This is a genomic window from Granulosicoccus sp. 3-233 (genome assembly GCF_052681095.1).
This window is the reverse complement of sequence record NZ_JBQYLE010000001.1, coordinates 926,623-977,144: the sequence shown is the minus strand read 5'-3', so window position 1 is coordinate 977,144 and position 50,522 is coordinate 926,623. Positions and strand designations below refer to the sequence as shown.

Below are 50,522 nucleotides of genomic sequence, written 5' to 3'. Positions count from 1 at the left end.
GCCAGAGCCAGAGCCAGAGCCAGAGCCAGAGCCAGAGCCAGAGCCAGAGCCAGAGCCAGAGCCAGAGCCAGAGCCAGAACCGGAGCCAGAACCGGAGCCAGAGCCGGAGCCGGAACCAGTGCCAGAAACATCGGTGGTGGATAGTGCGCCGAAGCCGCTTGCACAGACCGAGCAACAGTTGGGTGGCAGCGATTCATCGCTCCCTGATTCCGGCGGCGACTCACAGGCCAGGCAGGATTACCGAGGGGAACTGCAGCAATGGCTGCAGGATCGCATCCGCTACCCTCATCGCTTGAAAAGGCGGAAGGTCGAAGGGGTTGTTCAGGTGACATTCACCATCGATGCCGAAGGGCATCTTCTCGAGCATGCGCTGGTGAAAAGCAGCGGCGTCGCTGGTCTGGATGCGGCCGCACTGCAGCTACTCAGGGATGCACAACCGTATCCGGCAATCCCCTCAGCATTGGGCCTGACCCACTATGAAATACAGGTGCCCGTGAACTATTCACTCCGATAAACCCCGCGAACAACCGCGCCAGAACAATCGGCAACATGCGTTTCACTTGTGTCGAACCCAGCGCCGAATCTCGCCGAATCTCGCCGAATCGCGCCGAATCTCGCCTCACCTCACCTCACCTCACCTCACCTCACCCCACCTCACCGAACCGAACCGAACCGAACCGAACCGAACCGAACCGAACCGAACCGCATCCCATCCCATCCCATCCCATCTCATCAAATCCAAGACCTCACCGTTCCCATGCAGCGCTGACAAACGCGTAACACTGCTCTTACTGTTTCCGCTGGCTTTCTGTACAAATTTAACAAGAATGATTATCATTATCGTTCTTATCAAGTTGCCAACCCCAGTTCATGCAGTCACAACCCGATTCAGCGCCTCAGGATTCCAGTGCCCGGATATTCAGGAAAGGTACTCATAACGCTGGCTCGGAGCTGCTGCGACTACGCCAGCACTCCGTGTCCTCCTATGCTTTGCCGGCGAGGCTTCTGCTGGCTGTTCTGCGATTGAGTGGAGAGCGTCAGGAAATCTCCGATCTCGACCGCTGTCTGCTGGACTCTCTGGGCCGCATTCTGGACTCATCCAGCGCGCGAAGACAATCCATCGAGGCGATCAATCAGGCCGCGTCCATCGCGCTGACAGGTACAAGGTCGCCGTTCGACGTTATGGAAGCAGGCTCTGCGAGACTCTCCAATGATGAGCAGCTTCTGATCGACGCCGCTTCACAGCAGCTGCGTGGCCGCCATTCCACAGCGATGGCCAGACTGCAATGGCTGATGAATCCGCATGCCAGTCGACAATTCCTGCAATCCATCGACGCCATTGGTCACTCTGCCCTCTTTCGTCACCATGGTGCATATGCACTGGTCCCAAGCCCTGCCAGACTCAAGCTGCAACACGACAAGAGTGATATGCGTCACAATTCCGTGTTGCAATGCGCAGATCTGAGCCCGGGAGAGCTTCTTGTCGTCAACGTGGCGCGAGTCTGGGTAAAGTGCATTTCTCTACGCCTCAACAGCCTGGTTGCAGTGCACAGCCTCGGAGCCTGTCTTGGCTTGGAGGGATTAGTCACTACCATCCATGACATACTTCACCGGACTGCGTACCATGCCACCCGACAATTCGATGTGCGATGCCTTTGCGGCGAGGAAGTGTCACCGGACGAAGCACGCCTGTTGGCGACACTGGCTGCCTTCGGCCATGGTCGACCGGGTGAATCCGTCGAACATCTGAACCATTGGCTGCCGGAGACGTCCGTACAAGGTGTCCTCGCTCAGGTCTCCGAAAACCGCAACATATCTTTCGAACACGATTTTTCTCTACCTTCACGACAATGGGACTTTGCAGGGCTTGTGCAACGCCAGATTCTGTTCGACCACGATCGAAAGGACCAGGCTGAACGCAGTATCCATTGAAGTGCCCGAACCTACTGACCATGACAACTGAACACCTGGAAGGCCTGGATACACTCCAGCTAGTCGATACCCCCCCATCATCGGTTCCACACGGCCAACGCCTGTCCTGTACCGACGAGCAGGAACGTGTCCTGTCAGTCCATCACTGGACGGACACATACTTCAGTTTTCGCACCACCCGTGATTCCAGCCTGCGTTTTCTGAACGGTCAGTTCGTCATGGTCGGACTCGAGAACGAGGGCAAGCTGCTGCGCCGTGCCTATTCCATCGCCAGTGCCAACTGGGAAGAGGAGCTGGAATTCTTCAGCATCAAGGTCCAGAACGGTGCGCTGACTTCACGCCTGCAACATATCGAAGTGGGCGATTATGTCCACATCGGTCGCAAACCCGTTGGCACATTGATCATCGATGACCTGAAGCCGGGTCGTACGCTGTGGTTGCTGGGCACCGGCACCGGGCTCGCCCCCTTTCTTTCCGTGATCAAGGACCCCGAGACGTATGAGGCTTTTGACAAGGTCGTGCTGGTTCACGGTGTACGCCATGTCAAGGATCTTGCCTATCGGGATGCCATTGGTCTGGAACTGCCGGATCATGAGTACCTGGGCGACTACGTCAAGAACCAGCTGATCTACGCGCCGGTAGTGTCACGTGAGGAGTTTGATCGACGTGGCCGCATCACGACACTGTTTGGCGACGGAGAACTGGAGCGCAGCGTCAACCAGCCAACCATCGATCCCGAAAATGATCGTTTCATGATCTGTGGAGGGCCTGCGATGCTCGCCGATCTGCGAGAACTGCTCGATAGCCGCGGATTCTCCGCCTCGCCATCACGCGGCGAACCTGGCGACTACGTCTTCGAACGCGCCTTCGTGGATCGCTGATGGACTGGCGGCCCAGGTACACACGGCGATAGAACAAGTGTCGCCGAGGCCTGGGCCATGATGATTCCGCTCGACCAGAACCTCGAGCGACAGTGCATCATCACCCGGTAACAACCAGAGTTTTCCGCGGGCGATGCGGATGCGCCATGACACTGGCCTTCGTGTCAAACACCTGCTGGATGCGTTGTGGGGTGAGGATTTCCTGCGGCAGGCCGACCCCCACTACCCGGCCTTGCTTCATGAGCGCAATGCGGTTGGCGTACAGTGCAGCCAGATTCAGATCGTGAAGTATCGTGAGTACACCGATCCTCATCTCGGAAGCCAGCTGTCTGGCCAGGCTCAACACCTGATGCTGATGGGCAAGGTCCAGTGCGGCAGTCGGTTCATCGAGCAACAGAAACGCACTTGACGTCGAGCCTCTCGCATCCGGGCCGATCTGCGCCAGCACTCTGGCCAGATGAACACGCTGACGCTCCCCTCCGGACAGACTCAGGTAATCCTGTTCTGCCAGATCGGAGACACCGGTTTTCAGCATGGCCCAGTCCACAACCTCCTGATCGAGTCGGTGTCCGCATCCCCGATGAACACTGCGGCCCATCATCACCACCTCGTGCACCTGGAAACCGAAAGCCAGCTCGCTTTGCTGAGGCAGTACAGCTCGCCGGCGAGCCAGCGCCAGAGGGCTCATGCTGCTCATGTCCTGGCCTGCCAGCAGGCAGCAACCCGAGTCACAGGCAACCTCTCCCGACATCAGCTTCAGAATGGAACTCTTGCCAGCTCCATTGGGCCCCAGCAATGCCAGAACCTCACCCGGGTACAGCTGCAGTGACACGTGGTCGACCCGCCAGCCTTGACGTCCTTGCAGACAGGCTTGCTCCAGAGACATCATGTCGATAACCCACGCAGACGAACCAGCAGCCACAGGAAAAACGGGCCACCGACCAATGCAGTGACAATGCCGATCGGCAGTTCACTGGGCGCGACGATGGTTCGAGCAAACAGATCTGCCAGAACCAGCAGTGAGGCACCAAGCAATGCGGAGGCCGGCAGCAACAATCGATGGTCAGGGCCGACTGCCAGACGTATCAGATGCGGTGTAACCAGACCGACGAAACCGATGATGCCGGACACCGATACGGCGGCTCCCACCGCCAGTGCAATCAGCAGGATCAGACACCGCTTGACACGCTCCAGGTCAAAGCCAAGGTGCATGGCTTCGGATTCACCCAGCAACAACGCATTCAGGGCACGAGCCTGTGTCGGGATGAGGACAAGCGCAAGCAGCATCAGTATGGATGCAGCACCCAGTTTTGACCAGGTAGCGCCGCCCAGACTGCCCATGCTCCAGAAGGTGAGCGTTCGCAACTGAAAGTCATCAGCCATGTAAGTCAGCAAGCCAGTAACGGCCGAACTCAGCGACCCCACGGCTATTCCTGCCAGCAACAGGGTGGTCACGGCAGTCCGACCACCACGATGAGCCAGACGATAGACCAGCAAGGTAACGCAGACACCCCCGACGAATGCGGCCAATGGCAGTAGCCAGGCCCCTGCGAACCGAGCCAGTCCCTGCAACACGCTGCCGCTGAGAACAATGACACTGACAGCACCCAGAGCTGCACCGCTGGATACCCCCACCAGAGCAGGATCGGCCAGAGGGTTGCGAAACAGACCCTGCAAGGCTGCTCCACACATGGCAAGACTGGCCCCCACCAGCACACCCATGAGCACACGCGGCAGGCGAATGCTCTGCACGACAGCCACGTGGGTACTGGAGTACTCAGCCGAGCCATTCAGTCCCGGAATCTGCAACAGGATACCGAGCACATCACCAACAGCTACCTGCACGGCACCGATGGCCAGTGCCGATATTGCACTTGCCAGCAGCAGCAAACACAGCAACGGTAGCACCAGATAGCGTCTGTTCGCCAGATTCCAGCTGCTCCGGTCGACTATCAGGCGAAGCATTGGCCAGCGAGAGCTCCGGGGTCCGTTATCCGGGCAAGCTCGTTCACGCAACAGATTCTTGAGCGGGATGTCGCTCATTGTGCGCCAGGAATCGGAAACAGCTGACTGGCCAGATCCTGCAGCGCCTGACCGGTACGCGGACCAAAACCGAGAAAACGCAAGGCATCCAGCACCAGTATGCGCGAATGTCTGCCAGCTGGCGTCAGAGCCACACCCGGCAGGGCCAACACTGACTGCTGAGTGGCTTCACGATTCCTGTCCGTATCATGCTGCACCACCAGAATGAATTCAGGTGCGGCCTCGATGATTGATTCTGCATTGACCAGTTTGTATCCATCATGGTCCGACATGGCATTCAACGCGCCGGATAATGCAATCATGGCGTCGGCCGATGTACCGTTGCCTGCAGCCATCGAGGAACCGGCATCCACTCCCAGCAGAAACATCACGCGCGGTGCCGTGCGCCCTTGCACCAGCTGCGCAACGGCGTCCAGCTCATCCTGTATGGATGCAATCAACTGTTCAGCCTCGGATATTCGTTCATGAGCGCGCGCGATGGCACGAATGCGCTCGTACAAACCCTCTATCGTGTAGTCGCGCGAGAACTGCTCGATCCGGACACCAGCATCCAGCAACTGTTGCAGTACCTCCGGAGGCCCGGCATCGGCAGTAGCCAGCACGGTATCGGGCGACAAGGACAGAATACCCTCGGCCGACAAGGCTCGCTGATACCCCACCTGCGGCAACTCGGCCGCTGCTGGTGGCCATTGACTGGTGGTATCCACACCGACGAGCAGATTCTGCAGATCCAGCGCATGGAGAATTTCCGTCAGTGACCCCGCGACAGACACCAACCGTGGAGAACCCTCATCCGCCTGTGCCGCGGCGGTATGCGTGAGCGTCAGCGATGAGACCAGCAGCAGAATGCTCCGCAGTAACCTGACCATACGCACCATCAGGCATCACCTGCCAGCGCCTGACCCCTCGGCGACTCTCTGCCAAGTACAGGTTCCCGGAGCGAGGATGCCGCCGTCGCTGTGGCTTCTTCCTGCAATGAGTCCAGTCGGTAGCCCTTGAAGGTGAACACCTGAGAAAGCTCGTTGATGTACCGCCCTGCCAGAGGCTTGATGCGGACCAGACGAGAATCCGGCCTGAGTCGCACGATATCCATGAAGGACCCCAGGCGATCCTGAAATGCCACCATGATGCGTGTGTATTGATAGCCTCGCGGCACGGTTGTGGCATTCCCCCGGATACTCAATTGCCGACGAGAGAATGTCTGCGGGCAATGAATCTCATCTTCGAGGAACATCAGATTGACCTGACCGTCACCCAACTGACTGCCTCCCCCTGCCATTCCCTGATTCAGATAGACATGGAAGTCTTCATCCAGCTGAATGAACGGTGAACTGCCAAGATCCAGCTCTTCGGTTTCACGCGACACTGCCAGCTGAACACTCTGGCAGCGGCTACGGAAGTCGTCGCAGTCTCGACGCACGGCACTCAGATCACTCTCCAGGTAGCTCATGACATCATCTCCATGGATTCGCCTCTCTATCATTCAACCGTTGCGTAACGCAACGTGACGATGCCACTGGTACCCGCTTCATCGTAGTAACTCAACAGTTGCAACTTGTAGATTCCCTCTCCGGTATCTACGGCATAAACCCGATAGTTCGGCCAGATACGATGATTGCCATCCAGGTTGTAGGCATACCAGCTGCTGTTGCTGAACACTCCGCCGGACACGTCCTCGAACCAGGTGGGAACCGCTGCCGACGAATTGAAGTCTGCAATGGATTCGGTGGCAATCGGGCCGAAGGCCGCCCCTTCGGTACCACTACCCCGGACTTCCCCGCCATTGACCCAGGCATTCCAGCTGCGATCTCCAGCGGTGATTTCGAACTGCAGGTCCCAGGCTTCGGCCTGAGCATTGCAATCCACTTCCACCATCTGTTCGAAGTCGTAACAGACACTTCCCCCCTCACCGCCGATACTTGCGGTCCAGACAACCGGCGAGGCGGCAAAAGCATTCTCACCGCTGTTCTGAATGAACATCTCGATGCTGATCTGCTGAGCTGACTGATCGATATCGGTGACATGCAGTCTTGCGAAGCTCTGACCATCGGCGCCTCTGACTACATACCAGGCATTGTCATTGGGATTCACCGTATGATCGGCAGGGTTGTACAACCACCAGCTCGCCTCCTCGTCAATGCCACTTCCATCGATGGCAGCCACATCACTGTCAGCTTCAAACGTCAGCAGAGATGAGTCGATGGAGCGTTGCAGCGCCGGCAACTCACTGTCTGCAGTCGCAGCGCTGAAAACCGCCAGATCGGCTTCGCCTTCTTCATCGTAGAAACGCAACTGTGCATCGGCCAGCGCAGCAGTCACCGTTCCCGGACCGGAAGCACCGCCATTGGTTCGTACATCAACGCGCTTCAGAGCAACGTCCCATTGCGTTGACAAACTGGCTTCGGCGTCTGTCAATTCGAGAATCTGCCCACTATCCAGATCCAGATAGGCCCATTTGTTCGCCGCATCATCCTCCGCCGCACCAAATCCACCCGCACTGGCATCCAGAGTCAATGTTGTCGTACCGGTATCGGCGTCGACTCCTCCACTGTCATCGCCATCAGCACCGGCATCACCTGCTGGCGTTTCCTGTTCCACCACGGGATCACTGTCGGAAGTACAGGCGCTGATCATTGTGGCACTCAGTGCCAGAAGCAGTAGCCTGGCGGATGCAGCGGAAGCCAAGCGTGTAGCAGGAATATCAGCTTGTCGAATTTTCATGATGGCAGTGCCCGTATCGAGTTGAATGAGTTGTTGCTAGAGTGAATAACGCAAGCCGCTATAGATGTAACGCCCCTCGGATGGGCGAAAATCCTGACCTGCATTGTCGGGGTCCTGATGTTCGTCGAGCAGATTGTCGATGCCCGCAAACCACTTGAACCGCCGACCAACAGGCTGGTTGAAACGCAGTCCGAGGGTGGCGTAGCCCGGCGAGCGAATCTCGTTATCGGCGTCAACATACTCATGGCTCTGCCAAGCAGCCTTCAGGCTGGCAGTCGAGCGCAGACCCGGTAGTGTCCAGTTGAGAGCAATATCGACCTGGTGTTCGGGACGCCTGGTCAGATCCAGCCCTGTCGCGGAGTCCGTGGCAAGCAGCCAGGTATAGGCAGCATCGACAGACAGTCGATCACTCAGTCTCTGCGCCAGATTCAGCTCGACCCCGCGAGTCGTGGCTGCATCGACATTGCTGTAGCGATAGACCTGCAACTGCTGCCCAGCACTGGCTTCTGCATCGATACTGGTCGTGATCAGATTGCGAAAACGGTTGTAGAACACGGCAATCTCTCCACGCGTGGTTCGACTGGCCGACATTTCGAAGCCAAGCTGCAGGCTGTCGGATTCTTCGGGTTCCAGCTCGGTGTTACCCAGCACCACGTAACCATTGGCACTGTGATCGAACAGGAAGTAACGCTCCTTGAGGTTAGGTACCCGGTATCCACTGCCCAGACCAAAACGCAAGCGTGGATTGAGCGATGACAGAAACTGCGGGACATACAGGACGTTGATCTTGGGTGCGACATGAGAACCGAAATCACTGTCCTGCTGCCACCTCAAACCGGGCAGGAACTCCCAATGTTCGCCTGCGAAGACACTGTTCTGAACAAAGAACTCACCATTCTGATGATCGGCACCGGGAACGATTTCATCGATCTGCAGGAACCGGCTGCCTTCAGCCCTTTCCTGTTGCTGCTGCAGACGGGAATCGAACAATGCCGCGCCCATGGTCCATTGCTGGTTCTGGCCGAAGGGCATGTCGAACTGTACTTCTGCCTTGAAGGTTTCGATGTTCGCCTCGCGCTTCTGATCAAGCAGTGAGGTGGACACGACATCCTGCCTGGTCGTATCCTCGAATTGCTCACTCATCAGAAACGCCTTGAGCGAACGTCCTCCGGCAAGCTCGCTGCGCCAGGAGAGCGTCTGGTTGAAACGTGTGGCATATTCGGCATCGAGCTTGAGGATGTCGCCCTGCCCCGGTGTAAAGGTACTGAAGTCCCTGCTCACATCCTCTTCGTACCAGCTGGAGCTGTATTCGAGACGTCTGTATTCGTCCAGCTTCATGCCCAGCGTACCCACCAGGTTGATCTTGCTGCCTCTGTCCCCGCCAAAGGAGTAGCTCGATGGATCCAGATCAAACCCATCGGCATCCCGGATATCGAGTGAAAAAGAGCCATCGAATTGCGCTCGAGACGCACTGAAACCTGCACTGACATGACGCTGGTCCAGCAAGCTGTTGCCTGGCAGACGCTTGTCACCATGACTTCCTGTGTCCAGCTGTAGCTGATAGGCCAAGGGGGCGTCAGGCTGACGAGTGATGACATTGATCACGCCGCCCATTGCGGCACTGCCATACAGCGCCGAGACAGCACCCTTGACGATTTCGATGCGATCGACATCGGCAATGGCGATCTGGGTCAGGTCCACCGTGGAACCGCTGGATGCACTGACCGGTTTGCCATCGATCAGAATCAGCACTCGGTCGGAATCCAGGCCTTGCAGCCAGACCTCCTTGCCACTCTTGCCGTGGATGTCCTTCAGCAGCAGCCCCGGTTGATGTTGCAAGGCCTCTGACAGATCTCGCGCGTGACTGCTTTCCAACGCTTCGCGATTGATGACTTCGGTACGCACGGGAACATCCAGCAGTTTGCGTTCAGTACGCGTACCAGTGATCACCATGGTGTCCAGCACCATGGGATCGGTATTCGAATGGACAGTGCAGGGGCCGAGTACCACGGCAATCGTGGCGCACAGTCGCACTCGCCGCCGGTCAAGCATGAGCGATCCAGAACATTTGGTGGATTGTCTGGCTGGCGGACGTCGAAACATCTGCTGGCTGCTGATCGCCGACAGGGGTGAAAGATTCCAGTGCGCCGACGATTGATGAGAATAGTAATGCAAATGAGAACTTTTCTCAACAATAGATGCACGTATTTTGTCCAGGCGAGTGGCACCTGGCTTGCTTGATCACTCACAGACAATGGCCGTTGCCGCACCAGCCCCTACAAGACTCGTTCACGCTCATGATCGTACGATCCACGCTTGTCAAAGCAACGGTAATGGCCTTGTGGGCCACCAGCACACTGGGAAGCCCCACCGTTCACGCAGACATCCACCTGTTCGAAGCCGTCAATGACTTCCCCGTCATCGACGCCGGAGAGGTTCCGTATTACTCGGAGGCACCCAGACGAGCATCACTGGCCATCAATGCCGCCAGAGAGGACTTTCGCAACCGATTTGCTCGGGCAACCTTGCAGTACGAAGGAGAATCCGATTTCTACGACATCACTCTGACTGCCCTGGCCGAGCTCGATGGCGAGGCAGAGTATCGTGTTCTGGTCAATGATGTTCTGGTAGGCACTGCCATCAATCCGGAAGTCGATATCGACTACACGCCGATTCGACACACCTTCGAGGATATCGTGGTCCCCCATGGTGCCACCATTGCGGTGGAGTCCCTGGCCAACACCAATGGCAAGATTCCGGAAGGCGATGGCACGGCCTTCGCCAGAGGGCGCTGGACAACACTGGAATTGGACAATGGCGATGCCGGAACCGGAGCCTCCGACGAAGTTGACCTGACTCTCGACGCCTCCATCGACACCAACGAAGTACAAGTCGGCGACGTGTTCACAGTCACCCTGGAGATCAGCAACCGCGAAGGCAGTGCTGTGGCAACCAGTCCGCAATTGGCTCTGACGCGCCCCCGTGCCGAGATAGCATTGACCAGTGAGAACATGTCGGCTTGTGTGGAAGACGGCAACGATATCATCTGCGAACTGAGCGAACTGGCCGCAGGCGACAGCCGAACGGCGTCATTGGATCTGCAGGCACTGGCCGCCTCACCGAATGCCCTGCTGCGTGCCACGATCACTACCGATCAGGATGAACTGGACCCGGAAGACAATGTGGTCACGCTGTCCTTGAGTATCAGTGATGACTCTGACAACAATGACAATTCCGCGCCAGATACGGATTCAGCGGATGACACCGACAATGAAACGCCTGATAGCGAAGAGCCGGACAATCAGCAAACACCGGTCGAGCCAGGTGGCAACGAGCTGACCGACACCGATATCGATGACGGCATGGCTGGCAATCGCTCTGGTGGCGGCGCAGTGTCAGTCTGGATCATTCTATTGCTGAGCTTCATGAGTGCCGGAAGCCGCGGCGTGCGCCTCAGGTGCTCGCCCAGCTTCGCATCAGATTGTGATAGATGCCGGTCAAACGACTGACGTCTTCATCCTCCGACCCCTTGTCAAGGGTAATCGACTGCACGCTCTGATCAAGATCGTACAGAATCTCGCGCTGCTGATTATCCCGTATCAGACTCTGGATCCAGAATACCGAACAGATTCGAGCACCTGCCAGAACAGGATTGACGCAATGCAGGCTGGTTGACGGATAGAGCACGAGATCCCCTGCTTCCAGTTTCACTTCCTGCGTACCGAACCGCGTGTCGATCACCAGCTCTCCACCGTCGTAGTCTTCAGGCTGTGACAGGAACAGCGTGGCTGACAGGTCCGTGCGGATCTGCCCGCCTCCCGGCATGCCCATGATGGCACTGTCGACATGAGCACCGTACTGGCCCCCTCCGGTATAACGGTTGAATTTCGGCGGCAGGATGCGACTGGGCAAGGCGGCGGACACGAACTGTGGATGAGCATGAAGCCTGTCCAGTATGACGTTGCCGATGCCACGTGCCAGATCGATGCGATCATCCAGATGCTGATTGGTCTTGACGCCGGCAGCCTGCGAACCCGCCGACAACTTCCCATCCACCCAGCTACTGTCTGCCAGCTGCTTACCGAAAACCAGCGCTTCTTCGCAAGTGAATACCTTTTCGATGACTAACAGCACCTGAACGTTCCCCTGCCTGTAACGAGTGTCATGACTGCATCAATAGTGACCTGTCAACGCTGACGGTCCGATGGCATCCAGTGTAGGGCATCCCGACAGTGCCATGCAGATTTCCAGCTCATCTCGCAGCAGCTTGATCATATGTGCAACGCCCAGTGCTCCGGCAACAGCAAGAGCAAAGACCTGCGGACGCCCCAACAGAACCGCATCGGCTCCCAATGCCAGTGCCTTGAAGACATCTGTCCCGCGACGTATGCCACCGTCAAGCAATACTGAAAATTCCTCCCCGACTGCGGCTCGGATGGAAGCCACGACCTCGATGCTGGCTGGCACCGTATCCAGGCAGCGTCCACCGTGATTGGAAACGATCACACCTTGCAGTCCCTGCTCCACACAACCGAGCGCATCATCGGGGTGCATGACCCCCTTGATCAGAATCGGCAGCGAAGTCTGATTGCGCAACCACTGGATGTCCCGCCAAGTGGGCGCTTCGCTCATCAGCCCCTGGAAAATGACACTCTGCCCTGAATTCAATGAACGCTGCTCCACGACCGGTTGATCGACCAGGTTTGCCTCGACAACCGCCGGGGGCAAGCTGAAGCCTGCACGCTGAATGCGGTTACGTGCACCATTGACAGGAGCGTCGACCGTCACCACCACGGCCTCGAAGCCGGCAGCCTCTGCACGCCTGAGCAATTCCAGCGTGAACCCTCGGTCCTTGTGGAAATACAACTGAAACCATTTGTGGCTTGGCAGTCTGGCAGCGATGCTCTCCATCGGCGCCGATGACAATGTGCTCGCCACCATGCAGGCCTCCATCAATGACGCCGCTTCAGCCGTTGCCAGTTCCGCCTCCTCGTGCACCAGCGCCTGATGGGCAACCGGCCCCAGCAGGATGGGATGGCGAAATCTCTGACCCAGCACCCGACACTCGGTATTGCCATTCGAACAATCTCTCAGTATGCGAGGCTGTATGGTGGACTCATCGAACGCTGCTCGGTTTCTGGCCAGCGTGCGTTCATCAGCACAGCCACTGGCCAGATATTCATACACATCGTGCGGCAGGATCTTCTTAGCATGACGCTGATAGTCCTCCAGGCACACCGTACCCGGAGGAATCGAACGTTCCGTCTTGTCAGGAGTTCGTTGCATCAACTCAGAATTCGTAGTTGACACTCAGGCGTGCATTCAGCGCATCCCCCTTGTAGGCAAACGCACCACTGCGATAACCGGCAAGGTAATAGTCCTTGTCGGTGACATTGCCCACGTTCAGCCGTACGGACAGCTGCTTGCTGTATTCGTAACTGGAGAACAGATCGAGCACGGTATAGGACGGGATTTCGTAGGAATAGGCACCGGTGTCGGCGCTGAAGCCCGCCGCGGAATCTGGCTGTCCCACATACATGCCATCGGAATAGGTCAGCGTACCGCCCACAGCAATGGAAGGCGTGACCTTGTAGCGAAGCTGAGCATAGGCACTGTTGTCAGAGAAATTGCTCAGCACCTTGCCTACCGAATCTTCGTCATACGACGCCAGTACTTCAGAGTCCATGATCGCCACACCGGCAGCAGCACTGAGCGACTCCGTGATATTGCCTGCCAGAGAAAACTCGATGCCACGAACGCGGTTCTTGCCGGTATTGAGCGTACCCAGGGATTCGTAGTCATCCCCGACACTTTCCATGACATCACTCTTTGTCATCTGAAATACAGCCACTGTCGCAAGCAGCTTGTCATCAAACAGATCCCACTTGGTGCCCAGCTCGATGTTCTGCGTTGTCTCGGGCTCACTTTCGGTTACCTGATCGGTGTCGCCACACAAGCCACCATAACCGCAGTTGCCGCCCAGATCGGATTCCCCGCCGTTGATGTTGGAAGAGGTACTGTAGTTGGCATACACATTCCCCTCTTCGGCAACCCTGTATACGACGCCCAGATGCCCGTTCCACAGGACATCATCGTATTCGTAGTCCGTCAGGGTGACTTCACCCGTGGTGTTGTCGGTGCTGCGCAGGGTATTCGTATAATCGAAGCTGTCCATGCGAACACCGAAAAACCCGGTAAATCGATCGGTGAAATCGATGGTATCCATGGCCGACAACGAGAAAGTGCTGATACTGAAGTCGGAATCGTATTCACCTCGGGTGATCTCCCGTCCCATCAGATCGCTCAGATTGTCCACGACGTTGCCATTGGCATCGTAAATACAGTAGCTCGGAGAAGCCCCGTTTCGACCTGATGTCACACAATTGGTGTCTCCGGTATTGTTGACCTGATACACACCATTGAGCACATCCGTCTTGCTGAACTCGGCGCCGAACACGAACTGATGAAGCTGATTGCCGATATCGGCATCCACGAACAGGCTGACCTGATCAGCGAAATAGTCGATCTCCTGCCAGCCCTGATGCGTACTCAGACTGACAGTGGGCGCGCTGGGTGCATCCGGATCGGACTCATCACGTGTGGTTCCGCGCGCGCCTGTCATCACATAACCGTTATCGGTTGTGCCATATCGAAAGGCGTTTTCCACACGTACAGAATCGGTGAACTCATAGGCCCCACGCAAGGTTCCGACCTTGACGGTGGATTCGAGAAAGTCCTGATTCTGCAGATAGACAGGCAGATCATCAACGGGCTTGCCGCCGTTCGGCTCGATGTAGGTACCCAGGTCCGGCTTGTCCTCGGCATTCAGGTAATAGAAGTCGGCCATCATCGAAAATCTGTCCCCGGTATCGTAACCGGCTGACAGTGCCAGACCCTGTCGATCCTTGCTGGCTGGTTCTCGATCGGGTACATCACTGGTTCCCAGCAGGACATTCGCCCGGACGGCAACTTCATCATTGATGCGCTGATTGGAGTCAACGGTTATACGGCCGTAGGAATCGGTTCCTATCCCGCCTTGCAGTTTGGTGAAGTCGTAGTCGGTACTGGCCTGCTTGGTAATGCTGTTGACGGCCCCCCCTGTGGAGCCACGACCTGCAAAGGTAGAGCTGGGCCCCTTGGTGATTTCCACCTGCTCCACCGCAAAGCTTTCACGAATCGTCATGCCCGGATCATGCAGGCTGTCAACAAAGACATCGCTACGTGCCTCATGACCGCGGATGATGTAGCGATCGCCGAAGGCGTTACCGTTTTCACCGGTACCCAGAGTGATGCCTGGTACTGCGGCCAGCTGATCCCGCAGATCGGTCTTGCCCGATTCCTGAAGCTGAGTTTGCGTCAGCACCTGAATGGTCTGTGGGGTATCGGCCAGATCCTTGACATGACGTGAATCACCGGAGACCTTCGCCTTGTACGGAGCTCCATCCTCGGCATAGGGATTGGTATCACTGGTGCGATCCTTGAGTTCCAGCTTGTCGAGCACCAGCGTGTCTTCTTCACTGTCGACACTCTGGCTCTGCGCCATGGCCAGAGAGGTACACATCAGTGCAGAAACCCCGACGGCCAGTGAACGTCTTGCAATTCCGCCTGTCACAGAGGTACTGCCATAGGCCAGACGAGCTGGTTTTCTGACAGTTGAATTGCGTTGCTCATGCTGCCCACGGGGGCTCGGACCCTGGTCAGCGTTTATATCACTCATCGTTCTTTCCTTGCTCAGTTGGTGTTGGTTATCAGTGAGTATTCGATGGGAATCACCAGTTTCAGCGTTTCCCGATTCATGAAATCCGGTATTCGCGGCAACGGTGACGCCTCCGCGATCAATTCAAGTGCAGCCTTGTCGAGTCGTGCATATCCGGAACCCTGCCTGACCGACGCATCGCTGACCTCACCGTTGCGATTGATCCGGAAACTCAGTTGCACGACGCCCTCCTCCTTGCGTCTCTTGGACTTGAGCGGATAGCGATGAAACTGCTTCAACCAGGCATTGATCTGCCCCAGATAGGCTTGCGGATCTCCCTTGGTACCTTCTGCCCGCGTATCTGACGCCGAACCCGTATTGGCGACCGCGGCTGTCTGCCTGACTGGCGACTCTGCATCACTGGGCGCATCTTGCTGCTGGTTGGGTGCGTCCGCCGTCTCCACTTCCGGCTCTGGCTCTGGCTCTGGCTCTGGCTCTGGCTCTGGCTCTGGCTCTGGCTCTGGCTCTGGCTCTGGTTCCGGTTCCGGTTCCGGTTCCGGTTCCGGTTCCGGTTCCGGTTCCGGTTCTGGTTCCGGTTCTGGTTCTGGTTCTGGTTCCGGTTCCGGTTCCGGTTCTGGTTCCGGTTCTGGTTCTGGTTCTGGTTCTGGTTCTGGTTCCGGTTCTGGTTCTGGTTCTGGTTCTGGTTCCGGAGTGACCGGGCTTGGCTTGTCTACTGCTTCCTCCGGGTTCTTCTCCGTGTCGGAAAGCGACTCCGGCTCCACCTCTGCCTCTGCTACGGCATCCAGTTCCGGCTCATCGCTCTCTTCATTCGTCAGTTCAGCTGCCGCCACGGTTTCCTGGTAGTTGCCGATCATGCCTAGCCCGACACTCACCCCCACTTCGCCAGGCCCTGCGACGCCATAGTCGGCTTCAGGCTTGTAGGCCAGCAAACCGAAGGCAAGAGCCAGGTGCAACAGCAGAGCCAGCAAGCCTGCTGCTAGCCATTTGAATACACTCACGAGATCAGCTTCCGGATTTTTCAGTCAGCAGGCGAATACTGCCAATCCCCGATTGCCGCAGGCCATCGAGCAGGACACCCAGATCCGCAGCCTTGACATCCCGATCAGCCTTGATCAACAGCTGTTCGGCGTTCGCATATCGCTCACCCGACAGCGCACGCTGTAAATCACTGAGGCTCATCGCCACACCATCCAACTGAATTTCATTCTGACGGTTGATTTGCACATCGACCACCGGTGGCGTATTGACCTCCATGTCCGCGGCCACAGGTGGTCGTATATCACTGCCATCCTGTGGCTGAATCTGCCCGGCGACCATGAAGAAAATCAATAACAGAAAAACGATATTGATCAGCGGAATCATGTTCTCGTCGCTCGACGACTTGCGCCGAGAAACCGATCGAAGCTGATCCGGAGATTGCAGGTAATCTGACACGGCTTTCAGTCCACCTCGGCCGACAGGACTTGCCCAAGCGTGACGCGGGAAAGGCCAATCCGATTCAGGCGTTCTATCGCCTGCACCATGGTCTGCACATCGGCGTCACCTGCAGGCAGTAGCGACAGGGGTCGAGACGCATCCATCCGTGCCAGCAATCGTTCATCGCTCATCACCTGCGCTGGGGATACGGATCGATCCAGCAACTCACCATCGGCCTGCAACAGCAGCACCTGTGCATCACCGGTTCCACCACCACCGGCTCCCTGAGTCTGAAATTCGAAATAGCCGAACCGACTGAATGACGATGTCAACATGAAGAACATGAGCAATATGAAGACAACATCGATCAATGCGGTCAGGCTTATCCTGCGCGACTTGCGTCGGACAGCCAGTACCGAATTCACGACACCGCTCGCTGCAGTGGTTTGCGTGAAACAACGACAGACTCCGGCTTCTGTTTATGCGCGACCAAGGAACTCAGCACATCAACATCGTTCTGCAAGCTGCCCGCCTGCACTTCCAGCTTCCGCTCGAACCAGCTATGCGCAATGGATACCGGGATGGCAACAGCAAGGCCGACAGCCGTGGTCAGCAGTGCCTGCCAGATGCCGCCGGACAGAATGGCCGGATTGACCTGGGCACCGGCACTCTCCATCGCTCGAAACGCCTCGATCATGCCGAGCACAGTACCGAACAGCCCCAGAAGCGGTGCCAGCATGGCGATGACTTCCAGAATCCTCAAATGCGATTCCTGTCGCGCCAGCCCCAACCTCGCCCGGCGCAGGGCCTCTTCTCGTATTTCCGTTGCCGAATACTCGCCACTGGCCTGCATCTTCAACGCGTGACTCAGCAAGATAGCGCGAGGATTGGATTGACCATTGACCAGCATTTGCGCTTCCAGCGGTTGATCGGCCTGCAGAAGTGCCATGGCCTTGTCCACCACATTGCCAGGTCGTTGTCGCAAAGCGATCAGTTGGCCGAGCTTGAGCAGAATGACTGTCAGCGCCAGCAATGAGAACGCGATCAGCAGCCAGACGACCGGCCCACCCGTAACCAGCATGCTCAGCAGACTGTCGAGGGTGCTCTGTGGCATCGGCGCGCTTGTCAATGCATCAGGCTGAACGGATTCTGCTAGATCGGATGGATTCAAAACGTAGTTCTCTTGATAGCACTAATGATAATCGTTCGCATTCTAATTACCGTTACCTCGACGTGTCAAGGTCTGCACAAGAATTCATGAAATAACGTTGTCCCTGCCAGACAGACTGGCGATGCTGACCTTAGCCAGTTCAGCGTTACGCTGGAGCCCTGTCAGTACCGTGCGATCGCATGGAGAGATACGTGCGGACAGCTATCAGCGTGTCAGCCGCTCGAGAGTCAAACGATGGAGGCAACCGGACTGCGGGTACGGACAGCTCGCAATGCCCTTGTGTCTGTGCACCAGGAGATTCAATCTCAGGCAGGTGTTTCTGCCTGGGTAGTCAGAGCTGCGCGCAGGCAGTCAATGCAGGCACCCATTGCAGGTGCTGCGGAGCAGGAAGTGATTTCGCAAAGGATCGACTGGTCAGCCCCTCATCGGGGACTGACCAGGTCAATGGCGGCTGCTACAGGAAGATCGTGATGATCGACGGCCAGACCAGCAGTACGCTCAATGCCAGCAATTGCAGCCCGATGAAAGGCAGGAAGCCTCGGAAGATATCGGTCAGAGAAATATGTGGAGGCGCTACCGACTTCAGGTAGAACGCTGCCCCACCGAATGGAGGTGACAGGAAACTCACTTGCATGTTCATGCAGAACAGTACACCGAACCACACGGACACATGTTGTGGATCAAGCTGACCGATGAAGCCGATCTCTTCCACTGGCATGGCTTTGACGATTGGCAGAAACACCGGAATGATCAGCAACACGATGCCGACCCAGTCCATGAAGGCCCCCATGAACAACAGGATGAGCATCATGGTGAGCAGTACCAGAAAGGTTGGCATGTTGGCGTCCACGATGAGTCCGGCAATATAGGTAGGCCCGCCAGCCAGTGTGTAGGCACCTGAGAGCGCCGCAGCACCGATGGTCACCCAGATGATGGTGCCGGTAGAGCGAAGGGTACGCATCAGACTGTCCCACAGGAGCCCGACTGAAGCTTCACCACGCAACAGGGCAATGACGAATACGGCCAGTGCTCCCATGCCTGCCGCCTCGGTGATTCCGGTAACACCGCCATATATCGAACCAAGCACGATACCGATGATGGTCACAGGCGCCAGCAAGCCCTTGCCATGTGCCCACCCCTTGAATGAGCGCTCACGTCCGATGACTAGAAATATGACAACCAGGCCAAGGACCATGACTCCGCCAAGGTACGGCAGGTGAGAACTCATCCCCAGCCACAGAGGCCCTTCGTCTTCAGACAGATTGGCATTGACGCCGGTTACTGTATAGATGGCCGCTCGCGCAAACAGCAGCGTGGCCAGTCCCGTCACCACGATGGCCAGAAAGCCGAGAAACATGCTGCGCTTCTCTGCCCCTTCGGGATCTTCCGGGCCGGGCTCCGGCAATGGTGCCAGAGACGGGTTCATGCGAGTACGAATGATGATGTAGATGATGATGAAACTGGCCAGCATGAAGCCTGGCAGAAAGGCCCCGGTGAACAGGGACTTGATGGAAGTTTCAGTGATCAGTCCGTAGATGATCAGGACGATCGATGGCGGAATCATGGTGCCCAGAGAACCGGAGGCACAAATGGTACCAATGGCCAGATTCTGGTCGTAACCCAGACGCAGCATCTGCGGTAATGCAATGAGGCCGAGCAGGACAATCTCGCCGCCGATGATGCCGGACATGGCTGCCAGCAACACGGCCATCACCGACGTGACGATGGCAATACCACCGCGAACACGGCTGAGCCAGAAATCCAGCGAGTCGTACATGGATTTTGCAACTCCGGAGCGCTCCAGCAGAGATGCCATGAATATGAACAATGGCACGGAGATCAGCACGTATTCGGTCAACAGGTCGAATATCTTCTGCGCCAGGATGTACAACGGCCCGGTACCGGGCCTGCCAGTCAGCAAACCATCACCGAAGCTCATGGGGTCAGTAAGCAGCGTGGGCTCGAACTTCATGATCATGACCACCAGCGCGAGAACCGCCGACGCCAGCCCAAGAGGCATGCCGATCGCCAGGAACAGCAACATCCCGACAACCAGTACGAGAGAAATCGTTCCTACGTCCATCAGACTTTACCTACGCTGCGTTTGATTGCTTCGAGCTCCTCTTCATCGATGTCGACAAGTCCACCGCGCTCCTCTGCGGTGAGATTCCAGTCGGCAATCAGATTCGCGGCAGCCTGGATGGCAATGAGCACTACCATGATGAGAATCATGGGTTGAATGGTGGCCGGAATGGGAGGATCGAAGGCGGTACCGAACATTTCCCATTTATAGAATTTGGTAACGAAGATCTGTTTGAAGCTGCCAAAGACCATGAAGAAGGCAAAGAACCAGATGAATGCAACAGAGATGATGTCGAATACGTGTTGCAGCCAGCGCGGCACCACGTCATACAACAGGAAGATCCTGATATGGCAACGCTGCTGCATGGCATACAGTCCGGATAACAGGAAGACGTAGCCGGCAATCCACAAGGTCAGTTCGTTCGCCCAGAGAGTCGGCGCCTCGAACACATAACGCAGGAACACCTCATAGAGCATGATGCAGGTCAGCGACAGGATGAGCAGCATGGTGACCCGACCGATGAACAGCGCAAATCGATCGATTGGCCGCCAGTAATCGTATTCCATGTGAGCACAACGCACGGTGCGCATGCCGATGATCAGCAACACGGGAATCATCACGACTGCGGCCCAGTCCAGTGGATCAGCGTAGCCGCCGAAAAGACCAGCCATGTCGGGCGTGACATCCTTGCGATAATGCAATTCTGCCAGTTGCTGCGTCAGGCTTTCACTGGCGGGCGGCAAGAGATCCAGCAGAAATGCCGGTGTGTGCCAGGTCGCCCAACCCGCACAGAGAATAAACGCGATGGGAACCAACCATTCAATAAAGCTGCCGCTGTCATCATCCATTAGCTACATCCAGATTCATGTGAAATCGGGTCGAAAGAAATAGTGGGAAGGAAAAGAGTGGCAGGCCCGCAACGGGCACTGCCACACGGGTTGGAACCCGACAGGAAGTCGGATGCCTACTGCATTGCACCCAGACTCTTCAGGAATGCAACATGGCTATCCAGCAGTTTCTTGGACTCCGGTGTTGTCGCAAACTCGACCCAGGCTGACTGAACAGCATCGCGGTATTGTGCCAGATCCTCTGGTGCCCACTCATAAATATTCACGCCTTTTTCTTCCAGATCCTTCTTGGTCTGGGCGTTCTTTACTTCATTGATGGTGGCGTTCTTCAGAGCCAGGGCCTGCATGCCCACTTTCATGATGGCCTTGTGATGTTCAGGCATCTCATCCCAGATATCCTTGCGGCAGGCAAGATGGTCAGCCGGCATGGAGTGAAAGCCCGGATAGTTGGCGTGCTCGGCAATGTCATACAGACCCATGCCCATGTTGTTTGTCAGGTTGGCGGCATCCGCACCGTCAATGATGCCGGACTCCAGAGCCGTGAACACTTCGTTGAAGTCCATCACTACCGGCGATGCTCCCAGGTTCTTGAACACCAGGGTTTCCATGCCCGGAGGCGAACGGAACTTCCAGTTTTTCAGGTCTTCGACACCACGGATAGGCTTGGTTGATGCCAGCGATTCCGGACCGGGAATCCACCAGCCGACAAATTCCATGTCGTAGGCGTTGTACAACTCATTGATGCTGGCATAGCCGTCACCATGCAGCAACCAGGCAAGTTGCTGATAAGGGTTGCCGTAGCCACCCATGAGGTCGCCGGCAAACTGAAACGCCGGGTTCTTGCCTGTCTGATAAGCCCCACCTGTCATGTCACAATCGAGGATGCCGGTAGCGGCAGCATCGAAAGTTTCAGTGGACTTGACCACCGCAGATGAATAGAACATTTCGATCTGTATTTCACCATTGGACATGGCGGTGATATCGTCAACGAATTCCTTGGCCAGTTCCCCGGACAGGGTTTCCGGAGAGAAATGCGTCTGGATGCGCAGCTTGGTATCTTCCGCACTTGCAGTACCAGACGCCATGGTGAGCGCCAGTGTGGCAACGCTGGTCGCGGCCAGTGTTCCTACACTCTTGAAATTCTTGTGCATACTATTCCTCACTATATTAACGAGATGAAAAATCAGAACAGGCACGTCTGGCCTGAGCCTGACTGGTGGTAGTCTTTCGACCGGATCTGGAAACGCTGGCTCACTGGACATCGCGAGCTGGCTCGACAGGCTGACATGATCAGACCGCCGCAATCACTGCATTGATACGACAAACTGCATCCTTGATGAGAAAGGCCATTCTGGCCTTTGCCTCCTCACTATTGCCACGGATAATGGCATCACTGACTGCCTCGTGAAACGGCAGAATTATCAGAATGGTGTCTCTGTCCGGGTTCGTCAGGCGAATGCTGGACAACAACGCCGAATAGATGATTCCAGCCAATGCCAGCAGGAATTCATTGTGTGCGGCCCGTAATACAGCTCGATGAAATCGGGCATCGGCGACCACGAATTTCCTGGGATCATCCACTTCATCCTGCATGGCATTGATGGCACTGCCAATTTCATCCAATTCTGCAGGGGTGGCCCTCTCAGCTGCCCAGAATGCTGCCTGAGGTTCGAAGAGCTGCCTGGTCTCGGCCAACTGCAAAAGCATGGCGGGATCAGCAGGTACCGACAACTGCCAGGCCATGACGTCATCATCCAGCAAGCCCCATTCCTCGCGAGGCTTGATCCGGGTACCAATTCCTCGGCGTACTTCCAGAAGCCCCTTGCCGACCAACACTTTCATCGCATCACGAATGACGGTTCGACTGACACCGAAGCGTATCGCCAAGGCTGCTTCGTCCTCCAGCAGACTGCCCGGCGAATACGCACCGGTAACAATGCTGCGACCGACCTGAGCCGCCACTTCCGAACTCAGACTCGGAGCCAGCGCCGGCATTGCCTTGAGGTTGTAATACGACGCTTCGTCCATGAGACGAATTTAATCATATTATGTTTGTCGTGAATACCCTTATTCACAACTCTTGTGACGCTATTTTCAAATCGTGGGTTAGTTCGCAGTATTCGATCAAGCGCACTCGCAGCATGATTGGAGAATATTACCAACTCTTAGCGAAAAACCGGCCAAATTTATCGTCAACTGCCACGATTCAAGCATACACGACCAGAAATTCGGAACAGCTCACTACATTCTTGACAGACCACTACGGCATAAAGGTGGCAGAATGTGGCGCCCATTCTCAGAGAAATCCGCAGAGGCCGATACTCAGATGTGCTCGTCGCGAGCGTTTCTGGCCCGACTGAAAGTGGCTTCCAGCGTATCGCCGTCACGACCATCGATCGCTTGTCGCAACTGCTGCAGATGACTGTCGAGATTATCCATGGCCTGTAGCAAGGCGTCACGGTTGGTCAGACAGACATCCCGCCACATGATCGGATCGCTGGAGGCAATTCGAGTGAAATCCTTGAATCCACCCGCCGAGTAACGAAAGATTTCCTCCGATTCCTGCTGCCTGGCCAACATGTCCACCAATGCAAAGGCCAGCACATGAGGCAGGTGACTGGTAGCCGCCAGCACCCGGTCATGCTGCTGCGGGTCCAGAGATTCCACTTCAGCGCCAGTCTGCTCCCAGAGCTGGCGCACAAGCGCCGTTGCAGACTCATCGGTTTCAGCCAGAGGTGTCAACAGTACTCGCCTCCCCTGGTAGAGACTGCCATCGGCAGCATCCACACCCGTTTTCTCGCGGCCCGCGATCGGATGACCGGGTACGACGCGGGACAGGCTTCCAAACACGGCACGCGCATCGTCAATGAAGGGTGCCTTGACGCTGCCGGCATCGGTGATGACTGCTGTTGCTTTCAGGTGAGGTCTGATGCTCTCGAGTTGCGCGCGCATGCTGAGCATCGGCACTGCCAGCATGATGATATCGGCATCGGGTACAACGTCAGCCGCGTCGGTACTGAAGCCATCGATGAAACCCAGCTCCTGCCCTCGTCTGCCCGTCGCTTCCGAGCGAACCAGAGCAGTGATCTCACCGGCATGGCCGGATTGCTTCAATGCAGCTGCCAGCGAGCCACCGATCATGCCCAGGCCAACGATACACAAGGTGCCCATCAATCTCTGCCCGGTACAAGAAGACTCATGCTCACAGTGCTCGCGGGTAGGAGCCCAACACCTTCAGCAAGGGCGTCAATTCGCGCAGCTCATCCAGTACCGGTGCCAGGTTTGCATCATCCTGATGCCCATTGACGTCGATGAAAAAATGATACTCCCACAAGGCCGATCGTGAAGGTCGTGATTCGATACGGGTCATGCTGACACCAGCCTCTTCCAAGGGCTGTAGCATGCGCCGCAAACCACCGGGCTTGTGCGGCGCCGCAATCATCAGCAGCGTCGAATCGTCACCACTTGGCGGGACGTCCTGATCACCGATGATCAGAAATCGGGTTGTATTGTTTCGCTCATCCTCGATACCACTTACCAGGCTGTTCAGGCCGTAGAGTTCGCCAGCAGTCTCACCGGCAATGGCAGCATACTCGGGGTGCTCGATGGCAAGACGCGCCGCTTCGGCATTGCTGCTCTCACTGATGCGTTCGGCATTGGGCAGATTGGCATTGAGCCAGTGCCAGCACTGCGCCAGTGCCTGAGGATGCGCATGGACAGTCCGGATATCCGTCAGGGACTCGCTGCGGCTGAGCAGGCAATGCTGGATACGCATGCTCAATTCGCCGCACACACGCAAAGGGGTACGTGTCAGCAGATCCAGAGTCAGATTGATGGTGCCCTCGGTCGAATTCTCTACCGGCACAACACCGAACCGGGCACGTCCAGTCTCCACAGCCTGAAAGATGTCCGCAATGCCGGCTTCCGGAACGGTCTGCACAGCATGACCGAAATGACGGTCGGCAGCGGCATGACTGTAAGTGCCTTCCGGACCCAGATAGGCCACTCGCATCGGCTGTTCGAGCGCCAGACTCGCCGATATGATTTCACGAAAGATGCGCTGAACGGCCTGATCACTCATGGGGCCCTTGTTGCGCCTTGCTACTTCCTTGAGAATCTGCGCTTCGCGTTCCGGTCGATAGAAATCCACTGCCTTGCCATCGGCTTCGGCCAGTTTGACGGCAGCCACCTTCAGAGCAGCAGCGGCGCGCTGATTCAGAAGAGCCTGGATCTGCAGATCCACACTGTCTATTTCCTGGCGGATATCCGACAGTGCCAGTGGGCTGACCTGGTCAGCATTGGCCTGGTTCTTTCCATCCGGATGTTCGGTACTCATGAGTGCTGTTCAGCGAAGTAATGAAGGTAGTCAACCAGCTCATCAACCGACTGGTCAGGCGTGGCATTGTAAAGACTGGCCCGCAGACCTCCCATTGATTTGTGCCCCTTGAGACCGATGAATCCTCGACCGGCAGCGCCTTGCAGAAACTCTCCCGTCAGCGATTCTTCAAGGAGCTGAAACGGCACGTTCATGCGCGAACGATTCCGAGGATGCACACGATTGATGTACAGATCGTGACTGTCGATGGCGGCATACACACTCTGCGCCTGACGCTCGTTGCGCTCGGCAATCGTCGACAATCCGCCTTCTCCCAGCAACCACTGGAACACCAGCCCGGCGGCATACCAGGCAAACGTGGGCGGCGTGTTCAGCATGGAACCGGCCTTGGCCATCGCCGCATAGCTGAACACGGGTGGCAGGGTTTGTCGTGCGCTGCGCTCAAGCAGCTCGTCGCGCACGATGACCACGGTAATCCCGGCAGGACCGATGTTCTTCTGCGCGCCCGCGTAGATCAGCCCGTAGCGCTCGACCTCTATCGGACGTGACAGGATTGACGATGACATGTCGCAGACCAGTGGTAACTGGCTGTCGGGGAGCTCGTCCAGCACAATGCCATCAATGGTTTCATTGTCCGTCAGATGCAGAAAGCTGGCACCGTTGCAATCTGCCCACTGCGAGCTGTCGGGCAAGTGTATGAGAGGCTGATCCTGACAGCTTGCCACGGTGTCGACCTGAGTCAGCTCAGCGGCAGATGCCATGGCCTTGCGCGACCAGTAGCCACTGTCGAGATAGGCTACACGACCCTCGAGGTCCAGATTCTGTACACACAGACTGAACTGGGCACTGGCTCCGCCCTGCATGAAAAGCACACTGTAGTCGTCAGGTATCGCCATCAACTGACGCAGATCGGATTCCGCTCGTGCGGCGATATCCGCAAAATCCTCGCTGCGATGACTCATCTCGAGTACCGACAGGCCGCGCCCCCTGAAGTCCAGGAGTTCGCTCTGCATACGTTCGAGCACCGAGCGCGGCATGGCTGCCGGCCCGGCATTGAAATTGGCTACTCGCGCAAGCGTAGAGTCAGACAAGGGTGACAGTACTCCGCAGTGGATCAGTTGTCTTCATCGTCGGCGTCGGACGAATCCTCATCCTCTGCTGGCTCGGCCGAATCGCCATCCACATCGGAAGCATCTGCCGAGACATCAGAGGTGTTCTCCGCATCGACAGGCGCTTCCGAGCCATCGTCTGTCGAGACGGCGGCGGCGCCTTCTTCGCCATCCTGAGTGTCATCCTCGGCACTGACAACATCGGATTCATCGATCGGCGTCAACTCCACCAGAGATTCACCGGCATTCAGACGAATCAGTCGCACGCCCTGCGTATTGCGCCCAACGGTGGTAACACCTTCTACCGCAGTACGCACCAGCGTACCGGCATCGGTAATCAGCATGATTTCGTCATCCTCGCCGACCTGGACCGCTCCGATGACCGGACCGTTACGTTCAGTCGTCTTGATGTCGATCACGCCCATGCCACCGCGCCCCTTGGTGGGATAGTCTTCCGGCTTCGTGCGCTTGCCATAACCATTCCGTGTGGCACTGAGTATCGTACCCTCGCCTACCACGATAAGACCGATGACACTGTCTTCTTCCGGCATGCGGATACCTCGCACACCGGCGGCCGTTCTGCCCATGGTGCGTACAGCGGACTCGTGGAAACGCATGGCGCGACCGCCGCTGGAGAACAGCATGATGTCGCTGTCACCGGTGGTCAGTCCGACATCGATCAGATAGTCATCGATACGCAGGTCGATGGCGATGATGCCATTGGTGCGTGGTCGCGAGAAATCGGACAGGGCCGTCTTCTTGACCACGCCCTTGCTGGTGGCAAACATCACGAACTGGCTTTCGCTGTATTCGCGTACCGTCAATACGGCATTGACGCGTTCGTCGTCTTCCAGTGGCAGCAGATTGACGATGGGACGACCCCGCGACCCGCGACTGGCCACCGGCAATTCGTAAACCCGCTTCCAGTAGACCTTGCCGACGCTGGTGAAGAACAACACCGTGTCGTGCATGCTGGCTATGAAGAGCTTGTCGACGAAGTCCTCGTCCTTCATGGTGGTCGCGGATTTGCCGCGACCGCCGCGTCGCTGGGCGCGGTAGTCTGACAAGGGTTGCGCCTTGACATACCCACCATGAGACAGGGTGACAACCACGGATTCGTCAGCAATCAGATCTTCCACCGTCATTTCAGAGTGGTCGACCTGTATGGCGGTACGGCGCTGATCGCCATATTTTTCAATGATGGCGACCAGCTCTTCGCGAATGACGAGGCGCAGGCGCTCGGGGTCAGTCAGGATATCCAGGTAATCCTCGATCTTTTCGAGAATCTCCCGGTATTCGGCGATGATCTTGTCCTGTTCCAGGCCGGTGAGCCGATGCAATCGCAGATCGAGAATGGCCTGCGCCTGAACTTCTGTCAGCTGATAGCGACCGTCGTGCAGACCATACTGCTCACCAAGGTTTTCCGGCTTGGATGCGGCAGCGCCGGCTCGCTCGAGCATGCCACTGACGATGCCCGGCTCCCAGGTCTGCCCGACCAGCTTTTCCTTTGCCTCGCCCGAGTTCTGCGATTCCTTGATCAGCTGAATGATGGGGTCGATATTGGCCAACGCCACAGCCAGACCTTCCAGCACATGTGCCCTGTCCCGCGCCTTGCGCAACAGAAAGACCGTGCGACGTGTCACCACTTCGCGCCGATGTCGGATGAAGGCATTGAGTACCTGCACCAGGTTCAGCAGTTTTGGCTGACCTTCGTCCAGTGCCACCATGTTGATACCGAACACGACTTGCAACTGGGTCTGCTTGTAAAGCTGATTGAGCATGACGTCGCCGGACTCGCCACGGCGCAGCTCGATCACCATGCGCATACCGTCCTTGTCGGATTCGTCGCGCAGCTCGGTGATGCCTTCTATCTTCTTGTCCTTGACCAGCTCGGCGATCTTTTCCAGCAGTCGGGCCTTGTTGACCTGATACGGCAGCTCGTGGACGACGATGGTGTCCTTGCCGGTCTTTTCGTTGTGCTCGACCTCGGCCTTCGCCCGGATATACAGCTTGCCACGACCGGTTCGATAGGCCTCCTTGATGCCACGCGCACCATTGATGATGCCGCGGGTCGGGAAATCGGGTCCGGGCAGGTGCTCCATCAGTTGCTCGACAGTGATGTCAGGTTCATCCAGCATGGCGATGGTGGCGTTGATGACTTCCGAGATGTTGTGTGGCGGTATGTTGGTTGCCATACCCACCGCGATGCCGGTGCCACCATTGACCAGCAGATTGGGTATGCGCGAAGGCAACACACCGGGCTCGCTCTCCGACCCATCATAGTTGGGGATGAAGTCGACGGTTTCCTGATCGATGTCCGCCAGCAGATCCTGTGTCATTTTCGCCATGCGCACTTCGGTGTAACGCATGGCAGCCGCCGGATCACCATCGACCGAGCCGAAGTTGCCCTGGCCGTCTATCAGCATGTAACGCATGCTGAAGGGCTGCGCCATGCGCACCATGGAGTCGTAGATGGCAGAGTCGCCATGCGGGTGGTACTTACCCATGACTTCACCCACGACACGGGCTGACTTGCGATACGGGCGATTGAACTCATAGCCCTGCTCATGCATGGCGTACAGAATGCGACGGTGTACCGGTTTGAGCCCGTCGCGCACGTCCGGCAGGGCGCGCGACACGATTACGCTCATGGCGTAATCGAGGAACGACTGCCGCATCTCGTCTTCGAGGTTGATGGGCAGAATTTCTTTAGCGAAATCAGACATGGAGCGAAGGGCCAAACGAGGTGGCGATCGAGTCAGATCAACCGAATGATTCTATCACATCGAAGACAGTCAAACCCAAGCAGCATGCCGCTTGCGGGGCGTGGCTCTGTCAGATTCAACAGTGACGGGAATCACCGGCAAACCGGTTGTGCCCGTATCACGTAAACTTGCATCACAGACCCGAATCCGTGCGATCCGGCGCTACACGCCCGGCAGTATGTACCGGACGTTATCCCATCCGTCAGACAAGGCAAGTCATGAGCAGCAAGATACACAATGCAGATCCGGCAGAACTGGCCAAATTCCAGGATCTGGCCAGTCGCTGGTGGGATGCCAACAGCGAATTCAAACCCTTGCACCAGATCAATCCACTGCGTCTGGACTGGGTCGCCGAGCGTGCCACCCTGCCCTGCTCACGGGTTCTGGACGTGGGCTGCGGTGGCGGTATTCTGGCCGAATCCATGGCGCATGCCGGTGCCGATGTACTGGGCATCGATCTGGCCGAAGCACCGCTGGCCGTGGCTCGTCTGCATGCTCTTGAAACCGGTGCCGAGCTGGATTATCGCGAGATCGCCGCAGAGGATTGTGCGGCCGAGATGCCCGGCAGTTTCGACTGCGTCACTTGTCTGGAAATGCTGGAGCACGTCCCCGACCCGGCCTCGACGGTCCGGGCCTGTGCCACCCTGGTGAAACCCGGGGGTCGAGTGTTCTTCTCCACCATCAACCGCAATCCGAAGTCCTGGGTGTTCGCCATCGCCGGAGCCGAGTACATCCTGCGGCTGCTGCCCCGTGGCACGCATGAATGGAAGAAATTCATCAAACCCTCAGAGCTGGCCACCTACTGCAGACAGGCAGGGCTTCGAGTCGATGAAATCATCGGCCTGACCTACAACCCGCTGACACGCCAATACAAGCTGGAGCAGGATGTCGACGTCAACTACATGATTGCCACCACACGCATCGACCCGAACAGCAGGGACGACTGAACCCGGTCGTCACGGATCTTCACCCCATGCTTACCATTCGAGAAGGATCGTCGCTCTACTACAGCCTGTTGTGGACAACTCCTGCGGCCCGCCAGCGTTTCATCGAGCGCCTGCATCTCATCCAGTCCTTGAGCACCACCCTGGAGGACGTACAGGAACCACAGGTTGCCGAACGCAAGATTCACTGGTGGCATGAAGAACTGCAGCGACTGATGGAGGGTACCGCTCGCCACCCGGCCACGCAGGCCACCCACGACAGCATGGCAGAGCAGCAACAGGCAATGGCGTGCTGCCTTGCCATACTTGGTGCTGCCTCGACCCTCAGGTTCACACCCCCGGCGAGCGATGCGGAAGTCGATACCCTGCTGGAACAGGATTACAGTGCCCGTCTTGCTTTGCTGGCCCATGCCTTGTCGGACAACGATGCCGAACTGGACCCGCAGCGTCACTCGCAGCGGCTTGCAAGAGCACTGGGCAAACACGAACGCTTGTCTCGCTTGCCAGTTATGCTGCATCGGGGACAGCCCGTATTCAGCACCGAGATGTATCAGCGATTCGGCATCCGCCCGACCGACCTGGCCTCACATATCCGCAAATCGGAAACGCAGACCAGCGACGCCGATGACGTTACAGCGGAACCCGCCAGCACGCTCGATGCCATTGCCGTGGTGGTGGACAAGCCCGCACGCCAGTCACTGCTGAATGCCGCAATTGCCGATGCCCATCACGACTTCGCCCAGGCCCTGAAAGAGCCGAGCAGTCGACAGCACTACCGCCAACGCTCATTGCTGCCGTTGTGGCGACTGAGCATACTGAGAGAAAGGCAGCTGGCACTGTGGACGCGACGCCCCCCGGACCTGCTCCGCGAACGCAGCACACTCACCCCTGTACACAAGCTCTTCTGGGCCTGGCGCCACCGACGTTGAAGGACAGGCTCATTCAAGCCTTTGGAAGGGCAGACTGCGGACCGCCCCGAATTTACCGATCGATGTCCTGCCCATGGCAAGACGTACTGACAAGACTGAAGACCCCCTGGCTCGTCTGACGGCCATGGCGACATCGCCCAGCCTTGAACGACAACCTTGCAATGCAGCCTCATTGATCGGTATCGTTCGGCTTTGCTTACGCACAGCACGCCGGAGTCGACGATGCAACACGCGTAACAACATGTCCCCTTCAGTCCTCGCACCGCATGGCGTACACTTGCGCCATGCAAAACCCCAACTATCAGAGCGCCACTGACGCGCAGATCGGCTATACCCTGCCAGCCAATTCCCTGAACGATCGCGTCGTCATGATCAGCGGTGCGACAGGTGGCCTGGGAACCTGCCTGAGCAAGGCCTGCGCTGCTGCTGGCGCCACGGTTGTACTGGCCGGTCGCAAGCTCAAGAAGCTGGAAAAACTCTACGACGTGCTGGATGGCATGGGTCCGGCACAGCCAGCCATGGTGGTTCTGGAGCAGGACAAGGCCGGACCCGCGGAATATGGCGAGATCGCGGACATGTTGCAACAGGAATTCGGGCGAATCGACGCGCTGGTACACGCCAGCGCCGACCTTGGAACACCCACCCACCAGATCAGTATCGACCAATCCGAGTGGGTACGTGTCATGAATGTCAACCTGACCAGCGCTCGCCTGCTGTCCCTGTATTGCCTGCCACTGTTGTTCCGATCAAGCCTCGGCAGTCTGACCTTCACCCTCGACTACAAGCCCACTGCCTACTGGGGTGCCTATGGGGTATCCAAGCAGGCCTTGCAGGGTCTCATGCACATGCTGGCCGATGAATACGACACCCGGATGGATGAACAGGGACGATACCCCCAACTGGCGATCAACGGCTTTGACCCCGGCCCGATGCGAACCCAGTTGCGGCGTAACGCGTTTCCCGGAGAGCTGGAAGGCGAATCGGCACCACCCGATCAGCGCATGGGTCCGCTATTGTCCTTGCTGATGCGCACCGATCGCTCGACGACCGGCACCGCCCTGGCATACGAGAAACAGTCATGAACACGAGCAGTGACCTGATGCTGGCAGTACTTCAGCATCGCCCTACACCGGCCTCAACAGAAGAGAGCCTGGCACGCATGGAAGATGCGGCGGCCCGCGCCGCGGCCAACGACGTACAACTGCTGGTCTGCCCCGAAGCCAGTCTGACCGGCTACAACATTCCGCTGAGCAGTGCTCGCAGTGTCGCTGTCGAGCGAGACGGGGACACTACCGACAGAATCAGGAACCTGTGTCTGCGCCATGGCATCGCTCTGGCCTACGGATACATCGAACGCGACGGTGACCAGTTGTTCAACGCTGTCAATGTGATCTCTGCCAGTGGCGAGCTGGTCTCGCATTATCGCAAGACGCATCTCTGGGGCGAGCTGGATCGCGCGCTGTTTTCCGCCGGTGACGACTATGCCCCGGTATTCGAACTGAATGGCTGGAAGGTCGGCCTGCTGATCTGCTATGACATCGAATTTCCCGAATCATCTCGCCACCTGAGCCTGCAGGGCGCCGAGCTCATCCTCGCTCCGACCGCGCTGATGGCACCCTGGACGTTCGTGGCGGATGTCACCACGCGAGCCCGGGCAGCCGAGAACCAGGTGTACTTTGCCTACGCCAACTATTGTGGACCGGAAGGGGATCTGAACTACGTCGGCCGAAGCTGCATCATCGGCCCGGATGGTGAGGAAATGGCTCGTGCCGGTGATGAGCCCGACCTGTTGACGGCCAGACTCACCAGACAGGCCATCATGGATATTCGACAGGACCTGCCCTACCACATGGACCGACGTCCGGAACTCTATCAGTCACTGACATGAACGAACGCAAGCCCGTCTCGGTCTTCGGACCCGATTTTCCGTTCGCCTATGATAACTGGGTGTCCAATTCTGCCGGGTTGGGATCCTTGCCGGCCGACAAACTGGGACAGACCATCGCCGTCATCGGCGCCGGTGTCTCGGGCATGGTGGCAGCCTTCGAACTGATGAAGCTCGGCCTGCGCCCCGTGATCTTCGAAAGTGGGCGCATGGGTGGGCGGCTGCGCTCCGAACCCTTCGTGAATTCACCGCAGAGCATTGCCGAACTGGGCGGCATGCGTTTTCCCGAATCGGCCACGACCTTCAACCACTATGCCGATCTGCTGCAACTGGAGCGTCGTCCTTTTCCCAACCCCCTGACCGAAGCTGCCGGCATGACTGTCATCGACCTGGCCGGCGAAGCGCTGTACGCCCGCAACCTGGATGACCTGCCCCCCTTGTACCGGGAAGTGGCCACAGCCTGGGCAACAGCACTCGACGAAGAGGCCTATTTCTCCGAGTTGCAGCAAGCCATCGCACAGCGCGATGTCGTGACCATCAAGCACTACTGGAACATTCTGGTACGTGAATGGGATGACCGTACCTTCTACGACTTCATTGCAACATCCAGAGCCTTTCAGGAACTGAGCTTCCGCCATCGCGAAGTCTTCGGACAGGTCGGATTCGGCACCGGTGGCTGGGATTCGGATTTTCGCAACACCATGCTGGAAATTCTGCGTGTGGTACTGACCGAATGTGATGATCATCAGCATTACATTGTCGGAGGAGCCGAACAACTTCCGCGCGGACTATGGACCGCCACACCCGACTGCCAGCACTGGCCAGCCGGCACGTCCCTGTGCAGCCTGAACCAGGGAGCAAGCCGCTCCGGCGCGCGCAGGATTCACCGGCTGGATGCGCACACTTTGCGCGTCACGGATGAATACGGCAACGAGCTCGATGTACCAGCGGTACTCGCCACCTGCCAGAGCTGGCTGCTTACCACCAGCATAGAAACCGACGAACAACTGTTCTCGCAGGACAACTGGATGGCACTGGATCGTACCAGCTACATGCAATCGTCCAAGACCTTCGTGATGGTGGACAGACCCTTCTGGAAGGACGTGAACCCGGATACCGGTATGCCTTGCATGGGCATGACCCTGACTGATCGACTGACACGCGGCACCTATCTGTTCGACAACGGTGACGATCAACCAGCCGTGATCTGTCTGAGTTACGCCTGGATGGCCGATGCCCTGAAAATGCTGCCATTACCGGCTGAAGAACGGGCGCGTCTGGCACTCGATGCCCTGCAGAAGATCTACCCGCATCTGGATATCCGCAGCCATGTCATCGGCAAACCGATCACCATTTCATGGGAAGCGGATCCGAACTTTCTCGGGGCCTTCAAGGGAGCACTGCCTGGTCATTACCGCTACAACCGCCGCATGTTCTCGCATTTCATGCAGGATGGCTTGCCCGACGAACAGCGCGGTATCTTCATTGCCGGCGATGATGTGTCATGGACGCCGGGCTGGGCAGAAGGTGCAGTACAGACGGCCCTGAATGCGGTCTGGGGAATCACTCGCCATCTCGGCGGCAGTACGGCTCCCTCCAACCCCGGCCCCGGCGATCTCTTTGCCAGTCTGGCACCACTGGACCTGGACGCGGCTCAGCGCAGTACAAGGCCTCGATAGTAGATCGACGCATCGTTCAAGCAGTGCGTCTTGCGTCTTGCGTCTTGCGTCTTGCGTCTTGCGTCTTGCGTCTTGCGTCTTGCAGGATGCAGGATGCAGGCCAGGGCCAGGGCCAGCATTGCATCAATAGAAATCGGCAGCGTCAGAGCAGCTGACCCGCAATTTCCTCGGCCCAGACCGTGGCACTCTGATAATGCCTGCCAGCCATATCAAGGATCTCTTCATCCAGCTGTTCGGATTGTCCCTTCTCGAGGCACTCCACCCAGGCCAGCATGCGACCTCCATTGCCTTCTCGCGTCAGCAGCTCGGTGCGCAGTTCCTCATTGATCGTGACCTCGGCCAGAGCCTCCTCCATGGTGCTTCCCATGAAGACATCGAGCAGTGACAACAGGCCCAGTGTGAAGTAGCGGGCATCATCGACCTGCTCCTCCTGTGCGATCAGCTGGCAGAAACGTGCACGAACCAGAGCCAGCTTGATCAGTTCCGATGGCTGGTCGTCCACTCGACTCATGACCAGCAATGTGACCCAGTTACTGATCAGGCTGCGTCCCAGCAGAACAGCCGCCTGCCGGATCGATTCCACATTGGTCGACAGCCCGTTGAGCGGAGAATTCACATACTTGATGGTGCGTACAGCCAGCGAAACATCTCTACCGACAATCTCTGCCAGGTCATCAATGGTCGAATCAGGGTTGTTGATCTCGGCAATGAGTTGCATCAGGGCAACGCGATTCTCGGGCATTCTCGAGCCGCTGACGATCAGTGGCCTGGCAAAGTAATAGCCCTGGAAATAGTCGAATCCGCCAGCCTTGAGTTGCTCGAATTCCTCATGCGTTTCAACGCGCTCTGCCAGGCAAAGCCGACCGGCAGCATGGTCTGTCTTGCACTGTTCAGCCAGTGACTCCATGGTGTGCTGCGTGATGTCGTATTTGACGATATCGGTCAACGACAACAAGCGTTCGAAACGTTCAGGATCGACAAAATCATCCAGCGCGATCAGATGTCCCTTGTTGCGTAGCGCCTGTACCCCTGCCACCACTTCATCATTGACATCAACGGTTTCCAGCACCTCCAGCACACAACGCCCGACAGGCATCAGGTCCAGCATATCGGGCTGTTCGAAAAACAGATTGGTCAGATTGATGAACGCCAGTGAATTACCGACCAGTTTGTCCAGACCGATTTCGGCAACAGCGTTGAACAACACCATGGATGTCGCCGTATTGCCATCAACCGTCGGATCATAGGCGTTCCGCTCCGACGATCTGAACAGCAATTCGTAGCCAAACGTATTTCCGGCTACATCCAGTATGGGCTGACGAGCGATGTGAAATGAAGTCATGGGTCTTCCCTGGACGCTGACAGGCTCTGTTTGATGCACTTGCATCCATCCTGTAGCGGCAGGAATCGTCACCTATTGACCCGAACGCTCGGATAGTCAGCGCTCGCCTGTCTCCTGGCCGCTGGTCGACGGCGCGAGACCGTCCAGTTGGTCGCATTGTGCCGGACTCAGTTGGCGATTGCTCCCCGTGGTTCGTCGCAGCATCAGATTGCCATCGACGGTCGAATGGTCTCCGGAATTGGCCAGCACATGGAACAATTCATGTGCCAGGGCGATGCCCCGATCCTGCAGCGCCAGCGTCAGCCACACGGTATCGCTCAACCAGCCACGGGTACGCGTATTGCCCTGGCCGAAGGCTTCGGCATCGAAGGTCTGGCGCATGCGAGAATCTCGGGCAAACACCGCCGTGACTCGCCGCTGTGGACCGCTTTTGCGAACCGCCTCGAACAGTGTTTTCGCGCTGCCCGTTTCCAGATCGCGCAGGTAATCGGGCGCATCCACCCGGCGCAACTGCACATCGATGAACCGTACGTCACACTGATCCAGTATGGATTGCGCTTCATCCAGAACCTCACTCACCTGCTGCAGCGACCAGCGCTCATCGAGAAGCAGAACGTCCAGAGGTACCACACGAGCAGCACCCTCACTCGATGAGCCCGACGTCCAGTTGCCGGTCGAGACCACCTGAATGGTTTGTCCGGGATCGAACAGCGGATCATGCAGATAACCTTGCCCAAGCTGACGAGCAAAGGCGCCATTGGCAAAACGGCTGCGCATTGCTGCCAGCAACTGTTCCACCGTCCAGTGTGGATTGGCCTGCAACCAGCGCGCGGCCAACGCCATCACCCGCGGTACCGCATAGCTGCTGCCAGCTGCATGGCCTGCCTGCCCACCATGATGGATGACGGGCACGTGTTCGGCCGGCACCATGTAATCGACACTGCCGCGTCCCCAGTTCACTCCCTGCGCCGGCATGGCAAAGTCATCGGCCGATGTCACCACCAGCAGATTGGGCAGCTCCAGTGCGGCCGGGTAAACGGGAACCTGATCGATATTCCGACCATTGTTGCCGGCGGAGGCAACGAAGAGTATCTCGGGATGTGCCCGTGCAGATTCTTCGAATGCCAGCCATTCCTCGCGCTTGTTGCCTCCCAGCGGCAGACCGATGATACGAACCTCATTGCCGGCGGCGTGCCTGACCAATGCCTGCATGCGCTGCATGTCGGGTCGCGGGTAACGATACGGCACCAGAGAGACCTGCGGCGCCTCACGCAAGAGGACAGAAGCGGTTGCCGTACCATGACGTTGTACATGGCCGCGAGCGTCGGGATGCGCATCAAACGGCAGGGTGTCCAGATCCCAGAAATCGTAGCCGATCAGCGTTCCATCGGCTTGTCTTGCCAGTCGTTCATTGATGTACGCCAGGCGGTAGTCTACCCCGGAATCCACCAGCGCCACCCGCATGGTCGGAACTGTACCGACCTCTGCCGATGGTGCAGGCGGCAGTGGTGGATCAGCGGCCTGCAGATTACCTGCCTGCAGCAACAGTGCTGCGGCAAGCAGGGGTTTGCAGACCACTGCAGACATCAGACGTGTTCGCGCTGGAAGATGGCATCTCCCTGTTCGTCTACAATCTGCTGTGCCTTGCGTTCGGAGTGAGCCACAGCCGAACTCCGGTCGCTGTGGTTATCGGCCCGAATGAACTGTACCGATTTCTGTTCACCATCGACATTCTTGGCTATGCTGCCAGCTGTTCGAAATTGGCCGCCCTCATTGATGGGCGCAGCCGTTATCATGAAGCCCTTGTATTCGACCGGTTCTTCGGCAGTCGCCGCAGCAGCAGAATCGTCACTGCCACCACCCAGAAGTTTGCCAAACAATTTACCTAATCCCATGAGTGTCTCCGTTTCCTGTTTGAGGCATCATAACCCGACCATGCATATCACCACTCACGACACTCCAATCGGCACACTGACTCTGGCAGCGGATGAAGTCGGTCTGCGTCATATCATCTTTCCTCAGGGCAGCCGCGCATTCGCCGCCCCGGAACACTGGCTGCCGAATCCCGGCCGCTTCGATGCAGTGCGTCAGCAACTCGATGAATATTTCGACGGCAGCAGACAGCATTTCTCACTGCCACTGGCACCGAATGGAACCGATTTCCAGAACGCAGTCTGGCAGGCGCTGACGTCAATCGACTATGCCAGCACCTGCAGCTACGGCGATCTGGCACGACGTCTGGGCAAGCCCGGAGCCAGCCGTGCTGTCGGGGCAGCCAACGGTGCCAATCCCCTGCCCATCATCATCCCCTGCCATCGGGTCATCGGTGCCAGTGGCAGGCTGACCGGTTTCGGTGGTGGCCTGCTGACCAAGCAATGGCTGTTGAGCCATGAACGTGGCGAAGGTCAGCTCTTCGGCTTCGAAGCTACCATCCAAGCAGGCGATCCAGAAAACCGGGTTTGAGCGACTCCCGGCACTGCTGGTACTGCGCATGGAACTGCTGTGAACGCGTCTGCACGCCAATGGCCACCTTGAGCAACCACGGCTTCCTGGCGTGTGTGTTTCTGGCAAATCCACCCGGGCCTTCGTGATAGTTCAGGTAGAGGTTGGCAACGTCACTGGTGGATATGCCGTTGCGGCGTGCCGCCTGCCGTACATACCAGTGAACGAAATCAGTGGCATCGGCGAAGTCGTGCCGCACCCGCCAGTAGTCCCCGGTCGAGCGAAGATATTCTCTCCAGGTGCCGTCGATGACCTGGGCATAGCCATAGGCCGAGCTGGGTCTGCGCCAGGGAATGAATCCCAGCAATCGACGCCTGGCCGGTCTGGCCTTGGCCCTGAAACCGGACTCCTGATACATGAATGCCATGGGGATGTGCATGGAGGTCCCCCACTTCTTCTGAGCCTGCAGGGCTGCCTTGTGCCAGCCTCGCTTCTCCTTGAAGATCGAACAGACATCCCCCGGATTGCTCGGCCGGGCCGTCGCACACCCCTGCAACAGTACCAGCATGACGACCAGGATCAGAATTCTCGGTAGTTGCCCGAGTGCAGCAAGACGATTCATGGTGGTAGTGTAGTGAGCAATTTCCAGCAGCGACAGATTGGTAATGATAATGACATCCGCAACGGCCGCCGAACCTGCCAACTCACCGTTACCTGGCGTCTACCGGCACTACAAGGGTTCTCTTTACCAGGTGCTTGGCATGGCCAGACATTCCGAAACCGAAGAATGGCTGGTGGTCTACCAGGCACTGTACGGAGAGCGAGGCTTCTGGCTACGCCCGCTGTCACTGTGGTTGCAACCGGTCAATGGCGACGCGACGACACGGGATTCCTCGCACATCGAGCGCTTCACACTGCTTGAAACCAACCAGCGGAATCCGGGCGCAGGTATGGAACCTGGTTAACAATTGCGCGCAGCGAAACATGATGGTTCGACCGACTGAGCATTCATCGGCTCGGATCTTGCGAAATGGCCATGCAATCTCGATGGAAGATTCATTGCCATGCCTATCGTCCGACTCGCAGCCCTGCTTCTGCCACTGCTGTTCACCAGCGCCTGTGCCACGGTCACTCCCGCCGAGGAGCCTGTACCCAGAGAAGAACCGCTGCTGATCGGAACCCTGCCGGACAGACTCGAGAGCTTCGATCTGCAAGGTTACAAATTCTTCGAGGATGAGTCCGGAGGGTATTCGGTGCGATATGCCAACACCCACAAGCGCCGCATCGCCGATGTCTATATCTATCCGGTAGCAGAGGAAAACAGCAAACTGGCGCACAACCAACTGGTTCTGGGTTCAACCAAGGCGACAATACAGGCGATCGGAGAAGCGGCACGGCAAGGCCATTACGCCAACTTCAATGTGATCAACGCCGGCACCCAGGCCTATGGCATGCGAACCGTCGCGCGTGTTCAGGCCACCTATCTGCGACAGAATCTGGCGTCCTACACCCTGCTGTACCAGACCGAGCACCAGGGTACGCTGGTCAAGATCCGCATCACCATGCCGGACAATGACAGCAACCGCAGCAACCTGGAATGGGACAACTTCGCCGAGCAGATGTTTGCCCGGGTAATCGCACAACTGGATGAAAGCCTGCCGGCCGGAGGCCAGATATCACAGAGCGGACCCGTCTCGACACCGCAAGCTGCGATGCCGGACGATATGGTCAACAGGTTCTGAGAAACCCTTTGGATGAAACTCAGCCGAGTCGATTCAGCACCGACTCGATGGCCTCGATCGTATCGGCAACCCGAGCCGGATTCAGGGCATCGGCATGTGGCGATGCGAAGCGCCCCGAGTCGTTATCGAAATACTGACCGGACTTGTCAGCAAACGACTCGTCCAGCGATGCGCGGCACAGAATCTTCGCCCCGATACCCAGATCCTTGCCGGCAACCCCGAAACCTTCCTTGACCATCTTGCTGGCCAGCAGGGATCCCGGGTTGACAGCGATGACAACCGGCGCACCCTCTTCCGCGGCCAACGCGATGGACCACATGGTCAGGGCCAGCTTGCTCTGAGCATAGGCTCCCATGGCGTCCAGATGAACCTCTCCCTTCAAGGCCTGCGTGTTCACCGCTGCCTGCGCAGCTGATGACAGATTGATTACCCGACCGCTGGCGCCGATCAAGGGCATCAGACGACGCGTCAGGCGATACGGGGCAATTGTATTGACCATGAAGCGAACATCAAGTCCGTCCCTGGTGACTGCGTCCCGAGTCTTCAATACACCAGCGTTGTTGATCAGCACGTCCAGCGACTGATGGCGTTCGATGACGGTATCCGCCAGGGCATCCACTTCATCGAGGTGTGACAGGTCGGCCACGACACTCTCCACTGGGCCAGCGCCCGGCAGCCCGGCAAGCTCCGCCACTACACCGGAAACTTTCTCCTCATTGCGTCCGTGCACCAATACGCGGTGACCTTCGCTCACCAGCCGCCGCGCAGTCTCCAGGCCGAGACCATCGCTTGCACCGGTAATCAGTATGTTCTTTTGCATGAAATGGTTTCCTTGGTTCAGGAGAAATCGGCCATCAGTTCATCGGACAGGCGTTTCAGGGACGTGGTGACCTCTGACTGATTGAAACGCAGATTGAGCGCAACATGATTGACGCCAGCGACTTCCAGAGATCGAAGATGGGCGCGCAACGCACGAACCCCCGTACGATATCCCAGATGGATCGGCTGCAGCGGCGCAGCCGGATCATCGACCAGATCGACATACAGAGGCTGCATCACGGGTTGCGCCGGGCGGCCGGCAGCCGCCACTCGCTTCCGCCAGCCTTTCACAAGCTGAGCCTGAGAGGCAGTGTCCCGAGGATAGACCATCCAGCCATCAGCATGCTCGGCAATCCATTCAGGCGTCTGTCGAGAGCTGCCGGTGACCAGCAGCGGTAACCTGGCGCCGCTTGGTTTGGGCAGCATGTCCATGCAGCTGTTGACGTAGCCGTAGTGATTGCTGAATACCGGTGTGCTCTCTGCCATTTGGCGGATGTAGTCGAAGCCTTCTCTAAACAGCATGTCGCGCGCGGTGTGCGAGATGTTGAAGGCGGGATACTCCTCACTGCGATCACCGGACGCTACGCCAAGAATGAGGCGCCCTCCCGACAATACATCCACGCTGGCAGCCGCTTTTGCGACGCGCGCCGGATGATCCAGAGGCAGCACCAGACTGGCCACTCCCAGAGCAATCCAACGTGTCTGACCGGCCAGGAGGCCGAGATAGACGAAAGGATCGAACAACTGCCCGGCATCACCGAAGGACGGCACATTGAATGGGACATCTCGCAACCAGACTGCGGAAAACCCGAGATCTTCGGCGAGTTGTACTCGCTCGACATGATCGACCATGGTCGGTACGGGCGAGCCTGGATAGGACTCGATCGGTACCACCAGTCCCAGACTCAATCGATCGGGACGAAACACCCCATTGTAGCCGGCGTTGATCGGTGCAAACTCTGCCGCCGGAGCAACATCTGCGCGTAATGCTGCATCCAGACTAGCGTGTTCATTCATCACTACCTTTCTTCCGGTCGACCTTTCAACGAGAGTCACGATAGCGGGTTTCGACCGCCGGTTTTAGGTGGGAAATAGCGAATTCACAATTCGCCTTTTCGATATGATCGAAAAGGACATCGCCATAGCGGCCCGCTGATCTGACGGCGAAGAAGCCGGACACCTGACTCGCTGGGGCAGGCACCGGCCGGCTTGCACTCGCCGTGATCAGCAACCGGCAAAGCGAGATAAGACTCACACAACTTTCAGCCTCGTCGGGTAAAACCGGAACCAGCGCTCGCTTCGGCAACAGCATTCGTGACAGTCGTACCGACTGAAAACTCACTCGAAAACAATTACTTACAAGCGATCCCTGTAAAGCGCCAATATAACGCCACCGCAAAACAGTTGATAAGTCTTTGATTCGAAAGATTTTTCCGACATCCCCTTCGGCGTTTGCATCGCACCTGGCTGCCCAGTACAGTGCGCGGCATCCAGTTGACACAGATCAACAGCGGTTCATTCAAAGCTGGCATCAGATCAGCGCAGTACACGGGGAAGTGAGTCATGAAGATCCGAATTTTCAAGTTCGTCGCGGCAGTGGTTCTGATCGGCAGTCTGTTCAGTGGCAATGCCTTTGCCAAGACGGAAAACAGTTATCTGGTGCTGAGCACCGTGGCACTGCATTTTGAAAATTTCGATGAGCGCAATGCCTTCACACCAGGCATTGGCTGGGAGTATTCACCCAGTAGCAGGATCGGCTGGCACGCCGGCACGCTGTCCGACAGCTTCGGCTATCAGTCCTACTACGGTGGACTGGTCTATGCCTCGCGGCCCATGGTATTCAGCCGTGTTCGACTGTTGCTCGGTGCATCGGTCGTACACAAGCAATTCAAGAAAAACGGTGATCCGGAAACCAAGCTGCTGCCCTTTCCCGCCGTGGAACTCAAACTCAGCAAGCGTTCGGTCCTGAACATCAGCGGTTCTCCCGCCGTGGACTTCGGCAATCAGCGCAACAACGCAGTCATGTTCTTTCAGTACAAGCTGGATCTGTTGTAGACCCATTCATTGATCGGCAGGGCCAGTAACGCCTTGCCGGTTCACAAGAGACAACCCCTTTCGGCTGATCGCCTGATCAGCCGTCTTTTTTCAGGCAACTCGACGAATTTCTCGTTTGCCATCCGCCAGGGCCCGCCAGCGCCCCGCGGCTACTGATTCTCGGCCAGCAGTTCATCCCGGGTCAGCAGGAAAACCCCATGCCCGCCCTGAGCAAACTGCAGCCAGCCGAAATCCAATTGCGGATAGGCCGCTTCCAGTGCCTCACCACTGTTGCCGACTTCGACGACCAGCACACCGTTCGGCTCCAGATACTCTGCTGCCTCACGAAGCATGACCCTGACCAGATCCAGACCATCTTCACCGGCTGCCAGCCCCATCATGGGCTCATGCGAGAACTCCGACGGCATGGCAACGATATCGGCGGCATCGACATAAGGCGGATTGGATATGATCAGTGAGTACCGCTCCGTTACAGGTTCGAACAACGAGCCCTCCAGCAGCGTCACTCTGTCCTGCAAGCCATGCAACTGCACATTCTCGGCGGCCAGAGCCAGAGCATCCGGCGACAGGTCGCTGGCATCGACCACAGAATCCGGTCGTGCGAGGGCACAGGCGATGGCAATACAGCCACCCCCGGTACACAGGTCGAGAATACGCGGTGATTCGATGGCATCGAGCACGCCAAAGAATTCTTCGGTGATGAATTCGGCCAACGGTGATCGTGGCACCAGAGCCCGTTCATCGGACAGGAATGGATGCCCGGCAAACCAGGCCTGCCCCGTGAGATAGGCAGCCGGCACCCGTTCACTGATGCGACGTTCCAGCAGCGCATTGCTGGCAGCCAGTTGCGCCTTGCTCAACGTCAGCGAGTAGTCCGGCGCAATGGCCGGTGACAAGCCCATGGCATGCAGAATGAGCCAGCTTGCCTCGTGGATGGCAGAGTCGGTGCCATGACCATAATGCAGTTCATGGCGTTCGAAGGCATCGGCCGCCAGTCGGATGGCAGACTCTATCGTGTATTCATTATCAGGCAGCAAGACCACGGCATTTCCCTTGTTAAAGTGGCCGTCAACCACAGCCAGACAGTATAATACGAGGTCAACCCAGTGACCCCCGATCGATTCCATTCAGTGGATCATCGAAACGAGCATCCTATGGCCAACACACAATCCGGCAAAGCCCTGCCACTTGTCATCATCGCCGTTGTTGCCCTGGCAGCAGGAGCCATCCTCTACGGTTTTCTGAACGGCTCGCCCTCTTCCGACGGGTCATCCAGCGCGCCAATGGCCGCTGCTGCTGATTCAGAACAGCTGGCCAGCCTGCAGGAAACCCTCAACACGACGCTGGCACTGCCGATCGATTTCAAGAGCGTTGAGGCGTTCGAGCTGCAGGATGCCAATGGCAACACGGTCACCGAATCGATTCTCGATGATCGATGGAGCCTGATGTTCTTCGGCTACACCCACTGCCCGGATGTCTGTCCCATCACCCTGCAGATCATGAAGAACATGGTCACCAAACTCGAGTCACAAGGTCGGGAAGCTCCTCAGATCATCTTCGTCACCGTCGACCCGGTGCGCGATACGGCAGAGGTGATGAAGCGGTACATCGACTACTTCAACGAAGATTTCATCGGAATCACCGGCGAGCAGAACAGGATTCATGACATGACTCGCCAACTGGGTATCGTTGCATCCTTCACGGCCAATGACGAGGATCCGGAGAATTACATCGTTGATCATTCGGCCTCGCTGCTGCTGGTCGATCCGCAACGTCGCCTGCGCGGCAAGGTCTCACCACCGCTGGATGTTGACAACATCATTGCCGATTACCTGAACGTGACTTCCTCTCCCAGCTGATCTCGCCCTCCTTTCGAACCCGGAACCGGAAACGCCATTACGGATGTCTGAATCAGAAGCCAGTGTGCTGGACTACCTCAAGACCTATGCATTGCATCCGCTGCCGCAGCACGCCCTGACTCGAGCAGTGTACTGGCTGACACGACAGGAGTCCGCGCTGACACCCGGAGCCATTCGCCGGTTCGCCAGTGTTTTCGATGTGGAGATGAACGACGCGGTCGAACCCGATCTGGCGCAGTACCGCACCTTCAACGAATTCTTCACCCGGGCCCTGAAGCCCGAGGCAAGACCCGTAACCGCGGGAGCCTCGGACATTGCATCCCCTGCCGATGGCAAGGTCTCGGCCATCGGCAATATCGCCGACGCCAGGATCTTTCAGGCCAAGGGGCGGGATTACTCGCTGCTCTCTTTGCTGGGTGGAGATGGCGCGGCGACCGAGCGTCTCGGCAATGGACGCTTCACCACCATCTACCTGTCACCACGCGACTATCATCGACTGCACATGCCGCTGGGTGGCAGACTGATCCGGCAGACACATGTGCCGGGAAGGTTGTTCAGTGTCGGTCCGCACACCGTTCGCGCTCTGCCGGACCTGTTCAATCGCAATGAACGCGTGATTGCCCAGTTCGAGACCGAACATGGGCTGATGGCTCTGGCACTGGTTGGTGCCATGAACGTGGCGGCCATCGAAACCGTCTGGCATGGCCTGGTGACACCTCCACAACGCAGCAGCATCAGTCACATCGATTATCCAGCCACCGCTACCGACTCCGACTCAGTCGTCGAACTGGCCAGAGGTGCCGAGATGGGCCGCTTCAACATGGGGTCCACCATCATCGTACTGCTGGAAAATCCGGCCGTATGGCGCACTGATATCCAACCCGGGGATGCCGTGCGCATGGGCCAGCTTCTCGGTGAGACACGCTAGCGCGTCATCGGCGTCGGCGCGCAGCCACGCCAGCGTACCACCCAGGCGAAAGGAATAGCCCCAGCGATCCATATCGCGACACATGCGCTGCCAGCCCATGCCCGGAACGAGATCTCCCATCAGTACCTGCAGATAACAAACGGCCATCTCTTCCACCGCTGTTCCCTTGGCATCGGTGTGCAGGGCATTGCGCCGCTGTTCGCTCATCAGCAACCAGTGACCGGCTTCGTGCAGGGCGGAGTGAACCGGAGTATCGCTGCGTACATACAGGCTGTGCCGAATCAGTCCGGCCTCCTCGTCTCCCCAGTGACTGCCCGGAATTGCCTGCCCATCAGCCACCCGGACAATGTTCAGGCCGGCTGGTTGCAACAGGTCTTCCAGGCAATTCCAGCCGACATCGCGGAGTCTCAGAACATCAGGCTCGCTGATCGTCAAAACTGATTACCTCGCTGATGTTTGAGTGCTTGCCAATGACCATCTGCAGGCGTTCCAGTCCCAGTGCAATGCCTGCACAATCGGGCAAGCCTGCCTCCAGCGCCGCCAGCAACTGCTCGTCCATTGGTACTGGTTCCACGTTCAGCGCTTCCCGTTTGAGCTGATCTGCCTCGAACCGCGCTCGTTGCACGTCTGCATCGCTCAGTTCATGGAAACCGTTGGCCAGCTCGATCTGGCCGAAATACAGTTCGAATCGCTGCGCCACGGCATGCCCGTCGGCATCCTGCCCCAGCCGTGCCAGGGCCGACTGCGATACCGGGTAGTCCATCAGCACGGTAAAGGCATCAATGGCAAGATCCGGCAACACGAACTCGTCCATGAACAGATCCAGAGCGGCATCCACATCATCGCCGATGGCCTGCGGGTAGCTGCGTCCGGCTGTCAGGAAATACTGTTCGATCGTTCCTGTGTCAAGCCGATCCGGCCAGCAGCCCAGGCGCCGATGAACTTCCTCGCCGTACCGGCGGATTGTCAGACCGGGCCAGGGCAGGTCGAATGCCTGCCAGACATGCCGCAGCAGGGACCTGAGATCCTCGATCAGCTGCCGATGATCCATACCGACCCGATACCATTCGAGCAAGGTGAATTCCGAATTGTGAAAGCGCCCGCTTTCCTCGGCCCGGAAAACCGTGGCGATCTGATAGATATCGGGCGAGGCCGACAATTCCGGCAATTGCAACTGCGTCGGTGGATCGCAATCACCATGGATTTCGGCAGCAGCCAGCGCATGCGCAGCCAGCAACCGCTTCATCGGAAACTCGGGGGATGTGTGCAGAAAACGCCCGTCCCGGGTGGCCACACTCAGCACATGAGGGTCGGTGGCGGCTGCTCGGGACAGAGACGGTGTGAGTACTTCCAGCACCTGTTGCTGCTCCATCCACGAGCGGACGCTGCGCCGCAGGCTGGCCCCCTCCCGCAGACTGAGCAGGGAGGCAGAAGGTTGCCAATTCAACGCTTTGAGATCTCCAGACTACCGGAAAAAGGCTTTGCAGACCCTACTTGACGCGGGAGACGTATTCGCCACTGCGGGTGTCGATCTTGATCTTTTCACCCTCTTCGATGAACAACGGCACCTTGACGACCGCACCGGTTTCCATGTGAGCAGGCTTGGTGCCGCCGGTGGCCGTGTCGCCACGCAGGCCCGGATCCGTTTCCTTGATGACCATTTCGACGAAATTGGGCGGCGTCACGGCCAGAGGTTGACCATTGTAGAGCGTGACTTCACACACGGCTTCGTCCATCAGCCACAGGGCCGCATCACCGACTGCGGTCTTGTCGGCAGCCAGCTGTTCGAAGTTTTCCGGGTTCATGAAGTGCCAGTATTCGCCATCGGAATACAGGTACTGCATGGTGGTATCCATGACATCGGCAGATTCAACCGTCTCACCGGACTTGAAGGTGCGTTCCACCACGCGACCGGTCTTGAGGTTGCGCACCCGGGTACGCGTGAATGCCTGGCCCTTGCCCGGCTTGACGAACTCGTTGCTGACGATGCTGTGAGGATCGCCGTCGAGCATGATTTTGAGTCCACCCTTGAATTCGTTGGTGCCGTAGTTCGCCATGTAGTTCTCGTAGAGTATGAAACGCTGCAGGATTGATCCGCCGCATTATAGCCGTCTGGGCGCGGTCACGTACGTTCGCCAGCGTGCGGATACCCTTCTGAGGCGATAACGGCGGACCGGCACAGCAGCAAACAGCTCAGGATTGGTTGCGGCCAGACTTCAGGGGGTTGCCTTGCCCCGCTGCCGAAGCCTCAGGCTTCGGCACGCAGGCGCGCGATTCGCTCTTCCAGCGGCGGATGAGTGGACAGATATTTGGCCAGATGCCCACCGGTGATTCCGAAAGCCTGCAGTTTCTCGGGCAGCGCCGAGTCTGCAGGACTGCCCCGTTTGAGCGCTTCCAGGGCCCCGATCATGTGCTGTCTTCCGGCCAGATCGGCGCCACCGGCGTCGGCCCGAAATTCGCGCTGACGCGAGAACCAGGCGGCAATCATGCTGGCCAGAAAGCCGAACACCACGTTGCCGATGATGTTGCCCAGAAAGAAGCCCATGCCATAACCACCGCTGTCGCCACCACGATTACCGCGCAGTGCATTGTCGATCATGCTGCCCAGAATGCGAGAGAAAATGATGACAAAGGTATTCAGAACCCCCTGTATCAACCCCATGGTGACCATGTCGCCATTGTAGACATGAGCCACCTCATGACCCAGTACCGCCTCGACCTCTTCCTTGGACATGCTCTGCAACAGGCCGGTGCTGACCGCAACCAGCGCGTCATTCTTGTTCCAACCGGTGGCAAAGGCATTGGGTGAGGCCTGGTGGAAGATGCCGACATCCGGCTCACCGATTCCGGCCTTGCGTGCCTGGGCATGCACGGTCTCCACCAGCCAGCGTTCCGTGGCATTGCTCGGCTGTTCAATCAACTGCACATTCATCGAGCGAATGGCCGCAGACTTGCTCATGGCCAGTGAGATGAAGGAACCGATGAAGCCGAAACAGGCCGCATAGATGACCAGCGAGGTCGTGCTCTGCCCGATAGCCTTGTCCAGCCCGAACAAGGAGGTGATGATGGAGAACACGACCATGACGGCCATGTTCGTCGCCAGGAACAGCAGAATGCGAGTCACGGTTGTCTTCCTCCGAAAGAGTCCAGAAATCTTCGCTGAAATTGGGGACTGCGGACGCAACTACAAGTGAGTGCCGCCCTCGCAACACTCACCCCGGATGATGGCGGGCTCAGTTCTCCACGTCCACTGCGTCAACTTTCTGAAAGCCGCGAGGCAGTTTCCGACCTCGTTGACCTCGCATGCCCGCATACTCTTCCAGTTCGCGGAACTTGATGGTGGTATGACGCTTGCCACTGGTGATGCGCAGTTTCTGTGAGGGCGATACCACCGACAGGGCGATCATCGATTCTTCGCCCGTCTTGAACTTCGGCCCGGGGATGTTGTAGATCTTGTTGCCCTTGCCCTTGGCCATTTCCGGCAGCTCGCCCACCGGAAAGGTCAGCAGACTGCCCGTATTGCTGATGGCACAGACCACATCATCCGTCAGCGAGCCCACGGCCGCCGCCGGCAGTACCTGAGCACCGGCAGGCAGACTGAGCACACTCTTGCCTGACTTGTTGCGACTGATCAGGTCTCCCAGACGGGCGACAAACCCGTAACCCGCGGTACTGGAGAACAGATAGCGTTCATCATCCTCCCCCATCATCACGCTCAGGAATCTTGCACCATCGGGCGGCTTGAGCCGTCCGCTGATCGGCTCACCCAGACCTCTGGCCGATGGAAAGCCATGAGCCGGTACGCAATACACACGACCGGTGGAATCGAGGAACATGGCGTTGCGATTACTGCGTCCGCGAGCGGCACTCTGGAAGCTGTCACCTGCCTTGTAGTTCAATGCCAGCGGATCCAGCTCCATGCCCTTGCCGGCACGCACCCAGCCACGCTCCGAGAGCACCACCGTGATCGGCTCACTGGGAATCAGATCGGCTTCCGATATTGCCTGAGCCGCCTCGCGCTGCACCAATGGTGAACGACGTTCGTCACCGTAGGTATCGATGTCCTCCTGCAGTTCCTTCTTGACCAGCGTTTTCATGCGGCGCTCGGAACCGAGTGTTGCCTGCAGTTTCTCGCGTTCCTTCTCCAGCGCGTCCTGTTCGCCGCGAATCTTCATTTCCTCGAGCTGTGCCAGGTGGCGCAGCTTGAGTTCCAGAATCGCTTCAGCCTGCTCGTCACTGATGCCGAACCGTTCCATCAACACCGGTTTCGGCTCATCGTTGTTGCGGATGATGGCGATGACCTCGTCGATATTGAGGTAGGCAATCATCAGACCTTCGAGCAGGTGCAAGCGTTTCTCGACCTTGTCCAGACGCCATTGCAGACGTCGGCGTACCGTGTCGACCCGGAAGGTCAGCCATTCGCCGAGAATGCTCAGCAGGGGTTTGACCTGCGGCCGACCATTGAGGCCGATCATGTTCATGTTGACCCGGTAGGTACGCTCCAGATCGGTTGTGGCAAACAGGTGTTGCATGAGGCTGTCGACATCGACCCGATTGCTGCGCGGGGTGATGACCAGGCGCGTCGGATTCTCGTGATCGGACTCATCGCGCAGGTCTTCCACCATCGGCAGCTTCTTGGCGTTCATGTGCTGCGCGATCTGTTCAAGGATCTTGGAACCGGATACCTGGTACGGCAATGCCGTGATGATGATATCGGCGCCTTCCCGCTCATAGATGGCTCTGGCTCGCAGACTGCCGTGCCCACTTTCGTACATGGCGCGGATATCCTGCGGTGAAGAGATGATCTCGGCCTCGCTTGGATAATCCGGGCCCTTGACGTACTGCATCATGTCATCCAGCGTCGCTCTGGGCTTGT

At 57.7% G+C, this 50,522-nt stretch carries 47 protein-coding genes (1 of these 47 running past the window's edge); 15 read left to right on the top strand and 32 right to left on the bottom strand.

Annotated elements, in window-relative coordinates; translation table 11 throughout:
• Window positions 1–118: 118 nt before the first annotated feature.
• The 3 genes from ACUNV4_RS04215 to ACUNV4_RS04205 all read left to right on the top strand — a co-directional run bounded on the left by ACUNV4_RS04215 (window position 119) and on the right by ACUNV4_RS04205 (window position 2,813).
• Window positions 119–514, top strand: coding sequence for an energy transducer TonB (locus ACUNV4_RS04215; RefSeq protein ID WP_430877246.1), 396 nt, complete (start codon window positions 119–121; stop codon window positions 512–514).
• Between the two features lie 356 nt (window positions 515–870).
• Entirely contained in the window at window positions 871–1,932 is a 1,062-nt protein-coding gene (locus ACUNV4_RS04210) for a hypothetical protein (protein ID WP_430877245.1), read from the top strand.
• A 20-nt stretch (window positions 1,933–1,952) separates the two neighbouring features.
• Window positions 1,953–2,813: a ferredoxin--NADP reductase gene (locus ACUNV4_RS04205; protein ID WP_430877244.1), complete on the top strand. Its 861-nt coding sequence runs from the start codon at window positions 1,953–1,955 to the stop codon at window positions 2,811–2,813.
• Between the two features lie 100 nt (window positions 2,814–2,913).
• Here the strand turns inward: ACUNV4_RS04205 and ACUNV4_RS04200 are convergent, their stop codons facing one another.
• The 6 genes from ACUNV4_RS04200 to ACUNV4_RS04175 are packed head-to-tail and all read right to left on the bottom strand — an operon-like array spanning window position 2,914 to window position 9,629.
• Window positions 2,914–3,702: a heme ABC transporter ATP-binding protein gene (locus ACUNV4_RS04200; protein ID WP_430877243.1), complete on the bottom strand. Its 789-nt coding sequence runs from the start codon at window positions 3,700–3,702 to the stop codon at window positions 2,914–2,916.
• The gene (locus ACUNV4_RS04195; protein WP_430877242.1) at window positions 3,699–4,856 is read right to left on the bottom strand and encodes a FecCD family ABC transporter permease; all 1,158 of its coding nucleotides are present in this window, start codon (window positions 4,854–4,856) and stop codon (window positions 3,699–3,701) included. The genes ACUNV4_RS04200 and ACUNV4_RS04195 overlap by 4 nt, the downstream gene beginning before the upstream one ends.
• A complete protein-coding gene (locus tag ACUNV4_RS04190) occupies window positions 4,853–5,725 on the bottom strand; it encodes a heme/hemin ABC transporter substrate-binding protein (protein ID WP_430877241.1) in 873 nt (290 codons plus the stop codon). Before ACUNV4_RS04190 ends, ACUNV4_RS04195 begins: the two co-directional genes overlap by 4 nt.
• 8 nt (window positions 5,726–5,733) lie before the next feature.
• Window positions 5,734–6,306: a hypothetical protein gene (locus ACUNV4_RS04185; protein WP_430877240.1), complete on the bottom strand. Its 573-nt coding sequence runs from the start codon at window positions 6,304–6,306 to the stop codon at window positions 5,734–5,736.
• A 29-nt stretch (window positions 6,307–6,335) separates the two neighbouring features.
• On the bottom strand, window positions 6,336–7,577 hold the full coding sequence (locus ACUNV4_RS04180; RefSeq protein ID WP_430877239.1) for an HmuY family protein: 1,242 nt from the start codon (window positions 7,575–7,577) through the stop codon (window positions 6,336–6,338).
• A 36-nt stretch (window positions 7,578–7,613) separates the two neighbouring features.
• Complete coding sequence (locus ACUNV4_RS04175; RefSeq protein ID WP_430877238.1) at window positions 7,614–9,629, bottom strand: TonB-dependent receptor plug domain-containing protein; 2,016 nt, start codon at window positions 9,627–9,629, stop codon at window positions 7,614–7,616.
• 245 nt (window positions 9,630–9,874) lie between these two features.
• Here ACUNV4_RS04175 and ACUNV4_RS04170 point away from each other — a divergent pair, with 245 nt between their 5' ends.
• Window positions 9,875–11,086 (top strand): hypothetical protein, encoded by a 1,212-nt coding sequence (locus ACUNV4_RS04170; protein ID WP_430877237.1) that lies wholly within the window; start codon window positions 9,875–9,877, stop codon window positions 11,084–11,086.
• Here ACUNV4_RS04170 and ACUNV4_RS04165 read toward each other — a convergent pair.
• The 15 genes from ACUNV4_RS04165 to gyrA form a co-directional block, all read right to left on the bottom strand.
• Complete coding sequence (locus tag ACUNV4_RS04165; protein WP_430877236.1) at window positions 11,031–11,711, bottom strand: Fe2+-dependent dioxygenase; 681 nt, start codon at window positions 11,709–11,711, stop codon at window positions 11,031–11,033. The two genes, ACUNV4_RS04170 and ACUNV4_RS04165, sit on opposite strands and share 56 nt — an antisense overlap.
• A gap of 39 nt (window positions 11,712–11,750) precedes the next feature.
• Window positions 11,751–12,863, bottom strand: coding sequence for an alpha-hydroxy acid oxidase (locus tag ACUNV4_RS04160; protein ID WP_430877235.1), 1,113 nt, complete (start codon window positions 12,861–12,863; stop codon window positions 11,751–11,753).
• 4 nt (window positions 12,864–12,867) lie between these two features.
• Window positions 12,868–15,294 (bottom strand): TonB-dependent receptor, encoded by a 2,427-nt coding sequence (locus tag ACUNV4_RS04155; RefSeq protein ID WP_430877234.1) that lies wholly within the window; start codon window positions 15,292–15,294, stop codon window positions 12,868–12,870.
• Window positions 15,295–15,308: 14 nt separating this feature from the next.
• Window positions 15,309–16,292, bottom strand: a complete 984-nt coding sequence (locus ACUNV4_RS04150; protein WP_430877233.1) for an energy transducer TonB — start codon at window positions 16,290–16,292, stop codon at window positions 15,309–15,311.
• A 4-nt stretch (window positions 16,293–16,296) separates the two neighbouring features.
• Window positions 16,297–16,728: an ExbD/TolR family protein gene (locus tag ACUNV4_RS04145; RefSeq protein WP_430877232.1), complete on the bottom strand. Its 432-nt coding sequence runs from the start codon at window positions 16,726–16,728 to the stop codon at window positions 16,297–16,299.
• A 5-nt stretch (window positions 16,729–16,733) separates the two neighbouring features.
• On the bottom strand, window positions 16,734–17,135 hold the full coding sequence (locus ACUNV4_RS04140) for an ExbD/TolR family protein (RefSeq protein WP_430877231.1): 402 nt from the start codon (window positions 17,133–17,135) through the stop codon (window positions 16,734–16,736).
• A complete protein-coding gene (locus ACUNV4_RS04135; protein ID WP_430877230.1) occupies window positions 17,132–17,824 on the bottom strand; it encodes a MotA/TolQ/ExbB proton channel family protein in 693 nt (230 codons plus the stop codon). Before ACUNV4_RS04135 ends, ACUNV4_RS04140 begins: the two co-directional genes overlap by 4 nt.
• Window positions 17,825–18,335: 511 nt before the next feature.
• Entirely contained in the window at window positions 18,336–19,964 is a 1,629-nt protein-coding gene (locus ACUNV4_RS04130; RefSeq protein ID WP_430877229.1) for a TRAP transporter large permease, read from the bottom strand.
• Entirely contained in the window at window positions 19,964–20,812 is an 849-nt protein-coding gene (locus ACUNV4_RS04125) for a TRAP transporter small permease subunit (protein WP_430877228.1), read from the bottom strand. Before ACUNV4_RS04125 ends, ACUNV4_RS04130 begins: the two co-directional genes overlap by 1 nt.
• A gap of 116 nt (window positions 20,813–20,928) precedes the next feature.
• Entirely contained in the window at window positions 20,929–21,963 is a 1,035-nt protein-coding gene (locus ACUNV4_RS04120) for a TRAP transporter substrate-binding protein (RefSeq protein ID WP_430877227.1), read from the bottom strand.
• Window positions 21,964–22,102: 139 nt separating this feature from the next.
• On the bottom strand, window positions 22,103–22,840 hold the full coding sequence (locus ACUNV4_RS04115) for a FadR/GntR family transcriptional regulator (RefSeq protein ID WP_430877226.1): 738 nt from the start codon (window positions 22,838–22,840) through the stop codon (window positions 22,103–22,105).
• Between the two features lie 294 nt (window positions 22,841–23,134).
• Entirely contained in the window at window positions 23,135–23,983 is an 849-nt protein-coding gene (locus tag ACUNV4_RS04110) for a prephenate dehydrogenase (protein ID WP_430877225.1), read from the bottom strand.
• A gap of 31 nt (window positions 23,984–24,014) precedes the next feature.
• Complete coding sequence (pheA, locus tag ACUNV4_RS04105) at window positions 24,015–25,148, bottom strand: prephenate dehydratase (protein WP_430877224.1); 1,134 nt, start codon at window positions 25,146–25,148, stop codon at window positions 24,015–24,017.
• Entirely contained in the window at window positions 25,145–26,239 is a 1,095-nt protein-coding gene (gene serC, locus ACUNV4_RS04100) for a 3-phosphoserine/phosphohydroxythreonine transaminase (protein ID WP_430877223.1), read from the bottom strand. The genes pheA and serC overlap by 4 nt, the downstream gene beginning before the upstream one ends.
• Before the next feature lie 23 nt (window positions 26,240–26,262).
• A complete protein-coding gene (gene gyrA, locus ACUNV4_RS04095) occupies window positions 26,263–28,983 on the bottom strand; it encodes a DNA gyrase subunit A (protein WP_430877222.1) in 2,721 nt (906 codons plus the stop codon).
• A 257-nt stretch (window positions 28,984–29,240) separates the two neighbouring features.
• On the opposite strand from gyrA, the gene ubiG reads away from it, so the two are divergent.
• The 5 genes from ubiG to ACUNV4_RS04070 all read left to right on the top strand — a co-directional run bounded on the left by ubiG (window position 29,241) and on the right by ACUNV4_RS04070 (window position 34,459).
• Window positions 29,241–29,969 carry a bifunctional 2-polyprenyl-6-hydroxyphenol methylase/3-demethylubiquinol 3-O-methyltransferase UbiG gene (ubiG, locus tag ACUNV4_RS04090; protein ID WP_430877221.1) on the top strand — a complete coding sequence of 243 codons (729 nt, stop codon included), beginning with the start codon at window positions 29,241–29,243 and terminating at the stop codon, window positions 29,967–29,969.
• Window positions 29,970–29,995: 26 nt separating this feature from the next.
• Window positions 29,996–30,895, top strand: coding sequence for a squalene/phytoene synthase family protein (locus ACUNV4_RS04085; RefSeq protein WP_430877220.1), 900 nt, complete (start codon window positions 29,996–29,998; stop codon window positions 30,893–30,895).
• Window positions 30,896–31,179: 284 nt separating this feature from the next.
• The gene (locus ACUNV4_RS04080; protein WP_430877219.1) at window positions 31,180–31,977 is read left to right on the top strand and encodes an SDR family NAD(P)-dependent oxidoreductase; all 798 of its coding nucleotides are present in this window, start codon (window positions 31,180–31,182) and stop codon (window positions 31,975–31,977) included.
• Window positions 31,974–32,783: a carbon-nitrogen hydrolase family protein gene (locus tag ACUNV4_RS04075; protein ID WP_430877218.1), complete on the top strand. Its 810-nt coding sequence runs from the start codon at window positions 31,974–31,976 to the stop codon at window positions 32,781–32,783. The genes ACUNV4_RS04080 and ACUNV4_RS04075 overlap by 4 nt, the downstream gene beginning before the upstream one ends.
• Window positions 32,780–34,459, top strand: coding sequence for a flavin monoamine oxidase family protein (locus ACUNV4_RS04070; RefSeq protein ID WP_430877217.1), 1,680 nt, complete (start codon window positions 32,780–32,782; stop codon window positions 34,457–34,459). Before ACUNV4_RS04075 ends, ACUNV4_RS04070 begins: the two co-directional genes overlap by 4 nt.
• A 142-nt stretch (window positions 34,460–34,601) precedes the next feature.
• On the opposite strand, the gene ACUNV4_RS04065 is transcribed toward ACUNV4_RS04070, so the two are convergent.
• The 3 genes from ACUNV4_RS04065 to ACUNV4_RS04055 all read right to left on the bottom strand — a co-directional run bounded on the left by ACUNV4_RS04065 (window position 34,602) and on the right by ACUNV4_RS04055 (window position 37,696).
• Entirely contained in the window at window positions 34,602–35,801 is a 1,200-nt protein-coding gene (locus ACUNV4_RS04065) for an EAL and HDOD domain-containing protein (RefSeq protein ID WP_430877216.1), read from the bottom strand.
• A gap of 96 nt (window positions 35,802–35,897) precedes the next feature.
• Complete coding sequence (locus tag ACUNV4_RS04060; RefSeq protein WP_430877215.1) at window positions 35,898–37,388, bottom strand: S8/S53 family peptidase; 1,491 nt, start codon at window positions 37,386–37,388, stop codon at window positions 35,898–35,900.
• Window positions 37,388–37,696 carry an HlyU family transcriptional regulator gene (locus ACUNV4_RS04055; RefSeq protein ID WP_430877214.1) on the bottom strand — a complete coding sequence of 103 codons (309 nt, stop codon included), beginning with the start codon at window positions 37,694–37,696 and terminating at the stop codon, window positions 37,388–37,390. The genes ACUNV4_RS04060 and ACUNV4_RS04055 overlap by 1 nt, the downstream gene beginning before the upstream one ends.
• 40 nt (window positions 37,697–37,736) lie before the next feature.
• Here ACUNV4_RS04055 and ACUNV4_RS04050 point away from each other — a divergent pair, with 40 nt between their 5' ends.
• Window positions 37,737–38,264, top strand: a complete 528-nt coding sequence (locus ACUNV4_RS04050) for a methylated-DNA--[protein]-cysteine S-methyltransferase (protein WP_430877213.1) — start codon at window positions 37,737–37,739, stop codon at window positions 38,262–38,264.
• On the opposite strand, the gene ACUNV4_RS04045 is transcribed toward ACUNV4_RS04050, so the two are convergent.
• Complete coding sequence (locus tag ACUNV4_RS04045; protein ID WP_430877212.1) at window positions 38,227–38,865, bottom strand: transglycosylase SLT domain-containing protein; 639 nt, start codon at window positions 38,863–38,865, stop codon at window positions 38,227–38,229. The two genes, ACUNV4_RS04050 and ACUNV4_RS04045, sit on opposite strands and share 38 nt — an antisense overlap.
• Window positions 38,866–38,908: 43 nt before the next feature.
• On the opposite strand from ACUNV4_RS04045, the gene ACUNV4_RS04040 reads away from it, so the two are divergent.
• Window positions 38,909–39,208, top strand: coding sequence for a DUF1653 domain-containing protein (locus ACUNV4_RS04040; RefSeq protein ID WP_430877211.1), 300 nt, complete (start codon window positions 38,909–38,911; stop codon window positions 39,206–39,208).
• Between the two features lie 99 nt (window positions 39,209–39,307).
• Window positions 39,308–39,985 (top strand): hypothetical protein, encoded by a 678-nt coding sequence (locus ACUNV4_RS04035; protein WP_430877210.1) that lies wholly within the window; start codon window positions 39,308–39,310, stop codon window positions 39,983–39,985.
• 19 nt (window positions 39,986–40,004) lie between these two features.
• On the opposite strand, the gene ACUNV4_RS04030 is transcribed toward ACUNV4_RS04035, so the two are convergent.
• Together ACUNV4_RS04030 and ACUNV4_RS04025 are read right to left on the bottom strand one after the other, a co-directional pair.
• Entirely contained in the window at window positions 40,005–40,805 is an 801-nt protein-coding gene (locus ACUNV4_RS04030) for an SDR family NAD(P)-dependent oxidoreductase (RefSeq protein WP_430877209.1), read from the bottom strand.
• Between the two features lie 17 nt (window positions 40,806–40,822).
• On the bottom strand, window positions 40,823–41,821 hold the full coding sequence (locus tag ACUNV4_RS04025; RefSeq protein ID WP_430877208.1) for an LLM class oxidoreductase: 999 nt from the start codon (window positions 41,819–41,821) through the stop codon (window positions 40,823–40,825).
• 546 nt (window positions 41,822–42,367) lie between these two features.
• On the opposite strand from ACUNV4_RS04025, the gene ACUNV4_RS04020 reads away from it, so the two are divergent.
• Window positions 42,368–42,859, top strand: coding sequence for a hypothetical protein (locus tag ACUNV4_RS04020; RefSeq protein WP_430877207.1), 492 nt, complete (start codon window positions 42,368–42,370; stop codon window positions 42,857–42,859).
• Window positions 42,860–43,008: 149 nt separating this feature from the next.
• On the opposite strand, the gene prmB is transcribed toward ACUNV4_RS04020, so the two are convergent.
• Window positions 43,009–43,902, bottom strand: a complete 894-nt coding sequence (prmB, locus tag ACUNV4_RS04015; protein WP_430877206.1) for a 50S ribosomal protein L3 N(5)-glutamine methyltransferase — start codon at window positions 43,900–43,902, stop codon at window positions 43,009–43,011.
• A gap of 111 nt (window positions 43,903–44,013) precedes the next feature.
• Between prmB and ACUNV4_RS04010 the strand changes: the two genes are divergently transcribed.
• Both ACUNV4_RS04010 and asd read left to right on the top strand, forming a co-directional pair.
• Entirely contained in the window at window positions 44,014–44,718 is a 705-nt protein-coding gene (locus ACUNV4_RS04010; RefSeq protein ID WP_430877205.1) for an SCO family protein, read from the top strand.
• Between the two features lie 43 nt (window positions 44,719–44,761).
• Window positions 44,762–45,646: an archaetidylserine decarboxylase gene (asd, locus tag ACUNV4_RS04005; RefSeq protein ID WP_430877204.1), complete on the top strand. Its 885-nt coding sequence runs from the start codon at window positions 44,762–44,764 to the stop codon at window positions 45,644–45,646.
• A gap of 415 nt (window positions 45,647–46,061) precedes the next feature.
• Here asd and ACUNV4_RS04000 read toward each other — a convergent pair whose 3' ends face one another.
• From ACUNV4_RS04000 to parC, 4 genes are all read right to left on the bottom strand, one after another.
• Window positions 46,062–47,093: an EF-P lysine aminoacylase GenX gene (locus tag ACUNV4_RS04000; protein WP_430877203.1), complete on the bottom strand. Its 1,032-nt coding sequence runs from the start codon at window positions 47,091–47,093 to the stop codon at window positions 46,062–46,064.
• Window positions 47,094–47,136: 43 nt separating this feature from the next.
• Window positions 47,137–47,703 carry an elongation factor P gene (gene efp / locus ACUNV4_RS03995; RefSeq protein WP_430877202.1) on the bottom strand — a complete coding sequence of 189 codons (567 nt, stop codon included), beginning with the start codon at window positions 47,701–47,703 and terminating at the stop codon, window positions 47,137–47,139.
• 191 nt (window positions 47,704–47,894) lie between these two features.
• A complete protein-coding gene (gene htpX, locus ACUNV4_RS03990) occupies window positions 47,895–48,770 on the bottom strand; it encodes a protease HtpX (RefSeq protein WP_430877201.1) in 876 nt (291 codons plus the stop codon).
• 109 nt (window positions 48,771–48,879) lie between these two features.
• A protein-coding gene (parC, locus tag ACUNV4_RS03985; RefSeq protein WP_430877405.1) for a DNA topoisomerase IV subunit A crosses the window boundary here: on the bottom strand, window positions 48,880–50,522 show its 3' portion. The gene runs 580 nt beyond the window's last position; only the last 1,643 of its 2,223 coding nucleotides appear in the window; its start codon lies beyond the right edge, outside the window; its stop codon occupies window positions 48,880–48,882.

What these genes read in the sequence shown, in the direction of transcription:
- ACUNV4_RS04055 (WP_430877214.1), bottom strand. Translation starts at nt 37,696, where the DNA reads ATGGGATTAGGTAAATTGTTTGGCAAACTTCTGGGTGGTGGCAGTGAC.
- ACUNV4_RS04040 (WP_430877211.1), top strand. Translation starts at nt 38,909, where the DNA reads ATGATAATGACATCCGCAACGGCCGCCGAACCTGCCAACTCACCGTTA.
- ACUNV4_RS04190 (WP_430877241.1), bottom strand. Translation starts at nt 5,725, where the DNA reads ATGGTCAGGTTACTGCGGAGCATTCTGCTGCTGGTCTCATCGCTGACG.
- ACUNV4_RS04025 (WP_430877208.1), bottom strand. Translation starts at nt 41,821, where the DNA reads ATGAATGAACACGCTAGTCTGGATGCAGCATTACGCGCAGATGTTGCT.
- efp (WP_430877202.1), bottom strand. Translation starts at nt 47,703, where the DNA reads ATGGCGAACTACGGCACCAACGAATTCAAGGGTGGACTCAAAATCATG.
- ACUNV4_RS04160 (WP_430877235.1), bottom strand. Translation starts at nt 12,863, where the DNA reads ATGCAACGAACTCCTGACAAGACGGAACGTTCGATTCCTCCGGGTACG.
- ACUNV4_RS04010 (WP_430877205.1), top strand. Translation starts at nt 44,014, where the DNA reads ATGGCCAACACACAATCCGGCAAAGCCCTGCCACTTGTCATCATCGCC.
- asd (WP_430877204.1), top strand. Translation starts at nt 44,762, where the DNA reads ATGTCTGAATCAGAAGCCAGTGTGCTGGACTACCTCAAGACCTATGCA.
- ACUNV4_RS04205 (WP_430877244.1), top strand. Translation starts at nt 1,953, where the DNA reads ATGACAACTGAACACCTGGAAGGCCTGGATACACTCCAGCTAGTCGAT.
- ACUNV4_RS04120 (WP_430877227.1), bottom strand. Translation starts at nt 21,963, where the DNA reads ATGCACAAGAATTTCAAGAGTGTAGGAACACTGGCCGCGACCAGCGTT.
- ACUNV4_RS04030 (WP_430877209.1), bottom strand. Translation starts at nt 40,805, where the DNA reads ATGCAAAAGAACATACTGATTACCGGTGCAAGCGATGGTCTCGGCCTG.
- ACUNV4_RS04155 (WP_430877234.1), bottom strand. Translation starts at nt 15,294, where the DNA reads ATGAGTGATATAAACGCTGACCAGGGTCCGAGCCCCCGTGGGCAGCAT.
- pheA (WP_430877224.1), bottom strand. Translation starts at nt 25,148, where the DNA reads ATGAGTACCGAACATCCGGATGGAAAGAACCAGGCCAATGCTGACCAG.
- ACUNV4_RS04035 (WP_430877210.1), top strand. Translation starts at nt 39,308, where the DNA reads ATGCCTATCGTCCGACTCGCAGCCCTGCTTCTGCCACTGCTGTTCACC.
- ACUNV4_RS04180 (WP_430877239.1), bottom strand. Translation starts at nt 7,577, where the DNA reads ATGAAAATTCGACAAGCTGATATTCCTGCTACACGCTTGGCTTCCGCT.
- ACUNV4_RS04135 (WP_430877230.1), bottom strand. Translation starts at nt 17,824, where the DNA reads ATGCCACAGAGCACCCTCGACAGTCTGCTGAGCATGCTGGTTACGGGT.
- ACUNV4_RS04175 (WP_430877238.1), bottom strand. Translation starts at nt 9,629, where the DNA reads ATGCTTGACCGGCGGCGAGTGCGACTGTGCGCCACGATTGCCGTGGTA.
- ACUNV4_RS04110 (WP_430877225.1), bottom strand. Translation starts at nt 23,983, where the DNA reads ATGGGCACCTTGTGTATCGTTGGCCTGGGCATGATCGGTGGCTCGCTG.
- ubiG (WP_430877221.1), top strand. Translation starts at nt 29,241, where the DNA reads ATGAGCAGCAAGATACACAATGCAGATCCGGCAGAACTGGCCAAATTC.
- ACUNV4_RS04045 (WP_430877212.1), bottom strand. Translation starts at nt 38,865, where the DNA reads ATGAATCGTCTTGCTGCACTCGGGCAACTACCGAGAATTCTGATCCTG.
- ACUNV4_RS04115 (WP_430877226.1), bottom strand. Translation starts at nt 22,840, where the DNA reads ATGGACGAAGCGTCGTATTACAACCTCAAGGCAATGCCGGCGCTGGCT.
- ACUNV4_RS04020 (WP_430877207.1), top strand. Translation starts at nt 42,368, where the DNA reads ATGAAGATCCGAATTTTCAAGTTCGTCGCGGCAGTGGTTCTGATCGGC.
- ACUNV4_RS04075 (WP_430877218.1), top strand. Translation starts at nt 31,974, where the DNA reads ATGAACACGAGCAGTGACCTGATGCTGGCAGTACTTCAGCATCGCCCT.
- ACUNV4_RS04210 (WP_430877245.1), top strand. Translation starts at nt 871, where the DNA reads ATGCAGTCACAACCCGATTCAGCGCCTCAGGATTCCAGTGCCCGGATA.
- ACUNV4_RS04050 (WP_430877213.1), top strand. Translation starts at nt 37,737, where the DNA reads ATGCATATCACCACTCACGACACTCCAATCGGCACACTGACTCTGGCA.
- ACUNV4_RS04200 (WP_430877243.1), bottom strand. Translation starts at nt 3,702, where the DNA reads ATGATGTCTCTGGAGCAAGCCTGTCTGCAAGGACGTCAAGGCTGGCGG.
- ACUNV4_RS04130 (WP_430877229.1), bottom strand. Translation starts at nt 19,964, where the DNA reads ATGGACGTAGGAACGATTTCTCTCGTACTGGTTGTCGGGATGTTGCTG.
- ACUNV4_RS04065 (WP_430877216.1), bottom strand. Translation starts at nt 35,801, where the DNA reads ATGACTTCATTTCACATCGCTCGTCAGCCCATACTGGATGTAGCCGGA.
- ACUNV4_RS04060 (WP_430877215.1), bottom strand. Translation starts at nt 37,388, where the DNA reads ATGTCTGCAGTGGTCTGCAAACCCCTGCTTGCCGCAGCACTGTTGCTG.
- ACUNV4_RS04080 (WP_430877219.1), top strand. Translation starts at nt 31,180, where the DNA reads ATGCAAAACCCCAACTATCAGAGCGCCACTGACGCGCAGATCGGCTAT.
- gyrA (WP_430877222.1), bottom strand. Translation starts at nt 28,983, where the DNA reads ATGTCTGATTTCGCTAAAGAAATTCTGCCCATCAACCTCGAAGACGAG.
- ACUNV4_RS04195 (WP_430877242.1), bottom strand. Translation starts at nt 4,856, where the DNA reads ATGAGCGACATCCCGCTCAAGAATCTGTTGCGTGAACGAGCTTGCCCG.
- ACUNV4_RS04085 (WP_430877220.1), top strand. Translation starts at nt 29,996, where the DNA reads ATGCTTACCATTCGAGAAGGATCGTCGCTCTACTACAGCCTGTTGTGG.
- ACUNV4_RS04125 (WP_430877228.1), bottom strand. Translation starts at nt 20,812, where the DNA reads ATGGATGATGACAGCGGCAGCTTTATTGAATGGTTGGTTCCCATCGCG.
- ACUNV4_RS04185 (WP_430877240.1), bottom strand. Translation starts at nt 6,306, where the DNA reads ATGAGCTACCTGGAGAGTGATCTGAGTGCCGTGCGTCGAGACTGCGAC.
- ACUNV4_RS04170 (WP_430877237.1), top strand. Translation starts at nt 9,875, where the DNA reads ATGATCGTACGATCCACGCTTGTCAAAGCAACGGTAATGGCCTTGTGG.
- ACUNV4_RS04070 (WP_430877217.1), top strand. Translation starts at nt 32,780, where the DNA reads ATGAACGAACGCAAGCCCGTCTCGGTCTTCGGACCCGATTTTCCGTTC.